Below are 42,007 nucleotides of genomic sequence, written 5' to 3'. Positions count from 1 at the left end.
CGCCCATGCTGGGCGCACCAAAACAACAACGCACAGGTTCGCCCCATGCGTTGTTTGTTAAGCTTTCCAATAGAATCAGAACCGACAAACAACTCCTTCAAAAACCAGCCGTCACAAGCAGGGACGGGGCCTGCCAGTTCCATTCATGCCGGAGTCGTTTCGGCCAGCTCGGCAAGCCTTCCTTTTATATCTTTCGTACAGACGCCGCCGTGATAGGCAATTACGCTCTCGATATCCAGCTTGGCAAGCTTCGCGATTGATTGCACCGCGGCTGCCCGGTCCGGGGTAAAATCCGGATTGAATGACAGGAGGACGCCATCCTCTGCTGTCAAAGCATCGCCTGAAATCAGCGTTTTGCTCGGGATGTGGTACAAAGAAATGTGGTCCGGGGAGTGGCCAGGTGTGTAAATCACTTGAATCCCGCCTGCATACGGAAGAATATCTCCATCATGAAGAGCTTGATCCACTTTTACCGGAGTAGCAAAAGCACCGCTTTTCAACAGAGCAGTTTCCCCTGCCAGATAAGGAATCGCCACTTCATGGGCAAGCACCTGGATTCTTCCCTCGCCGTATGAGACAAGCTCGAACAGACTGCCGATATGGTCGCGATCCTGGTGGGTAATGATGATCTTCGTCAGCTTTTCCAGAGGGATATCTGCCTTAGCGAGCGTGTCCCGAATGAGCGGCAGCTGACCTGCAAGCCCTGTATCTATGAGCACCACTTCTTGCTCATCCCACAACACAGCCGTGTGGGCGACGAATGGGCTTCCTCCTGCGTCCATCTCCAGTTTGATTGTTTGTATTCCTTCGCGTGCAGCCACATCAAACACCTCCCGCATCTAGTCGAATGGAAAAATCTCCTCTTTTATGTTCCCTGACCGCCAGCAAGAATCCTTTTGGCCGCGAGAGTTTGGACGGGCATGCGACGTGCGACATGCTCTTGCATCGGGCGTCAACTGACTAAAAGAAAAATGACCGTCGCTTCATGGACGGCCATTTCTTTTCCTTATTATTTCCCTGCCTTTTGGCTGTACACTTCTTTTCCTTCTACTAACGTCAAAATGACCTTCGCATTCTTGATTTCAGTGGCCGGAATTTCGAACAAGTTTTTGTCCAGAACGATGAGGTCGGCTTTTTTGCCCACTTCGAGCGAGCCTGTAATGTCGTCTACGTGGTTGGCGTAAGCCCCGTCAATCGTAAAGCTGGCGATCATGTCAGGCAAAGTGGCGCGTTCATTCGGGTTGGCGATTTTCGCCGGGTCTGTCACGCCGTCTTCGATCCGGGTGATGCCTTGCTGGATGCCGTGAAGCGGGTTGAACTCCGGCGTCACGATATAGTCGGAAGAAGAAGCGATATGCACGCCTTGATTCAGGAAGCTTTTCATCGGGTATTCTTGCTCTGCGCGCTCATGACCGAGGTATGGCACTTCGATCTCATCGTAGTAGCCTTCCTCTTGCATGAACCAGAACGGTTGAACGATGCCGACAGCACCGAGCTTTTTAAAGCGGGCGATATCATCGCTGTTGACGAGCTGCAAATGAACGAGAGAGTGGCGAGCATCGTGCTTGCCGTTTTGTTTTTCGGCATATTCCATGCCATCGAGCGCGACCCGTGTGGAAGCATCACCAATCGAGTGCACATGCAACTGGAAGCCTGCCTTGTCGACAGCCGCTGCTGTTTTGTTGTAGACGTCCGGCTTCCAGATCAGTTCGCCGTTTGTATGTTTATGCTCATACGGCTTTTCCAGATAGGCCGTAGCACCTTCGACAACGCCGTCCATAAAGATTTTGACCGCGTTCACCTGGAACAACGGGTTTTGATTGCGCTCACGGATTTTGACAAACTCGGCAATCTGCTCCGGCCCTTTGTCCGGGTTTGCCGTGATCGCATTGCGGAAACGGATGGTCAGCTTGTTTTCGCGGGACAGTTCCTCGTATGCTTCCAGCACGTTTGGATAGCGCAGCATGTCCGGGTCGCGAACCGTTGTAACTCCGCGTTCAACCGCTTTGTGCTGATATTCCTCGATCCCTGCTTTGTACTGCTGCACGGTGTAGCCGCCGATTTTGGACAGGACCAAATCCATTGCTTTTTCGCGCAGTGTCCCGGATGGCTCGCCCGTTTTCGGGTCGCGCTCGATGATGCCGCCTTCCGGATTTTTCGTTTCTTTTGTAATGCCAGCAAGCTTCAGCGCAGCCGTATTGACCCACAACGAGTGTCCGTCATCGGAAGTCAAGGCAATCGGAATCGCAGGGACGATCGCATCCAGCACTTCTTTGCGCGGCCCGATGCCAGGTGCTACCGGATTGCTCCAGCCACGGCCCTGGAAAGCGACTTCTTTCGGATGCGCTTTGGCAAACTCGGAAATCACTTGGGTGTATTCCTCCATCGTACCTGCGTCAAACAGGTCGATGGAATAGATCAGTCCTGTTGTCTTGCTCGCATGGGTATGGCTGTCGATGAAGCCTGGCAGCACCATTTGCCCTTTCAAATCGGTCACTTTCGTCGTTTTTCCGATGTACGCCTTGGCGCCTTCGTTCGTGCCGACATAGACGATTTCGTTTCCACGAATGGCGACAGCCTCTGCCCAGTTTCTGTTTCTGTCTACCGTATATACGGCACCGCCCGACAGGACGACATCCGCTGGCTGTACCGCCGCTTTTTGCACAGGAGCACCCGCTTGTCCGGCTCCCTGGCTTGTCCCTTGGGCAGCAAAAGCAGGCAGTGGCAGCATCAATGCCGTTGCCAGCAATGCGCTGGTCCATTTTTTTGCAAACAACACAATCCCCACCTATCTCTTTATCTTTGGTAAAAAACACGACAAACCTGATTGTAGCATCGCAACTCAGAAAATTCCATGAAATCCCTTGTGAAAACTCGTATTTTTCCCCGATTTTTGCCGAAATTGCTCGACTTTCATCGAAATCGCTCGCCAATTGGAAAAAGGTTGCTTTGACATCGCACGAAGGAACATTTACACTAATTAATGTTTCATGTGATTAATTATTAACTAACGATACTATTAACCATGGAAAGCAGGAGCGATAAACATGTCCAGTCAGTCTTCCCTTACCGATTTCGAACAGCTCTACATCCAGGTGCAGCGAAGTGTATCCGCCAATTGGCACAAGCGCCTGGACCCGCTCGTATCCGCTTCCCAAGCCATGATTTTGCGCATGCTCGACAAAAACGGCCCGCAAAAAGCTTCCACTCTGGCAGAGCAGCTGCGCATTACTCCCGGAGCCGTCACCAGTCTTTCCGATAAATTGATCGCCTGTGGCTATGCCAGCCGAAGTCGTGTCAGCCATGACCGTCGGGTGGTCTATCTGGAAATAACCGAGCGAGGCAGCGAGGTTTTGCAGCAGTACAAAATCGAGCTGAAGCGGACAGTGGCAGATTTGTTTGCCGGATTGTCAGACGAAGATCTGGCACAGCTGAACCGTATCTACCGCCAAGTTTTGCATAACATCGAAAGCGCAAGAGAGGAGAATCAAGCATGAGTGAGTTAACGGACAAGAAGAAAATTACGATCATGATTGCGATCATTACCGCCATGTTTTTTTCAGCTATCAACCAAACGATTATCGGTGTCGCCATGCCGCGCATCATCGCCAAGCTGGGCGGGATGGATTACTACTCGTGGGCGATCACGATTTACTTGCTGACGTCAACAGTCGCCTCCGTACTGGTCGGAAAGCTGTCGGACATTTATGGACGAAAGCCGTTTTTATTGGCCGGGATTGGACTGTTTAGCATCGGGGCCTTGCTGTCTGGCTTCTCGGGAACGATTTTTCAATTGATCACCTATCGGGCGATTCAAGGCGCTGGTGCCGGGATTATTATGTCGACCGCTTTTACCGCCATGGGCGATTTGTACGAACCACGGGAAAGAGCCAAATGGACAGGGGTCATGAGCGCTGTGTTCGGCGTCTCCAGTGTGGCTGGCCCGCTCTTGGGCGGGTATATCGTCGATCATCTGGACTGGCATTGGGTGTTCTGGATTTTCTTGCCGATTGGCGTGATCGCTTTTACTTTGATCCTGCTTCACTTCCCGCGCGTGGAAAAACGTCAGGGTGAATCGGTGGACTACTTCGGCTCCCTGTTTTTGACGACGACCATCGTGCCGATGCTGCTTGCTTTTTCCTGGGCAGGAGACGGCCCGAACAAATACGCCTGGGGCTCCTGGCAAATCATCAGTCTGCTCGCTGTCACCGTCGTCTCTTTGGGCATCTTCCTGTGGACAGAGACAAAAGTAAAAACGCCCGTCCTGCCGCTTGGCTTGTTTAAAAACAGCGTGTTTACCGTCTCCAACCTGGTCGGCTTCTTCCTGAACGCCGGGATGATGGGTGCGATCATTTACGTGCCGTTCTTCGTCCAGGGGGTAAAAGGCATCTCGCCAACCATGGCCGGCTACGTCGCCATGCCGATGTCGATTGCCATGCTCGTGACCTCGGCACTCGCCGGTCAATTGATGACGAAGACAGGCAAGTACAAAAAAATGGCGATCAGCGGACTGCTCGTCATGACAGCCGGGATGGTGCTGATGTACTTCATGGTGCCAAGCACCCCGATTTATTTGCTCGTCCTGTACATGATCATTCTCGGACTGGGCATGGGGATCGCCATGCCAGTATTCTCCCTGACGGTGCAAAATGCCGTCGCTCCGAAAGAGCTTGGGGTCGCGACCGCCACTTCCCAGCTGTTCCGCAACCTCGGCGGTACGATCGGGATTGCAGTCATGGGCAGCGTCATGAGCGCCAGCATGACCACGAAAATGACCCAGCTCTCCGCTGGAATGGGGCAGGCAGGCGCGATGCCGAACGATCCGGCCTTGGCCGAGAAGCTGGCGCTGTTTAGCAATCCGCAAAATCTGCTCGATCAGCCGAAGATCGAAGCAGCTCTGCACAGCTTATCGCCGGAATCGCAAGCCGCCTTTGTTCACGTGCTGGATATGATCCGCGATGCCATGAGCTACGGCATTACCACGACCTTTTTGACAGGAGCAATCGTGGCTGGCTTCGCTGTCGTGATCGCTCTGTTCCTGAAAGAAATCCCGCTGCGCGGCCAAAGCCAGAAGCAACCGGAAAAACGCGCAGCTGACAACAGCAGCGAGTGGGACGGCGTTCAGCCTGGAAAAGCTTGATCATTGATCATAAACATGCATCATTCGCCGCGTTTTTCGGAAACGGAGACGCCAAAAAGACGCCAGTATCGTGCTGGCGTCTTTTTGCGTTGCATCGCGCTCCTCAACCACAAGCAGCCACCCCCTCGTCGCACCGCTTGCTCCCTTACAACTCGGCTCGCCCGGTACGAATGGCATGGGCGTAATCCATCCAGCCCGCCGCTTCCGCTTTTTGGGCCGCCTGTTCACAGTCGTACGGAAGCAACACCTGTTCCAACTTCCACACCTCATCCTGCTGCTGCAAAATGGCGTATTTGGCATGCGGCGTCATCGATTCCATCGAGTGGGGATAAGGCGTCTCCTCAAAATAAGCTGGCAGTCCCACGCTTCCCGGATTGACGATCCACTTTCCATCCGGCAGCCACATGGACCGCTGCACGTGCGTATGCCCGCAAACGATGATCTTTTGCGGCACAGCAGCAAGCTCAATCATCAACTCAGTCACGCTTTTGTCGTCAGTCCCGTACGGCGCCACCCTTTCCATCAAGTAGGCATCGTCGGCAAAAGGCGTTCCGTGGCAAAACAGTGCATCCTCGTACACATATGACTTTTGGAAGGTCCGCAGCCAATCCAGCACCTCCTGACCAAGCAGCGGCTTCACATACTCATAGGTGGGAGATTCGAAATGATCCTGCAACAAATACCGATCGCAATTGCCCATGATGGAAACGATTGAAGGGCGGTTCATCAAAAGCTGTGCCGTTTCGACCGGAGCAATCGGGCCGAACAGCGTGTCCCCCAGATTGACGATAGCTTGAATCCCCCGTGAATCGATGTCCTGGAGTACAGCTTCGAGCGCATAAACGTTGCTATGTATGTCAGAGATAACGGCTATGGAATGATTGTGCTTCAAGACAGATCGCTCCTTCTCACATAGTGCTTATCATCCATCATACCGCTCCACACCTGGATGCTCCAGCAAAATGAAGAGAACAGCCGGGTATTCAAACTTTTTGTAAATAGTATGTCACTTTCGTTAAATAGATTGATTAAATTCCGAAATTAGCTAATATTAGTATAACACATTTAAAAAACCTGGCTCGGACGAACCTTTTGCAACAGGAGGCTGCTGTCATGAACTATGTCAAATCGGTGCTCAGGCAATTCTCGATTCCGTCTTTGCTTCAGTTGATTTTGAACATCTCTCTGATTGTTTTGGCCGTCATCCTCTGCGTCCTGCTCGTCAAGGAATTGATCCACTTTGGCAAAATGATGCTTTCTGCCGATTCGACCTTGAACGAATTTCTGGAAGCCATCATCGCCTTTTTTCTCTACTTCGAATTTATCGCCATGATCGTGAAGTATTTTCGCGAAAACTATCATTTTCCCCTGCGCTACTTTTTGTACATCGGCATCACGGCGATGGTTCGCCTGATCATCGTCGATCACCACAATCCGCTCAACACACTGATTTACTCCGGCGTGATTCTGATTTTGATCGTCAGCTATTACATCATCAACAAAACTCCGGTCGAGCGGCCAGGGAAGTAAATAACGCATCATGCCTGCAAATCGGGGATGTCTTTTTCACGGAAAAGGCATCCTCTTTTTTCTTTTTCAAAAAAAGTTTGAGAGGGGGCACTGCTGCTGATCGTCTATAGTAATGTAAGCAAGCAAAACGGTCATGAACGTTTTGCCGAGTGCTGCGCAGCACCTTTTTTGCAAGGAGGATTGCATCATGCAGGACGATCGGGAGGTCATTGCGGAGGTTCTTGCAGGCAATAAAGAAGCTTATGCTCTGATCGTCAACAAATACAAAGGAAAAATCGCATCGATACTCCGGCGAAACTTGAGCCCTTCCCTTGAAGTTGAAGATATTGTCCAGGAAGTATTTATCAAGGCGTACTACAGCTTGCCCGACTATCGCCCGGGCCACTCGTTCCCGGCATGGTTGTACCGGATTGCCATCAACCGGGGAATTGACGAGTTGCGCAAACGAAAGCGCACGCCTGCTGTAACGGAAATGAACATGGAGCTACAGGACGAATGCCCTGTCCCGCTGGAAGAGTATTTGGCAAAAGAAGAACGCCACACTTTATGGCAGCAACTGAAGAGACTGGATCAGTCGTACAGGACGATCCTTGATTTGCACTATCTCCAGCACCTCAGCTACAAGGAAATCGGCAGCAAGCTGTCGTTATCGCCAGATGCCGTACGAATGCGCTTGTCCTACGCCCGCAAAAAGCTGCGGGAACAGCTTGAAAAGCAGGAGAAAAAAGGGGGTGCCCCGCTGTGAATTGCCTTTCGCCGCAAGAACTGGAAGCTTATCTGGACGACCGTTTAGCGCAAACAGACAGACAAAAGTGGGAGCAGCATCTCGATCATTGCCCCCGCTGCCAGCAACAGCTTGAAGCGTACATCGACTGTCTCGCCCAAGCGAATGAACCATGGGCTGAAACAATCAGTGCGGACCTAGAGCAAAAAGTCATCCAGTCACTCTCGCCGCATCCTGTGAGCATTTTAAGCCGCACTGCCGATGCCCGTACAGCTACACCCGCTCGCCAGAAAAAAAGGAGTATGACCGTCATGAAAAATGTATCCATTGCCGCTGCGGCATTAGCGCTTGTCGTTTCAGGAGGAATGCTCGTGTCTCCTACTTTTTCCAGCTATGTCAATGCTGCCTTTGCAAGCAAGCCGCTAAACAATCAAGCTCCTGCGCCTGCTGTCTCCAAAACCATCCTGGGTCAATTTGGCGACGACGGAATACGCCAGGCAGTCCAAAACGGATTCACGCAATTCCCGCAGGCACAAGTGACTGATCAAGGAATCACGTTTGCCGTTCAAGAGGTAATCGCAGACCCGCTTCGCATTCAACTGGCAGCCTCCATCACCGATCAAGCGGGAAAACCGCTGGAAGTATTCTGGCAGGATATGTATCAGCAAGGAACAAAAAAACCCGTCGTGACGTTGAAAGACAAACAAGGAAACATTTTGCAGCCTGCCGATTTCGCTGAGGCAGAACGCTGGGAAAACCCGAACGACGAGTGGAAAAGCCAGCGAAACATGGCTGGACAACTTTTCCTGGAACGCGAGCTGAAAACGTATTTCCCGGATGCAAGCAAGATTCCTGACGAACTTGTTGTCGAGTTCTCCATCCAGCAAATGGACGAGACAAAAGGAAACTGGAAGCTGTCCATTCCTGTGAATATGCAAAAAGCAAAAGCAGCGACGCGCTCACAGGCGATTCACAAAAGCTACACGACGCCGCAAGGAATTACTTTTACGTTGCAAGAGATGACGTTTGCCCCAACAGGGGTCGAGCTGGTCATTGACCGGAGCGCAAACACCGACAAATCGGCCAGCTACAGCTACGAGCTTGTGGATGATCGCGGCACTGTTATTGCCGCTCGCGATCCCCAGATGTTTACCGCGAGAGTGAACAAGTCACAGAACGACATTCGTTCCATGTCAGACGTCCCGTTCCAGTCGATTGAGGGGGGCTACCGAAACTTCCACTACTTCCAGCCAATCGATCCCAAAACGAAGCTGTCTTTCAAGCTAGGCTCCGTCTACACGGAGGAACCGACTGATTTTCGCGTCAAAATCGACCTAGAACAACTCGAAAAACAGCCTGTGCTCGCCGCAGATCACGAAGACCGCTTCACCTTCAAAAAATTTGTGAAGGACCCTGATCGAGCCGTTGATGTGGAAGGATACGACGATGGCGCATACAAGGTAAACCCGGATGGCACTACAACGAAAATAGAAGGGCACCATATCGCCTATGACATCACGCTAGGCAAAAATACCGCGCCGCTCTTAACAGCTCCTGCGTATTGGACAATCACAGATGAAACCGGAAAAGAGCATGACACAGACTTCTACACGGACAAATCCGAACTCGTAAACGGCCTGGCGCATTTTGCTGGAACGATGCTGGTGAAGGACAGCGAACCACTTCCGAAAGAGCTGATCATTACTTCGACGAAGCGCATGGTCAAACATGACGATGCTGAATGGCAAGTGCGGATTTTGAATGGCAAGTAAGTAAACATTCATACGAAAAAGGCTGGCAGTTCAGCGGACTGTCAGCCTTTTTATTCCCGTCAGAAGAACTTCAGCATTTACCCAAATCATGCCATGTGTATTACGAAACAACTACTTACGAGACAATTTTCTATTAAATTTATTGCGACAATTAATGATTTTTTCTTTTGGCGCTGGACCTCAAAATCGATCGAAACCAAAAAGTAGCGTATTCATGTGTTCAGAAACCGCTAACTAACCCCCTCAAATAAGTAGCTTCAGCATCAATTTGGTTAAATAGAGTGCTGCTACCGCAATCACTTTGGAAAAAGATACAAGATAAAAATGTATAGATAACACGAAATTTGAATAACCCCATAGTTTCACTGACGACTCATAAATTAAACAGCTTTGAGTTTAGTTTGCCTAGATTAGCTTCAAAACCCGAAGTAAATCAAATTATTTTAAAGAAATTGCTGGCACCTAGAAGATGATTTTACATTGGTAACAAGGACCAGTTTCCTCGTGAAACTGAAGATAAAGCTATAAAAATATTCCATACTAAATATCTTCTTCTGCTACTGCAATTTGAGACTGTGGGACTAGCAGTTGCTTTAATCCATTAACTATCTCAATAAAGTACTTAAACGATGCCAAGTGGTCCGTTTCTGAAATACGCAGCATAAGTTCATTCAAATAATGAGTTTCTTGGACAGCTTGCGATCTCTTACCTTTAGAGTAGTTAATGTTTCTTTCAGATAACATTTTTCTTAAGTAATACTCATGATATTGAGCTATAGTAGTAGTCCTACTCACTCTAGAATCCCTTCCCATTAATTCAGGATCATCTGAGTTCACTCTGTAAAAACTATTACATTCCAAAAACTCTTGCGTTTGAGGTTGTCTTGAAAATACTTTTCTATTCCCCAAACACCAAGTTTCTATACATCTATTTTGCACAATAATGATCAACTTGGATTCATCAAAAGAACTATTTTGTTTTCGTATTTCTTCAATTACCTCTTGTCTCCTTTCATCTATTGTTAACTCATCGGCATCTAATGCTACTAAAAGATAATCAAATTTACCAATTTCGTTCATATCCTCGATAGCTTTAGGAACATCAGTAATGATACTTGGAATTCCACAACAACTAAATAAGTAATAATTATTTATATCTACTAGATATGGAGAATCTACTTGTATTAAATCAGGAAGTAAATGTTTTAGCCATGCAGAATAGATATACTTTTCCGATTTACCTTCAACTAGTATATAGAGGTTCATTGCCTTCATCGTCCTTCTAGATATGCTTCAATATTCATCAGTTGCTTAAATGCCTCATGTTTTGATTTTCCTAAGTTGTAGTCGCTAGCATTTCGGGCTATAACATTTCCGGCGTGACGACTGATAATTTTCCAAGTTTCCATAGGCATGCTATTAATAATATACGGATGGTGACTCGTTAATATAAATTGTGTGTTTTCGGCAAAATTAGTATCTAAATGTAGATCAATGCAGTTAACCCCTAAACTATTTTCAAACTCATCTATGAGAATAATGCTGCTATCAGGAACAAGATTTATTAATCCAATATAAAGTAAAGTTTTTAGCATTCCTGAGGACATTTCTATATAGGAAATCCAATCACACCCTTCTTCTTTAATCTGCAAGTCTAAAATCAATAACTCCTTATTTTCTATCGTAATTGTACTTTTTTGAAACCGAATATCTTCTACAAAGTGGAAAACATCCATATACTGATTTTTAATTTGTTCGAACACTCTTGGAAAATATTCATAAGCGATAGCAAGTTTTCCAAGAAGCGGATTATTAATTTCCCTCATCTTGTCAAATGCTAACGCTTCATTAAAATCACCCTCGTGTACCATTTTAATCTCAGTAATTCTTCTCATCTTCTCTTGTTCGAAATTGAAAAAAAACATTTTCTTGAAGCCTTTTTTGATTGGTTTTATAAGTTCCTCGTCAGAAAAAATATTAATACAACTTTGAGTAGAAGTTACTTTTGGGGCTTTATCATCATCAAATACAACTTCATTTTTCTCTCTATGAAAAATTACTTTTGGAGTATCTGTTTTAGTTTGAATTATTAACTTTTCATTTATAAATACTGATCCTTCTGCTCTATCCTCCTCATTATATAGACTATCATATTCTGATCTTTCAGTTTCTCCTGACCAGGTATAGATAAATTTATCTTCAATAAATTTTAGTTCCCATGAAATACATAAACTATCCTTATTCATTGAGCGGCCCAAAGTAAGATTTCGCAAGCTTAATAGCGCTTTTAAAATTTTCGTCTTTCCAACTCCTGAAGCGCCAACAAGCAAAGTAACCTCGTTAAAATCTATTTTTTCAATAGCCCAATTAGATGTTTTATCTCGAAAAGTTAATGATAGTAATTTCATATTGCCACTTCCTTTATAAAAAAATTATTCTACTTAATTGTGTGTAAGTTACAATTTCTGTAGTATTCTTCATCTCAACATGTTTTCCTTTATTTAAAATGTCTTTTTCATCAACCATATCTTTATCCATCACTTTTGTGACACCAGCAAACATCGATTAGACAAGCAACAGATCACCGATAACTATTTCACTCTGACGGGAATCACAAACGACACCGTCGTCCCTTCCCCCGGCTTGCTCTGGATGGACAAGCCTTTGCCGTACATTTGCGTCAGTCTGCGGTGCGTATTGGACACGCCGATTCCGCCTTTTTCCTTCGTGGCGAGGTCCAGGATTCGCTCCACGATTTCCTTGTTCATTCCGACACCGTCGTCCTGCACTTCAAACCGGGTAGCGTCTTCCTGCCGCACAATTCGTATCCGCAAGGTTCCGCCCTCGATCTGGCTCAAAAGGCCGTGGTTGACGGCATTTTCGACCAACGGCTGGATGGTGAGCGGCGGGATGAGCACGGTTTCGCAGCCAGGGTCGACCTCCCACTCGATGGACAAGCGCTCGCCGAAGCGTTCCTTTTCGATGTACAAGTACGACTCGACCAATTCCAGCTCGTGGGAGAGCGGCACCCGCTCACCTGTGTTCAGGAAGTCGAAGCTGATCCGCAAAAACGAAGTAAACGCGTCTCCAAGATTGCGCATCTTTTCTGTATCGATGTCACTCAAAGCCAAGATGGAGCTGAGTGTGTTAAACAAAAAATGAGGGTGAATTTGCGCCTGCAAATACGCTGCCTCCATGCGCAAGCGCTCATCGACGGTTTGTTTCAGCGTCGTCAGCGACCAGACCCGGTATTTCAGCTCCATGCCGTCGACAGGTTTGCAAATATAATCGTTGGCCCCGGCCAAATATCCGGTGTATATGTCTTCCGGCTGGCTTCGCGCGGTCAAAAGCAAGATCGGCAGTTCAGACAGCGTGAAGTGCTCCCGGATTTTCTGCGTCAGCTCATAGCCCGACATGTGCGGCATCATAACATCCATAATAATCAAGTCCCACTGCTTGGCGAAAAGCAGATCAAGCGCGTCTCTCGCTGACGTGCACGTCGTAATCTGATACGGCGACAAAATTCGCTCCAGCACTTTGAGATTGACCGGATCGTCATCCACAGCCAAAATGTTGGCACCTCGTTCGGCAAATGAACAGGCCGCCGTGTGCAGGGAAGACCAGGAAGGGTGAAACTCGTTGCGCACGGACTTGGTTAATACAGGCACCTGGTACGCCTTTTCGCCCGAACGCTCCCGCACCCGGTTGTTCTCCACGCTTGCCATGCTTTCCGGCTCTGCCACCACCGGAAGTAGAAAGCTGAAATGCGAGCCTTTGCCCGGCTCGGAATGCACCTGCAGCTTGCTGTCGTGCAATTCTACCAGCTGTGCGCAGATGGCAAGCCCCAGGCCAATTCCTCCGCCGTTGTTCACTCTTTGGCCGCCTTGCTCATACGGCTTGAATATTCGCGCCTGCGTCTCCTCATCCATTCCGATTCCCGTGTCCGACACACGAATTTCCACCTGATTGCCTACTGCCTCGGCAAAAACGGTGATCGCTCCTTGTTCCGTAAACTTCAAAGCGTTGTGAATCAGGTTGAACAAGATTTGCACGAGACGCTTTTCATCTGCAAGAATCGGCGGCGTCGAATCGGGAACTTCCATCTTCAACTGGAGCGGCCTGCCCTCGGCCATATAGGCAAGCATGCTGATCACACCGGAAGTGACCGCCTGAATGCGCAGCGGCTTTTTGTCCAGCACAATATGCTTGTCCTGCAAGCGGACAACATCCAGCAAATCGTCCAGCAGGTGGGACATTCTGCGGCTGATCGTGATGAGCAGCTCCATGTCTTGTGTGCTGCGGCTGCCCATGACGTGTCTTTCGCTCATGACGACCGTCTCCGCAATATTCATGATGCCGTGCAAAGGCGTTCGCAGCTCGTGAGATGTATGCGCGAGAAACTGGTCTTTTTGCTTGTCGGCTTTCTTCAATTGCTCGGTCAGCATCGCCCGCTCTTCGGCATGGCGGAAATACCCTCTGAACCAGTACGCCGAGAAGCTGACGAGAGCGGCGATCAGGTCAACAGGATAATAGACGTTTTTCATGTCGATCAGCTGATACTGCTGCAACACGCCCCAAATCACGTTGGAATACACACTGACAGCGGCGATGAGCAAAAACATCGCATCCTGCTGACTGCGCATCAGCATGCGGACAATGATAAAAGCAAAAAGCAGCAGCGGCCCTAAATAATACAAGGAAAGCAGCTTGGAAGAAAGGTACACCCACTCGGACGATGCCAGCAAAAGGAACAGCGAGTACAGGCTGAGCAAGAACAGGTAAACCCGGAACAGCCTGGAGGTTGTCTCTCCTCCCGCATTGGACAGTCTTCTCACCAGCAAGATCATGAGCAAAGGCTGCCAGATGTAAGACAGCAGTTCGATTTTGAGCGCCCACGCGTACGGAATCGGGAACCAGAGCAGCATCAGGTTGTCGTAGTCAATCACTGTCTTGATCGCGACGCAAAACAACAACAGTAAGAAGAATAAAAATTCCTTTTGGCGCGGCTTGAAGACAAACAGGATACCCGCGTACAACCCGTGCAGCAGCAAAATCAAAAAGGTCGCCATTTGCAGGCCAATCGAATACCACCGCTCCGTATCAACCGCCGCCTGCGAGCCGAAGTAAATGTCTTTGATGATTCCTCCGTTGTGCGGCCGCTGAAAATTGGCGCTCTGGATCAGCAATTCAATGACCTTGGCGTCTCCTGCCGTATACGTGGCTGTGTAGGAAGCCTTCCACGGCTTGGTCGTCTCTGCTGTTGTTGCAGGCACGCCAAGTCCACCGATATGCTCTCCGTTAATCTCAATACGGGAAGCTGCCTCGATTTCCTGAATCCAGAACGTATACGGTTGCTCCAACTGCTGATCGACCAAAATCCGCAGCCGATACGTTCCATAGCCGTACGAATCAACAGCATTCGGAAAAGCGCTGCTCCAGTCACCGGGTACTTGAACGTATTGCCACTCCCTTTCCGGCACTTGCTTCAAATCTTTTTGGCTCAGAAAAGCATTCGGGTAAAACTCCCACTGCCCTTTTAACGAAATGGAAGGAGAACGCTCAAAGTCCCATCCACGCATGTCTAGGACACCTTGCTCTACATCAGGATGCTTTGGGTCTGCATTGAGCGAGTACCACATCCAGCGCAGTCCCAAAAGCAGCGCAAGAAAAAAAGTCAGGATGATTGCATACTTCCAGAGAGGCGCTGCTGCGTAATGAGGTATGGTTCGGCTATGTCGTTTCATCATAGTTGCATATTTTCGACATCAACATGTTTATCCCTTTATCCGCCTACGCAAACCGATCCCCAGAAAAATAGGCGACAAGCGTCCCAAAAGCGATCCACGGTGCAAAAGGCAGCTTTGACTGACAGCTCGCCCGCCCGGCTATGAGCAGCGCCAAACCGTACAATCCCCCCGAAACAGACGAGTAGATCATCGCCCACACAAGCAAATCCGGCGGAAGAAACAGGCCGATCGCCCCGTACAGCTTGACGTCTCCTCCTCCGATTGCGCCATCCGTCACGACTGCGATCAGCAACAACAGCAGAAACACGCCTGCCGCTCCGATCAGCTGAGCGCTAAAATCGCTGCCCTGATAAGGAAACAATCCGCGCAGCAAAAGAACGGACAGGCAAAAAGGAAGCAGCACGCCATTGGGAATGCGGCGGTCAGCCAAGTCTGCCACAGTGACGAGCACGAGGAAAGAAACAAGCGATAGGCCGAGCAGCAATTCCCCTGTCCAGCCGTATTTCCAGTACGTAAGGGGAAAACACAGCCCTGTCACTGCTTTCATAAACCAAGCCCCTCTCTTGAATCGCTCGCGTTCTTTTTGGTCACGCATGCCAACTGCCCGCATCCCGAGCGCTATGCAAGCAGAACCAATCAGCAGACCGCTCCAGCCCAAGCCAAGCGCAAGCAAGATTGCAGACATCTCATCTCATCACCTCACTCCACAGAATCCGGAATCATTTCCCTCATTTTAGCTTTGCAAGTTGAGACAAAAAAAGCCGCTCGCTCCCCTCTCTTCCATGCGCAAGCTGATAGCGGTGATACCTTTTCTTTCTCCCGTGGTTTATAGTAAGAATGGAAATGCACTGTACACCCTTCATGAAAAAGGATGCGAACCATGCGAAAAATCATTGTTGTAGGTGCCGGAATTGTTGGCGCTTCGACGGCGTATCAGTTGGCAAAAAGAGGCGCAGAAGTAATGATTGTCGATCGAAAAGATAAAGGACAGGCAACCGATGCCGCAGCCGGGATCATTTGCCCGTGGCTGTCGCAAAGACGCAATCAAGCCTGGTACAGGTTGGCCAAGGAGGGGGCGCGTTTCTATCCCTCGCTGATTGCCGAGCTGGAACAAAGCGGAGAAACGAACACCGGGTATGCCCGGGTGGGAGCGCTCAGCATCCATACAGACAAAGACAAGCTGCTGACTTTGGAAAAACGGGCACTCACGCGCAAAGATGATGCACCGGAGCTGGGGGATGTCTCCACGCTTTCAACTGACGAAACAAAAGCGCTGTTCCCGCCCCTGGACGAAAGCTATGCTTCTGTCCATGTCACAGGAGCCGCTCGCGTGGATGGCCGCGCCTTGCGGGATGCTTTGCTGCGCGCCGCGCAAAAACACGGAGCGTCCCTTTTGTACGAAAGCGCTGAACTCGTTTACGACGGGAACCGGATCGCAGGGGTAAAGGCTGGAACGGAGAGCATCACAGCCGACTCTGTCGTGATCTGCGCCGGAGCGTGGGCCAATCACATTTTGCAGCCGCTGGGCGTAAACTTCCAGGTCACCTTCCAAAAAGGGCAAATTGTTCATCTGGAATACGCAGACAGGCAGACAGACAACTGGCCTGTTGTGATTCCTCCAAACGACCAATATTTGCTGGCATTCGATGAACATAAAATGGTGATCGGCGCCACACACGAAAACGATGTGCCAAGCTTCGATACACGCCTTACGCCAGGCGGCTTGCACGAAGTTTTTGCCAAAGCACTGGACATCGCTCCCGAGCTTGCCAACAGTACATTCGTCGAAGCGAGAGTGGGATTCCGTCCGTTCACGCCAGGGTTTCTGCCTGTCATCGGCCCGCTGCCCGGCTGGGAAGGCATTTTTGTTGCCAACGGCCTCGGCGCATCTGGCCTGACGATGGGTCCTTATATCGGCTATCAGATGGCGAAGCTCGCTCTCGGTCTGGAAGTGGACATACCGTTAGAGCATTACGACGTGTCAGGTGCCATTGCGGCACAATCCTAGCTAACAGCAACGAGGTCTTATCCTGTAAAGGGATAAGACCTCGCTTCATTTCATACCGCTCACCTTTATACAAACTGCCTGCTGTCATTGTTTTTCCCGAACCGATAAACCGCGATCAGGGCAAACACGAGGGCAAATCCTCCGAGAATGAGCAAATTCACATACAAGCTTCCCAAGCTCTGGCCTTGCTGTAGCTGATCGATGCTGTCCAAAAGCCAATGCTGCGGCAAAAAGCTCGATATTTTGCGCACGGTCTCAGGCATGATGTTCACCGGGAAATAACAACCTGCGAGCAGGCAGCTCGGGGTAATGATCATATTGCGCATGGCTCCTGCTGCCGATGTGCTTTTGGCAAATGCGACAATCGTCAGCGCAAGCCCGATTGCCGTGAGAGCAAACAGCAGCAGGACAACAATCAACGGGAAGGTCGGCATCCCCGCATCGATATGAAAAATCAGCTTCATCGCCACCAGCGTGACAACAATCTGCAAAAAGATCAGCAGCAAACTGACGACGACATTGGACAGCACGTACGCTCTCGCTGACATCGGCGAGGAAAGCAAGCGCAAGAACGTCCGGTTCTCTTTTTCCTTGAGGATGATCTCGGACAAGTTGGCCGCAGAAAACATCATGAACGTGATCAAGTAGCCAATCGTTTGGTACGACATCATTTTCTCATTCGAGGTGTCAGGCTGCGCCGTCGCTTTAAGCTTGAAAGGATGTTGGCTGTAGCTGTCGTAAATGCGGGCAAAAGCCGCTTCATCGCCTTTTGTCTCCTTGCCGATCGCAGCCACGTTGCCAATATAGCTTTGCAGCATCGCTTTGATGTATGCCGTGACCGACTCGCCTTTGACGGAAACGATGCGGATGTGCCCTGGCTCGCCTGCCTTCACACGATCCGCAAAGCCTTGCTCGAAAATGATGCCGCAGTCCAGATCGCCCGAAGCGATGCGTGCACGCAGCGTCTCCTCATCCAATGGAGTTACCTGAACTTGACCAAGCCCCTCCAAGTAACGGATGACTCCGCTCGTGACCACCTGACTGCCATCTTGATTGACTACCCCGGCCCGGATCGTTCCTGTACTTGCATTGCTGTAAAAAAACAGCGAGATCAAAATCCCGACAATCGGCAGACCAAAGTACAAGAACCAGTTCTTTTTCTTGCGGAACGTATCTTTCAGCGTTTTGCGAATGAGCCACACCATTTCATCCATGTTAAAATGCCTCCCGTCTGCGAATGGAGATGACCGTCAAGACCAGAAACACAGCTGCGATTCCAAGATTCAGTCCGATCACTTTCCAGACGGCGACGATATTGTCCATGTAGATCAGCTCCAACAAAGCCGTATTGATCCAACGCAAAGGAGACAAGTTGGTCAGAAGCGTCAAGATGCCCTCCGTGTTCTCAATCGGAAAATACGCGCCGCCAAAAAACGAAGCGCACTGCAAGAAAATCATCACTACCATGTACGAGCCTTCCTGTTTGGTCAGCAGAAACCCGATGCCAAGTCCCAGGCTCACCGCCAAGAGTACCTCTGTCAACAAAGCAAGCAGAACCAGCCAAAAATGATTGCCCCAGTAAGCATGATAAACAAATTTGCTAAACAGCACGACGACCAGCACACAGAGCGTATTGATGAACACATTGCCGATCATTTTGCCAACCAGAATTTCTCCCTTGCTGATCGGCGCTGCCATCAGGCGGATTGCCGTCTTCCGCGCCCGTTCCGCACCGAACAAATAGTTGGCGGAAATGATCGAGAACAGGGCGATCATCGTTGTCATCGACACGGCGTAGTAATCGATGGAGCCTGGTTTTCTGACTGCTGCCAGCGTTGTTTCCTGAATAAAATCTTTGCTTTCCGCTGCATGTTTCAAAATGTTTGTGCCGACACCCGGACTCACCTGAAAGGCGGCCGTGCCGAGTGCATAACGATCGGCAAAGGCGACCAGCATCCCTTGCAAAATGCCGCTTTCCACTGTGTTTTTGCTGCTGCCGAAAAACGCAATGCCCTCCTTGTCAATCGTCGCATAAGCCGTATAGCGCCCGGAGCTGACTTCCTGGCGCCAATCCATCCCCGGCCTGATCGGGACGACTTCCACTCCTTCTTTTCCGATCGCTTTCGTAAAGCTGTCCCAGTACGCAGACATGTCGTTTTCCGAAAAAGTCGCTTGGTACAGCAGGCGAACCTCCCCGACCGAATGCTTTGACGAAAAAGCATTGGACAAGCCCGCACCCAAAATCAGCATCAGGATGATCGGCAGGGCGAGCATGAAGAGAAACGTTTGCCGATTTCTCACGCTGGAAAGAATCTCTTTTAACGCAATTCTCCAAATAGCCATCTGGCATCTCCCTTTCTCTAGTCCCGCAAGTTTCTGCCTGTCAATGTCAGAAACACCGATTCCAGATTAGGGGCTTGCTCTTCGACAGAGCGAATCTCTACCTGGTCTTTAATCAACTGCTGGATAATCCGGTTCAAATTGTTGACTTCCGACTTCGACACGATCTTGAGCGTGTTTTCTTCCTGGCGCACGGCAGTGACCCCAGCGATTCCTTGCAGCGATTCGATGGAGATCGCTCCATCCGCGCGAAAGCCAATCCAGATTTCTTTCGTGTCTGTAATGATCGATGTCAGTTGCTCTTTTGTGCCTTCCGCAATGATTTTGCCGTGATCCACGATGGCAATGCGGGTACAAATCTCTTCGACTTCTTCCATGTAGTGACTCGTGTAAATGATCGTGCAGCCCATCTCGTTGAGCTTGCGAACCGACTGTAAAATGTAGTTGCGCGACTGCGGATCGATCCCGACTGTCGGCTCATCCATAATGATCAGCTTGGGAAGGTGAGCGATGGCACAAGCGATGTTGAGCCGCCGCTTCATCCCGCCGGAAAAATTTTTCGGGAAGCTCTGGTGCTTGTCGCCCAATCCGACGAACGCGAGCGCTTCTTCCGTCCGCTCCCACAGCATCGCTCCCCGCAGACCGTACAAGCCGGCAAAAAAGCTGACGTTTTCATACGCGGTCATGTCTTCGTAAATCGCCAACTCCTGGGGGACGATGCCCGTATTCATTTTGGCGAACTTGCTGTCCTTCACGATGTTTTTGCCGAGCAGAACGATTTCTCCTTTTGTCGGCCGCAACAAGGACGCAATCATGTTAATCGTCGTGCTTTTGCCCGCTCCATTCGCCCCCAAAAAGCCAAAAATCTCTCCTTCGCCGATGTTCAACGTCATATTGTCCACAGCGATAAAATCGCCGAATTTTTTGGTCAAGTTGCGGATTTCGAGTACATGGCTCATCCGACTCAGTCCCTTCGTGGTTATGCCTGTATTGTAATCAAAGAGGATGCCCCTATGTCAGTGCATAAGTTCATCCCCTCGCCGTGAGATTTTTCACTTGTTTTCATGAGAAACATCATTCGTTTCGGTGCGGCAAAAGGGTCGTGACGCGAAAGCCTTTCGTCCCGTCAACGATGACCGTGCCTCCCGCAGAAGCGGCCCGCTCCTCCATCCCCAAGATGCCCAGTCCCTTGACGACCTTTGCCGTGCCGACTCCGTTGTCCTCGACAACAGCCTTGATGAACTTGTTCAGCACCCGCACCTCGATGGAGATGGCTGTCGCCTTGGCGTATTTGAGCGAGTTGGTTACAGCCTCGGTCGCGTTTTGCTGGATGATTTTCCACTGAATCGGAGTCACAGCGTCAATATCTCCTTCAAACGTGAGCGTAGCAGCCACCGTTCCTTTTGCCGACAGTTCGTCCACGAACAGTCTGAGCCGATTGATCCCAAGCTCCTCCGGCCTCGGCTTCACTTCCTTGAGCGTCAGCCTGATGCGCTCCAGCCCTTCTTTGGAAATCGCAATCGCATTGCCCAACAGCTCACTGGCCTTTTCCTGGTCGGTAGCAAGCATCATGCGCGCCGCCCCCATCTGGATCAAAGCGCCAGCCACCGCATGTCCGACATCGTCGTGAATTTGCTGGGAAAGCCGATTGCGCTCCTCCAGCTTGATCGTATATTCGGATTGCCTGATGTATTCGTTGTTTTCGCTCAATGAACGCGACAGCCGCTGCAAATCCGCCCGCAGCCGCTCCCGCTCGCCCTCCAGGGAACGAATTTTTTCCGACAGCATGCTGCTGCATGTGAACAACAAATAGCTGAGCAAGCCGCTTAAAAGGTATACAGGAACCAGTTCCAGCGGGAGCAAAAATCCGCCTGCTCCGATCAGGACAATGCCCAATCCCTTGCCAATGGTTGACGAAGGAAGCAGTTCACATATGTTCATCGGCAAAAGCAGCCAGAGTAAAGGCTCCCAAAAAACCGCACCTGCCGCCACGAGCACCAGAGACAAAGCGGACAGCAAACGCTTGAACTGCGGCTTTTTGAAAATCAGCAAGGAAATGTTGAGCGCAACGTACAGCAAATAGATCAGGATGAGCCACGGGTTCACTTCGGAAGCAAGATGGGCGAGAAACGAAGCGATCATGATATAGCCAAGCACCGTTGCCTTATTTCCAATCGTCCAACGATCCATCGATGAATCTTCTCCTATTCTCCAGACATTCTCGTCTCGCCTGTCAGATAGTAAATGGCGATCTGTGTCCTGTGCTCCAGGCCTGTTTTACTCAGGATAGAAGTAATGTAATTCGCGACTGTCCCTTCCGAAATGAACAGCTTTTTGGCGCTTGCCTTGTTCGACAATCCCTTGGCAATCTGCTCGATGACTCCCAGCTCCCGTTCCCACCACTTCAAAATCGGAAAAGCTCGTCAAAATGATTTTCATGCCTTCTCCTATAAAAGAGTTGTCGTCCGCGATCAACACCTTGATCTTCATCGTGGGCTGCCCCCTGTCCTTCAAGCCCCTCACCGCACTGGCTGCCGATTCCGGCGTCTGTATGATTGGATGAAGCCGCATTTTTAGCAAAACTATTATAACAAAAAAAGTAAATGCAGATGCCATGCATTGGAAATGTATGACGGTTCGAACGAAAAAAACAATTACTTATAGACTGACGGTCAGTCATATGGTAATTTACAACCAACTACCGTCCGTTTTCCAAAAGGAGGAAATCATGAGACGCATCGTCAAAGACCCCGTTACTCGTCGCACCGAGATACTCGAAGCAGCCGGAGAGCTTTTTCGGCAGCAAGGCTATGTCCATACAACCGTGAACGCAATCATCCTGAAAGCTGGCGTAGCGAAAGGAACGTTCTACTACTACTTCAAGTCGAAAGAAGAGATTTTGGAAGCTTTCGTCCAAGGAATGGTCGATCGTCTCGCTGCCGCATATCAGACACTGGCAGACGATCCAAAGCAGACTGCTCTGGAAAAGCTGCGGCAGATGCTGCGGGGGCAAAGCCGGATCGCGCAGCACGAACAGGAATGGATGGACAGCTTGCATCGTCCGGAAAACAGAGAACTGCACGAGCGGCTGAATGTGGCGATCGTGCAAAAAATCGCCCCTGTCTTCGCGCAGGTCGTCGAACAGGGCAACAAGGAGTCCGTGTTTGATGTAGCAGCCCCTCTGGAAACGATCCAGTTTTTGCTCGCAGGCTCGCAGTTTCTCCTGGAATCGAATATTTTCGGCTGGGATCGGGAAGAACAGCTCGCGCGCAGCCGGGCCATGCAGACGATCATTGAGCGAGCATTGGGTGCCGAGCCGGGCGCGTTTGCTTTTTTGGGAGGTGCCATTTGAGCGCCCAAACCAAAGCATTTCGGCAATTTCTCGTCGTCTGGTCCGGGCAGTTTTTGTCGGCGGTCGGAAGCGGGCTGACCGCTTTTGCCCTGGGTGTCTACGTCTTTCAGACGACCCATTCCAGCACGAGCTTCTCGCTGGTCATCCTCTTTTCCTTTTTGCCGAGCTTTCTGCTCCTGCCCTTTGGCGGGGTGCTGGCAGACCGCTTCGATCGCACCCGGATGATGATCATCGGTGATATCGGCTCGATTATCGGCATTATGTTCATCTGGTTTGTCATCTGGACCGGACAAATGGAGCTGTGGCATATATACGCAGGTGTGGGGATCAGTTCGATCTCGACTGCGCTCCAGACGCCCGCCTATAAAGCGGCGGTGACGGACATGGTTTCGGAAGAGCAATACTCGCAGGCGAGCGGCCTGATTCAACTGGCAGGTTCTGCGCAGTATCTCCTGTCGCCGATCCTCGCAGGCTTTTTGCTTGGCTTCTTTGACATCCAGATCGTGCTGCTGATCGATATGCTTACGTTTTTGCTGGCGGTTGTGGCTGTGCTGCTGGTCATGAACAAGGGCAGCAAACCACAGCCCGCGGATGAAAGCCGCGATTTTTTCGGCGAGCTGTCCGAGTCGTTCCGATATCTGCTCTCGCAAAAAGGCGTGTTTTTGCTCGTCCTGCTCATGTCTGTCGTTTGCTTTTACATCGGGCTTCTGCAATCGCTGTTCAGTCCGATGATGCTGACGTTGACCGACTCCAAAGTGCTGGGAATCTCGCTTTCCCTGGCGGCGTCCGGGATGCTCGCCAGCAGTCTGTTCATCGGGGTGAAAGGACTTGGCAACAACAAGCCGAAGATTCTTTCCTTTTCACTGGCGCTTGCCGGGCTGTTTTATGCACTGATGGGTACGTTTCCGGCAGTCGTTCCGATCGTCGTGTTCGGCTTCCTCTTTTTCGCCGCGCTGCCTTTCGTCAACACCAGTCTGGAAGTATTGATCCGAACGAATATCGACAATGAGAAGCAAGGGCGCGTCTGGTCGATGGTGTCAGCCATATCCCAAGTAGGCTTGCTGCTCGCTTTCGGTTCGGCAGGCTTTCTCGCCGACCATTTTTTCTCTCCCCTTCTCGCACAAAATGGCGCACTTGCTGACACGGTTGGACAGCTCATCGGAACAGGAGCAGGCAGAGGGATCGGCTTTTTGTTCATGCTTTCCGGTGTGATGGTTTTTGTACTCGCTATCGTGATCGGGCGGGTGCAAAAAATCCGGGAGCTGAAGCTGGGAACGGTAGAAGAAAAAGCATAGCAGACAATGGAACGCAAAAAGCCGGACCCCCACTTGAGGCGGTTTCCGGCTCGTTTCTTTTTACGGCTGACTACCAAAAATACAATTCCTCTGGCAAAACTTCGTCGAATTGTGGACTACCGCTCTCGTCTATCTCCACCTGGATGCCTTTTTTTGGCCAAAGTGGCCAGCTCCTGCTTCGTTTTGGCACTGGCTTTTTCCAGCAGTGGATTCATCGACAAGCATATATAACCTTTGGGGGCAAAGCCGCCTTTCTGTACATTGAGCAACAATCCGTCCAAGTTTTTGACTTGGTTCTGTTTCAGATTCAGCCAGATCAGCTTCGTCATGGATTGCAGCGGTGCCATCCATGAGCGCCTTCAAATTGCGCAGCCCTGCCAGCGGCTTTACTGTTTGATCATGTAGCGGATTGTCTATGACGAGTTGCAGCACCTCCAGATTTTTCATCTGACCAAGCGGCTGCAGGTTCGTCACTTCGTTGTCAATTACGTGGATTTCCTTCATTCGTGTGCTGTTTTGCAGGCGTTCCAGCAGTTGGCTGACATCGGTCGCTCCGCTATATCTGTATATGAACAGCTTTTGCAGTTGCTTCAATTGTTTGAGTGAATCGATATTTTTTACCTCCGCGTAGTGCATGCTCAAATCCTCAATACGCTGGAGTGGACTGACATCGGCAATCGCCACAACACTGAACGATGCCTTTTTTAGCTTCGGCAATTTGGCAAGCGGCTCCAGATCGAGAGCTTGAAATCCTTGCAGATCAATCTCGGTCTGACGTTGCCATCCCCGTTTTCTTCACTCCTTTTTGAGAAAAAAACAGCCGCCGCAACAAACGCTCTGTGCGACGACTGTGGAGCTGGCTTCATCCTATTCGTTTTGGCTAAATCCATATGTTTCGTACACGTTTTCACAGGGCTTGCCCGGCGTCAATTCCATCGTGCCCGCCGTCAAATTCATCACAATCGAGAATAGCGTGCAGTCTACCATCTCGTCTGACTCGCTTGTTGTTGCTTCCCCGTGACGGCATATTCCTTCGGGGGTTCCGGCGTGATCGCGAAAAATATGTTTGAAGCAGTCGGCATCTATGCTTCCTTGTCTGGCTGCCAGCAGCTTGGAGGTGCGGCCCAACCGCAAATACGTGTCAGCCGCCCCCATGCGGACACAATCCTCTGCCTGCATGCGCTCTCCGACAAAATGATTGGTGTGGACGATATGGCCGTCTGGCGGATAAAACACCTCGTAACGAACCGGGGCAGTCTCGATTCCGACCGTCTCGCCCTCCCGATGGGCGATCAAATAGTTGGCTGCTGTCCCTCGCGGCAGCCTTGTCACTTGGCGAATGGCCTGCGGCAGCGTGCGGCTGTTTAAAATGCCCCGCAAAACGATGTGGATCGGCACTCCGAGCGCTTTTTCATTCGTTCGCAAAAAATTCAGGCACACGCCGATCCCGTCTGCGTTCATGCCGATTTTCCCGACTATTCCCGCTTCGGTGATCATCAAAATGGTTGGGCGCGGCGGCTGCTCGATCTCTACCACGACAAGCCCGGCGCCCACGAGATTGATCCAATCCCAGTTTTGTCCGAGCAGCGTCTCCCGGTTCTGCGTAGCTGGCGCAACAGCCGCGATGCACGTACAACCGTCCGCCTTGTGTGAGGTTGAGGTGTCTCCCAGATTCGTTATAATCTCGCTGCGCACGTTCAACGCCAGCACGTCGAGCAAATCAAGCTCGGCCCCTTCGCTGATGCCCCTGATCTCCTCCATGATTTCCTGATCGTACTGCTCGATCCAGGGGATGAACTGCGCCGCATACGCTGTGGCGTCTTTCCATTGGATCGCGGCTCCCTCGCGAAAAGCACGCTCGTACGCCCGAACGTTGCTCCTGATTTGCTCACTCGCCAGTTGGCCGAATTGCCGCCCGCGCTCGCGCGGCGTACCGCTGATCCGAAAGACAGGAAATCTGTTCATGGACAGTGCTCCCCCTTTTACAAGCTCTTTTCCATATAGTAGCGATCGTTTCCGCTGCCATATTCGGCAATGCGTGTCTCCACAATTTGAAAACCCGCCTTTTGATACAGCGCAACCGCGCCTTTGTTGTCCGGGCTGACCGTCAGGCACACTTTGGCAAATCCATCCTTGCGCAGCCGATCCAGTATTTGCTCCAAGAAAGCAAAGCCGTACCCCAAGCCTTTTTTATCCGAGCGAATCAAATATCCGTACATGTAGGCATGATCCGGGTTGCGAAAATCACGCATCAGCTCGCAGACACCGACAGGCTTCGCATCTCCTTCTTCCTGAAACAGGACGAGGCAGCCGTGTCTCGCCAGTGGGACCAGCACCCATTCGTCGATCGCTCCGTGCACGCCAAACGCTTCCTGCTCCAGCTCCTTCAGCATGGTCAGCTGCTGCTCTGTCAATGTCTCTACAATCGCAAGCGTTGTCGCTCTTGTTGTATGCATAGCGCCGATCTCTCCTTTTCCCTGGACATGAGGGGCGATTTTATGAAACCGTTTCTTGGCGGACTGTCAATTGTGTCAATACGGCTTCGTCAAGCTCCACCCCGAATCCTGGCTTGTCGGACAGCAAAATTTGATTTCCCTGGCAGGTCAAGTTAGCGACGTCTTTGGCAAAAATGAACGGTCCGGCCAGCTCGTTGGAAACAATATTTTTCTTCGCGATCGACAGGTGCGCCCCCGCCGCGCTCCCGATAGACGATTCCGGCATCGACCCGATCTGGCACTCCATCCCGGCCATCTCCGCCTGATGAACCAGCTTGGCCGCTGGGTAAATCCCGCCGCACTTCATCAGCTTGATGTTCACTTTATCGGCTGCTTTTTTCGCGATCACCTCGCGCATTTCGCTCGCTCCCAGTAATCCTTCGTCGACCATGATCGGGATGGATGTCTGTCTGCGAATGTCGGCCAATGCGTCCAGATCGTGGGCGACGACAGGCTGCTCCATCCAGTCAATCCGGCAATCTTCTACTTGCTTGAGAGCCGTCAATGTATTCGTCCGATTTTCCCATCCCTGATTGGCGTCTACCCGCAGTCTTATATCAGGACCGACGGCTTCACGAACGGCACGAATGCGCTCGATGTCCGTCGCCAAGTCGGAGCCTACTTTTATTTTGATCGAGTCAAAGCCATCCGCCACAGCCTGCTTCGCTTCTGCCGCCATCGTTTCAGGCTGCAAAATGCTGAGCACGTACGGAAGAGTGAGCACGCTGTGGTACTTGCCCCCGAGCAACTGATAAACAGGCTGACCTGTCGCTTTTCCCATCAAGTCATAGCACGCCAGGTCAATCGCTGCTTTCGCTGCTGGCGCTTTGTACACGCATTGATCGAGCAAATGGTGAATGCGTTCCAGAGCAAACGGATTTTCTCCGATGATCGCCGGAGCCAGGCTGTGAACGAGCATGGCGTACGTGCTTTCCCATGTCTCCCCCGTCACATGCTGATCCGGCACGGATTCGCCATAGCCGACCAAGCCTTGATCAGTCTCTACTTTTACAATAATGGAAGGCATCTCGTTGTAAGAAGCGTACGCCACAATAAACGGGCGCACCAGCGGCAACGTAATGGCATGTATATGGACAGACGTAATTTTCATGTTCTTCTTACACCTCCGGCTTGGTTAAGGAAACTCTCGGGATTTGCCGGTAACCGACGGAGACGGCTTTTGCCTGTCCATCTGCCTGGTTCGCAAATCCAACGGTCAGCTCGCTGCCATCCATCTGTGCCAGGAAATAATTCTCGGCAATCGGCAGCAGCGGGTACTTTAAGCCTTTTTCATTCGGGAAAAGAGCGGTATGATTCGTCAGCACAAGCGCGCCTTCCTCGACGGTCACACTCACGTTCATCCCTTCGCCGGAAGCATAGTCGCCGACATACGCCTGGAAACGCTCCGGGGATACACAATAATCCTCGTACTTGGTCAAAGGCTCTGCGGCTGCTCTTCCCTCGATCAGGTTCAGCGCAGTCAATGTCAGCTTTTCGACAGGCGTGCCGATTAGATTAGCCAAGACGACTGCTGTCAGCCCTCTTTCCGGGACAATCGCCAGATGCGCCGCCACTCCTTTGATCGCCCCGCCGTGCTTCAACAGCGTGCCCCCGTAATAATTCGGCTCCACCATCAAGCCGTAGCCGTAATGCTTTTTATAGTTGCAGATCACATGCGGAAGCGTCATTTGCCTTACGCTTTCGGCCGACAAAATCCGTTCCTTGCCCACGCATCCTCCCGTGCGGAAAATTTCCGCGTAATTCAACATGTCGCGGACGGTCGAGTTCAAATGTCCCGCAGCCATCACCGCTGGCCCTTCTTCCCAATCAAAGTCGGGGTACACTTCCAGCTTCCCGTGATTGTCCCTTTTGTGATAGATCGTGGTGACCTCCGGGAACCGCGGCAGATCGCCGAGCAAAAAGGTACTGCTTCGCATATCGGCAGGTTCGAGGATGTGCTCCTTGACGTAGACGTCATACGGTTTTCCGCTCACTCGCTCGACAATCGCCCCGAGCAGGGCATAGCACTCGTTCGAGTAGCTGAAATGCTGGCCCGGCTCGCCCAAAAGCTCATATTGCACGTGGGCTAACACCTCCAGCAAATCGGCATGCGTGCGGATCGGCTTTTGCTGCTCCTTTTTGATAAAACGGTGAATCGGGTTGTCTTCCTCCGGGATCGTATCAAACAAGGAGTTTTTGACGGCAAGCATATCGACAGGCAGCGGCGGGATTCCCGCTGAATGCGTCATGAAATGATGAATCGTCATCCGTTCGGTACACGCCTGATCCGGTGTCCGAAACTCGGGCAAATAAGCGACAACCGGGTCGTGAACGGACAGCTTGCCCGCTTCTTGCAGCTGCATGATCGCCATGCACGTAAACGATTTGGTGACCGAAGCCAGCCCCATGACCGTGTCTGGCGTTATCGCCCATTTGCGCTCCGCATCCCGATAGCCGTATGCTTTTCGGTACAGACTGTCGCCATGTTGATTGATGCCGATGATCACCCCCGGAGCCTGGCTCTCTTGGACCGTCTGTTCGGCGAGCGTCTCGTATGCGCTTACCCAATCTGGTTGATGCATGGTTCACACCTCCTTCGGCAAGCGGACGACGCCTACGGACAGACTCGTTACCTGGCCGCTCTGATCGCGGTGGAACCGGATCGCCTGCTCCTCGATATCTTGTTTCATGACGAAATAATCGTCCCCGATTGGGCGCAAGGCAAGCTGCTTGCCACCCAGGCCGAGCGTCAGCACATCGCTGTCAACCGTCACTGGCAGCTTGCGGTCGACTGTGACCCGATACGTCCCGGTGTACGCCTGCAAATCAGCCGCAGCGACTGGTTGCTCCGCGCCAAAAGGAACAGACGGTGCGTCAGCAGGGCGACCTTCCTGCGTGTTGATGGCAAAATTCAGCAGCTCGACAATCGGTGTCTCCGCCAAATTGGCGATCGCAATCGTTGTAATGCCGCGCTCTGGCAAGATGACCATCTGCGATGCGACTCCTTTCAACCCGCCGCTGTGCTCCAGCTTGGTCGTTCCGTAGTAGTCCGGCGTGACGAACAAGCCGTAGCCGTAATACTGACCGTATCCCATGCGAACATGCGGGTAAGTCATCTGCTCCACGCTCGCTTTGGACAGAATCCGCTCCTCGCCGACCAATCCACCAGTCCGGTATATGTCCATGTAGCGCAGCATGTCGTTGACCGTCGTATTCAAATGGCCGGATGCGAGCACGACTGGCCCTTCCTCCCACTGCGGATCAGGGTACACTTCCGGCCCTCCCTCTTTTTCCGCCAAACGGTAAATCGTCGTCACTTCTTTGTACTTGGACAGCTCCTGCAAGGCAAAGGAGCTATTCGCCATGCCCGCAGGCAGCAAAATGTGGTCGATGATGTACTGCTCGTACGTTTTCCCGCTGACTCGCTCAATGATCGCGCCCAAAAGGGTATAAGCGTCGTTGGAGTAACTGAATTGCGCTCCGGGCGGCCCCAACAGCTGGTAGTCGATGTGGCTCATGACCTCCATGAAGTCTTCGGGGGTGTTCACCCATTTTTGCTGTTCTTTTTTGATTTGCTTGTGAATCGGATGATTCTCGTCTGCAATGTCGCCGTCCGGCAGCCCCTTGATCGCCAAATAATCGGTGGGCAGCAGCGGAAATCCGGCTGTATGGGTCATGAAATGATGAATCGTCATCCGCTCGGTGCACGCCTGATCTGGTGTAACAAGCTCCGGCAAGTAGGCCAAAACCGGATCGTGCACCTCCAGTTTTCCAGCCTCTTGCAACTGCATGATCGCCACGCATGTAAACGACTTGGTAATCGAGGCGACACCCATTACCGTGTCAGGCGTAATCTCCCAGTGGCGCTCTTTGTCCCGATAACCGAATCCGCGGCGATACATGCTCTTCCCGTCCTGGTTCAAGCCCACGCATACGCCCGGTACCTGGCACTGGTCGATAATCGGCTGCGCTGCCTGTTCAAATTGCTCTTGCCAATCCATTTTCTCCACCCCGTTCCCTTCTGTTTACGGCTGCACCCAACTGTCTCCCAGCATGATTCCGTAAAGCGAATCGAGCTTGACGCCATGCACCCGCTTGTTTACGGCAAGGAATGTCTTTTCTTCCGAGTAAGGAATCCAGTAGGCTTGTTCCACCGCGATTTTTTGGATCTCTGCAAAAATTTGCTTCCGCTTCTCCTGATCGCCGACAGTGCGGCTCTGTTCGAGCAGCGTATCCAGTTGCTCGTTTTTGATCTGGGCGTGATTCAATCCGCCGATCTGGCTGGAATGCATGAACAAATACAAAATGTCCGGATCAAAGTCGGTGTAGCCGAGCACATTCAAGTCAAACTGCCCTTTTGCCGACAAATCCAGTACGCTGCCCAGCTCCGCGTTTTGCACCTTGATCTCGACGCCGATTTCCTTGAACATGCTTTGCATCAGCGGAATGCTTTGCGAGCTCATTGCTGTGAGCAATTGCAGGCTCAAAGGCTGCCCGTCCTTTTCCCGGATGCCTTGTCCGCTTTCCTTCCATCCGGCCTCTTCCAGCAGCTTTTTGGCTTCCTCGATATTGAACGGGTAGCCGTATGTTTCCACAGCGGGATCGTAGCCGAACATTTTCCGCGGCAATGGCCCGAAAGCACTCTCTCCCTCGCCTTGCAGGTCAGCCTGGATGATCGCTTTTTTGTTCAAGGCCATGTTCAGCGCCTGACGCACACGCAGGTCGCCGAGAATCGGGTTTTCCAGGTTCATTTGAATAAAATTCACCCCCAGCTTCGTCGCTTCCAGCACTGCGAATTTGTCGCTTTGCTTGTACCCGGCTGCTTCCCGCGGCGAGATGGAAGCGATGTCGATCGAGCCGCTTTCCAGCGCGGCAATCGTCGTCTGGGCGTCTTTGATGAATTTGAACACGATTTTGTCCGGCATCGGCGGCCCTTGTGTTTGGACAAAAGGCTCTGCCCACTGGTACGCTTCATTGCGCACGAGCGTGATCGACTCTCCGGTCTTCCAGCTCTCGAATTTCCACGGCCCTACCCCGACCGGGTGCCGTCCATATTCGTTGCCGTATTTTTGCACCGCCTCCATGGACAGCGGCTGCGTCACGTTCGCTTGCACGAAGTAGGACAGCAGCGGAGCAGACGGTTCTTTGAGCTGGATGACGAGTGTCAGCTCATCCGGGGTAGTGATGGAGGCAATCACACTGAGCAGTGGTCCCACTCCTGGCGATGCGGTCTCTGGCGCCATCGCCCGCTCGAACGTCTCTTTGAAAGAAGCAGCCGTCAGCGCCGTGCCATCGTGGAATTTCACCCCCGGACGAATTTTGAAGGTCCAAGTTTTTTGATCGGCGGAGATGTTGTACGACTCCGCCAAATACGGCTTGATTTCGTTTGTTTGCGGATCGAGCGACAGCAGGGAACCGCCAATTAACCTCGACACGACTCCGCTCACGTCCATGTTTGTTTTGTGCACGTCGAGCGTATCCGGCTCTGCCGAAAGCCCCAGCGTAATCGTTCCCCCTGCCTGCGGCGCGCCCTCCGCCTTTGGTCCGGTTGCTTCCGGCGGCTTCGACGGAGTCGCTGACTGGCTGCAACCGATGACAAAGCTGATTAGCATGCAAAAGGTGAACAGGCACCCGATGCACCTGGCAACTGCTTTTCTTTTCCCCACAATGATCCCTCCCTCATGAACAATGGCTATTCGTTTACCCACATATCCTGGATCGTCAACGTTCCCAGCGGATTGGCTTCCACGCCTTGAATGCGGTTGCTTACGACCTGGAACGTTTTTGCCGAATACAGCGGAATCCAGTACGCCTGATCAACGACCAGTTTTTGAATGGCGGCGTACGCTTTCTTTCGCTCACCCGCGTCCGTTGCTGTGGAGCCTTTTTCCAGGAAATAGTCCAGCTCCTTGTTTTTGATGCGGAAAAAGTTCAATCCGCCGATCTGGTTCGAGTTCATGAACAAGTCCAAAATGTTCGGATCGATGCTGCCGTGATCAGTTGCCATCAAGTCAAAAGAGCCTTTCACCGCTTGGGCATGCGCTGTCGCGGATTCGTAATTTTGAATATTCAGTTCTATTCCGATCTCTTTGAACATGCTCTGGATGAGCTGATGACCAGGCTTGGGATCATCGACGATCATCGTGAGGCTGAGTGTTTTGCCGTTCTTTTCGCGGATACCTTGTCCGTTCGGCTTCCAGCCCGCTTCCTCCAAAAGCCGGATCGCCTCTTCCTGGTTGTACTTGTAGCCGTACTGCTCCACCGCCTGATCGTAGCCAAACATCGTGGGCGGGATCGGCCCGTAAACAGGCACGCCTTCTCCCTGCAAATCGGCAATGACGAGCGCTTCCTTGTTGATCGCCAGATTGAGTGCTTTGCGCACCTCCAATTCCCGTAAAATCTCATTCTCCATGTTCATGCCGATGAAGCTCTCCACTGGCTGCATTCCTTCCAGCACGGTGAAGTCTTTGTCGTCCTTGTACTTCTTCACGTCTTTGGCAGGAACGCCGGCAATATCAATCGTGCCGCTGTCCAGTGCAGCGATCAGCGTCTGGTTGTCCTTGATAAATTTGATGACGAGCTTGTCAGGACGGACTGGCCCCTGGTTTTTGACGAACGGGGCTGCCCATTGGTAGTCATCGTTGCGGACAAGCGTGATCGATTCTCCTGTCTTCCAGCTCTCAAACTTCCACGGCCCAACCCCTACAGGATTTCGTCCGAAGTCGCTGCCGAATTTTTGCAGCGCCGCAGGCAAAATCGGCTGCTGATAGCCTGCGTACGACAAGGAACCAAGCAGTGGCGCGGTCGGCTGATCCAATTGCAGAACCAAAGTTGACTCGTCGGGAGCAGAAATCGAGCGAATCGTGGTCAGCTCCTGTCCGGTTACCGGAGACGCTGTTTTCGGGTCGATGGCCCGTTCCATGCTTTCTTTGAAAATGGCAGCGGTCAGCGGCGTCCCGTCGTGAAACTTCACCCCTTTTCGCAGCTTGAACGTCCACGTTTTCCCGTCCTCCGAGATCGCATACGACTCGGCCAAATGCGGCTTCAGTTCAAACGTGTACGGATCGAGCACCATCAAGGCTCCGCCGAGCAAACCGCCGACAAAATTGCCTGCGGAGAGCGCGGTCTTTTGAGGGTCGAGCGTGTCTGGCTCCACCTGATAACCGATCGTGATGGTGCCGCCCGTTTTCGGAGTTAGGCTGGCGGTCGGTTTTGGCTGTTCCGCACTGCCTTGTTCAACTGGAGCTGTGGCAGAACTGCATCCGACTGCCGACAAAGCGAGTAAACAGACAAGCAACAAATACGACATGCGGCGATCCAAAAGCTTCTGTAGCATGGGTGCCCCCTTTTATGGCCTTGGCCAAATTTTCATTGTCGCTATATAGTCGCTAATTGCCGCTGAGATTTCCCTGTTGAGCTGGCGGACAGGAAACTAGCAGCCTGACAATCGCTCCGGCTTTCGCACATTTCGCATAGGAAAACCGGAGCCTGTCGGGTGTACGCTTACTGGTAATTCAACCGATAGACAGCGCGAGGACGTCCTTGTTGATACGGCTGTTCTTCGCCGATGACTTCCACTACCTGGTGGTCGATCAGCTTTTTCAAGGTGCGCTCCGAGCTGCGGCGGCTGATCTGCAAATAATCCGCCAGGTCGGTAGCTGTAAAGCGATTGTCGCGGCGCAGCCTGACATACTGGACGAGCTTGTTGATCGTCGCCACGCTCGACCCTGTTTTCTCGGCGATTTCCAAAATGGTCTTGTTCTCGCTTTTGAGCTGGAACGTCTTCGCCTGGGCGTTGACCGGGCCGATCACTTCTTTTTCATCCGTGACCAAATAGGCGCTGTTCTCATTCTGCTTCCGGGCGTGGTAAATCGCAATTCGCGCATTCGCCTCCGCTTCCTTCGCCGTCAGGCCAAACCCGAAGCCCATCGTCACTGTTACTTTGCTCAGTTGTTCGACGTTTTCCAACACTTGCACGATCTTGCCGTACTCGATCATTTGCTCGATGCTGCCGCGCGTGCCGTATATGATGAACTGATCCATCCCCAGCTTTTGGATCGAAGCATCTGTCTCCTTGACCAGTTCGAGCAGCTCTTGCAGCAAAATGATCGCTGCGTCCTGCATCTGGCTTTCCGTCTCGTAGCTTGCCCGTTCCTGCTGATGAAAAGTCGCGATCCCGACGGCAATTTGCGAGTTTTTGCTGATTTTCAGCTGACCGAATGCGACGGCCTGATTGATCGCGTCCCGGATGTTCTTGTCCGGAACGATCAGCGGCGCACACGGTATGCCCAGCTCGCGCAGCCGAACGTGCACATAGTCAACGCCAGTCAACGCGAACTTGCTCTCTTGTTTCTCCCAATGCTCCCGATGAAACCGGATCACTTCCTCGACGTCGAACCTCGTGCCTCCGTCTTCCACAATCTCGCTGTAATCCGTCACATGCCAGGAAGTCGGCTGCAAGTCCAGTTCTTCTGCCACTTTTGCGATATACGCAGCTTTTGGCATGTCGATGGAAATATGCTCCAATCCCCCCTCGACATTGAGCATGGTATGAAACAACGACAGTGAGATCGTGTATTCATCAAAAGGAATGTACACCGCTGGCCATTTTTTTTGCTCGATCTTGTCTCTGGCGAAAAAATACGGCAGCGGCCCGGCAAACAGCAGCACATCGCAATCGTCAACAAGATCGAGTATAGCTGCACTCTCTTTTGGATTCTGGTACGTATACGATTTCATCTGGATATTCGCGTCTGCGTTGACGTTTTTCAAGATTCTTGGCAGAAATTCTTCCGAAGAGATTGCCGCTATTTTAATGAGCATAAGTCCATTCCCTTTTCTGTCTTATTTCCAGACTTCCCGATAGACTCTGAGGAAGTTTTTCGCCATGATCAGCTCGATTGCCTCGTCCGTATACCCTCTGCTGGCAAGACCGCGCAAGATTTCCGGCACCTGGATATGTCCTTTCACGACGTCAAAATCTTTGCGCGTCAGCGAAGTGAGTGCATCCGGCGACTCGTATTTCATAAAAGGCTCGATAATATCAAGGCCGATTCCGACGTGCTCGACCCCGACAAGCTTGGTAATGTGGTCCACGTGGTTCAGCAAATGTTCGAGATCAGACTGTTCATCCCGATCCGCGACAAAAATGTTGACCCCATTCATCCCGATGACTCCGTTCGTGGCAGCAATCGCCTTGATTTGCTCATCGGTCAGATTGCGCATGGAGCTGGCGAGTGCCCGACAGTTGGAATGGGAAGCGATGATCGGCTTTTTCGCGATTTCCACGACATCCCAAAAGCCTTCGTCGTTCAGATGGCTCACATCTATAATCATCCCCATCGCTTCCGCTGCTTCAATCAGCCGCACGCCGAACTCGGTAATCCCGCCTTTTCGCCCTTCACGCACAGGTGTAAAATGACTGCCGTCGCCCACGAAATTGCGCCTGCTCCAGACGAGTCCCAGAAACCGGACCCCCAGCTCGTAAAAGACGCGCAGCATACTCAAATCATTGTACAGCGGCTCCGCCCCTTCCAGCGAGAGGACGAAGCCGACTTTCCCCGCTTTTTTCGCCGTCTCGATATCCGCCACGCTTTTGCATACCATCACTTTGTCCGCAGACTCGTCCGCTTCTGCATGCAGGGCGCTGATTTGCTGAAGCGCTTTGCGCAAGCCCAGCTCAGGCAAAAACTTGCTGTCGATATAAATCGCGGAAACAACCGTCTGTACCCCGCCTGCGATAAAATCCGGCCAATAATCCGCTGCAATGACTTGTTTTCTGCCTAGCTCACGCTGAATCGCCACATCCATCAGCAGATCAAAATGAGCATCGATCACATGTGTCATACGCCGTGTCTCTCTCCTTTTCCCAAAGGCTCTCTCATATCTCTACTATTTCAATGCCTCAGGATTGAGCGCTTCCAGCTCAGCCAAGACAAACCGTCCATCTTTGCGAATCAGCCGATCGTCGAACCAAATCTCGCCGCCACCGTACTCGGGACGCTGAATCGAAACCATATCCCAATGAATCGTCGAGTTGTTCCCGTTGGAGGCAGCGTCGTAGCATTGGCCCGGGGTAAAGTGAAAGCTTCCGTCTATTTTTTCATCAAACAAGATGTCGCGCATCGGCTCCCGGATGTAAGGATTGACCCCTAGCGCAAATTCTCCGATGTATCTCGCGCCTTCATCCGTATTCAAAATGTCTGTCAGCCGCTTCGTATCATTGGCTGTCGCTTGCACGATCTTGCCTTGCGCAAACTCCAGGCGAACATGCTCAAACGTAAAGCCTTGATAAGGAGAAGGCGCATTGAAAGTAATGACGCCGTTCACCGAATCTCGAACCGGGGCTGTGAATACTTCCCCGTCCGGAACGTTTTTGTCGCCAGCACACAGGACAGCAGGTATGCCTTTGATAGAAAAGGCAAGCTCCGTGCCTGGTCCTATTATTTTGACACGGTCTGTTTGTTCCATCAATTCCTTTAGCGGCTGCATCGCCTTCGCCATCCGGGCGTAGTCCATCGTGCAAACGTCGAAGTAAAACTGTTCAAAAGCTTCCGTGCTCGTATTCGCCAACTGCGCCATGGCAGGATGCGGATAGCGGAGATACACCCATTTTTTATGGAGCCGCACTTGCCGTACTTGGCTGGCAAAAGTCGCCGCCAGCTTCATCTGTTCCTCAGGCACATCCGCCAGCTCATTGATGTTGTGACCGCCTTCGATGATGATCACCGCGTCTATCTTTTCCATCTGATACCGATCAATTTCCGCCTCGTCCCTGAACTGCTCGGCAGTCCCGCCTAGCAAAAGTTGGCGTTGCACCGTGCGATCCCGCAAGTTTACAAAAGGATGCCCGCCCGCTTGCTGTACCGCTTTCACCAGTTCTTTGACCATGGACATATCCACTTCAATCGCTTCAATCAGTACGCGGTCTTCCGGCTGTACGCGGGTAGAGTAGTTGACCAGCACATTCGCCAGTCTGGTCAGTCGTGAGTCCAGCATCGTTTCCTGACACCTCCGTCATCTGTAAAATTTTTTTCTTTTGCCTGCCTCATCACCCGTTCCTTTCATAAAGATGACAAGCAACCAGTCGCCCCTCTACCTCTTGTAAAGCAGGGGCGGTCGTCTTGCATATATCCATGCACGCCCAGCAACGCGGATGAAACTTGCAGCCGCTCGGCGGGTTGGACGGCGAAGGCAAATCTCCCTTTAGGAGAATCCGTTCCCTTTTTTCATCGGGATCAGATACCGGAACGGCCGACAGCAGCGATTGCGCATACGGATGCAACGGTTTGGCAAACAGGTCTTCCTTGTTCGCCAGTTCGATCACCTCGCCCAAATACATGACGGCCACTCTGTCCGCGATATGCTCGACCACGCTCAAATCGTGCGAGATGAACAAATAAGTGAGTGAAAGCTGCTCCTGCAAGTCTTGCAGCAAATTGAGAATCTGGGATTGAATCGACACATCGAGGGCGGAAACCGGCTCGTCGGCGATGATCAGCTTCGGTCTGAGCATCAGTGCGCGGGCAATTCCGATCCGCTGGCGCTGTCCGCCGGAAAATTCATGCGCATACCGCGCCAGCTGCTTTTTGCTCAAACCGACGAGTTCCATCGTGTCTTCGATCAATGCTTGGCGTAGTTCTTTCGGAATGCCGTGGGCGATCAGCGGCTCGGTCAGGATGCTCTTGATCGTCAGCTTGGGATTGAGCGTATCAAACGGATTTTGAAACACCATCTGCATATTGCGTCTGACCTGGTGCATGTCCGCTTTTTTGAAGGGGCGAATGTCTCTGCCTTGAAACACGATTTCGCCTTCGGTTGGTTCAATCAAGCGCAAAATGCATCTGCCCAGCGTCGATTTGCCGCAGCCCGATTCCCCGACGATTCCCAGCGTCTCCCCTTCCGTCACCGTCAAGTTCACACCGTTTACGGCGTGTACGCAGGTCGGCTGTTGCAGCCACCCTTTTCCGGTGAGAAACCGCTTTTGCAAATTTCTCACTTCCAACAGCGGTGTTTTCATGCATTCACCGCCGTTCCCTTGGTGTGCTCCTGATACAGCCAGCAGCGACAATCGGATGCTTGGTCGACAGCCAAAAGTTGCGGATTTTGCTCCAGACAAACTGGCATGGCTTTGTCGCACCTGGGAGCGAAGCGGCAGCCTTGCGGGTACTCCTCCGGGGTCGGCACGCTGCCCGCGATGCTGTACAGGCGCTTTTGCCCTTTGGACCGATGCGGGGTCGACTGGATCAGCCCGATCGTGTACGGATGCTTCGGGTTGCGCAGCAACGTACGGACGTCAGCTGATTCGATGACTTGTCCCGCGTACATGACCATCACCCGGTCACACGTCTCTGCCACCACTCCCAAGTCGTGCGTGATCATAATCAAGGACGTGCCCCGCTCCGTACGGACGTTTTGGATCAGCTGCAAAATTTGCGCCTGAATCGTCACATCCAACGCTGTCGTCGGCTCATCCGCGATCAGCAGCTTGGGGTTACAGGCAATCGCCATCGCGATCATGACGCGCTGCCGCATTCCGCCGGACAAGCGATGCGGGTATTCGTGGTAAATTTCATTGGCGCGCGCAATGCCTACCTGTGTCAGCAGCTCGATCACTTTTTCCTTGGACTGGGCACGCTTCATCCCCTCGTGCTTTTCCAGCCCCTCGCTCATTTGTCTGCCGATGGTCAGGACAGGGTTCAGCGATGTCATCGGCTCCTGAAAAATCATCGCCATTTCTTTGCCGCGAATGTTTTGCATCTCGTGTTCGCTGCACGACAATATTTTTTGCCCGTTCAGTAAAATGCTTCCTTCCGTCTTGCCGTTCTTGCCCAAAAGGCGCATCAGGGACAGGGACGCTACGCTTTTGCCGCACCCCGATTCTCCGACGATGCCCAAAGCCTCGCCTTTTCTGACGTACAGCGAAAGATCGTCTACGACCTTGAATGCCTTTTCATTTTTCGTAAAAGTAGTTGTCAGGCCGGATACCTCCAGCACATGGGTCATTTTGTCTGCACTCCTTTCCAGCTACAGCACTCGCTGCCTTGATTGCTCCGACTCATGCTTTCGGGTCAAAAATGTCGCGCAAAGCATCTCCGAGCATGTAGACGGTAAAAACAACGACGGTAATCGCGATCCCCGGAAAAGTCGCCAGCCACCAGGCTTCCCGCAAGTAATCTTTGCCTTCGTTCAGCATCGTTCCCCACTCCGGGGTAGGCGGCTGTGCCCCAAGTCCGATAAACCCGAGCGCAGATGTGGACAGAATCGCTCCGCCGATGAACATGGTCGTATACACAATCAGCACGTTGGCGATATTCGGAATCAATTGGTTGATGATGATCCACCAGTTCGAGCTGCCGATGGATCTGCTCGCTTCCACGTACCCGGACTCTTTGATGGACAGCGCTGCTCCGCGGACCAAAATCGAAAACCCGGGAATGGAGGCGATTCCGATCGCAATCATGGCATTTTCCTGGCTTGGCCCCAAGGCCGCGACGATTGCCAGAGCGAGCACAATCCCCGGCAAAGCCAGCAGTACGTCCATGATTCGCATGATCAGATTGTCAAAAAATCCTCCGATGTAGGCACTGGTCACTCCGATGAGCGTCCCGACCACAAAGGTCATCGCCGACGCCATGACTGCTGCCGTCAGCGTCACCCGCGTGCCGTACAAAAGCCGCGATAAAATGTCTCTGCCGATCGCATCCGTCCCAAGCCAAAACTGTTTCGACGGGCCTTGCATGAAAGCTTCGTAATACGTTTTGGTCGGATCGTGCGGGGCAATCCACGGGCCGATAATCCCGATCACGATAATGCCGAGCATCATCAAAAAGCTGTATTTCGCCTTTTTTCTTTGCATGATTTTGCCGAGCAATTCGAAGCGGGGAAGCTGGCGTTCTTTGCGCCACATGGAGCGAACGGTTACGGCCTTGTTGATCTCGCTCATGTCATGCACCCTCCCTTTTGGCGGAAAAATTGATCCGGGGATCGAGCAGAGCGTACAAGACGTCAATTACAATCACGACAACGACGTAAATCGCTCCGATGAACAATGTCGTTCCCTGGATCATCGGAAAGTCCCGGGAGCTGATCGCCTGGATGGCCAGAGTGCCGATTCCCGGCCAATTGAAAACTTGCTCCACGATGACGGCTCCACCCAACAGGCCCGCAAACTCCAGGCCAATGACGGCGACAATCGGGATCATCACATTGCGAAAAGCGTGGCGGAGCAAAATGATTCGTTCCCCCATGCCTTTTGCCCGGGCGGTTCGGATGTAGTCGTTGGACAAAATTTCTACCATCCCCGCGCGAGTAAGCCTGCTGAGTGCTGTCGCCATCAAGGTGCCGAGCGTGAGGGCAGGCAGCACGATATCCAGCAATCCGGTTCCGCCCGCAATCGGAAACCAGCCTAAATGCACCGAGAAGACGAGGATGACGAGCAACCCCAGCCAAAAACCGGGCAACGCCATGCCCAAGGTGGAAAACATCATGATCATCCCGTCGATAAACGTGTCCTTGAATCTCGCGGCAATCACACCCAGCCCCACTCCGACGATCACGGCAACGCCCAGGCTTGCCACTGCCATTTTCGCCGTTGCCGGAAAGCGTTCGGCGATCTCGGTACTGACCGGCCTGCCCGTTTTGAGCGAAGTGCCCAAGTCTCCTTGAATCAAGCCGGATGCGTAGCTGACATACTGGGAGACGAGCGGCTTGTTCAGCCCAAGCTCTTCGCGCAAGGCTTCGATTTGCTCCACTGTCGCCCGCTGTCCAAGCATAATTCGCACCGGATCGCCCGGGATGAAATGGATGAGCATGAAGGTAAACACCGAAAGTCCAAAAAGAACGACGACGCCAGACATCAATCGTTTGAGAATAAATTGCGTCATGAGGCAGGCACCTGGTTGCAAAGATAGATGAGATAACTGCCGTTTTGCTTGCCGGCAAGCAGTGAGCCAAGCCCGACTTTTTTGCCATGCATTCTGGTGATCGACACGTTCCGCCCCTCCCTGTTTGTTTTTCAGCGACATTTGTCGTTATATAGTCGCTATTCATTTGAGTATCAGTCTATTCGAAATTGATAGAAAGTTCAATATGTGATTTTGATTTTTTCTGATAGTGGTGGGAACTAGGCGGGCAGCCTGTGGGCGGACAAGTATTGCCAATCAGCTTTTTCATCTTCAGGCAAAAAAGAGAAAACCCGCTTTCTCCTGCATGGCAGAAAGCGGGTTTTTATGCGTGATTAGTCCCAATTCGGCAAGTTCACGTCTTCGTCTTTTATCAAAATTTCTTGGTATTTCACGATCTTATTGTTCGCGTCGACCTCGAACAAAATGAACCACATGCCGGGCACTCCGCGGAACTCCCCTGACTCGTGCAGTTGTTTCGCATCATCTGGAACGGCATCGCCAGCTTTGTACTTATCAGTTGGCTGTCTGTCCGACATCGTGTTCAAGTAGCGCACGTTGTTAAAATCAATTGCGGAAGGCAGAACAACTTTGGAGAAGTACTCATCTGACGAAGCTTCCAAATGGGCACCAAGCTCTGGCAAAGGGGTTGGTGTGCCTGGGTCGGTCGGCGTGCCTGGATCAGTCGGCGTTCCCGGATC

Annotated in this window: 35 protein-coding genes and 1 pseudogene; 8 read left to right on the top strand and 28 right to left on the bottom strand. The window is 51.8% G+C overall.

Translation table 11 applies throughout. The features are described 5' to 3' along the window. Positions 1-143: 143 nt before the first annotated feature. Together DEP07_RS06605 and DEP07_RS06600 are read right to left on the bottom strand one after the other, a co-directional pair. A complete protein-coding gene (locus DEP07_RS06605; RefSeq protein ID WP_287102285.1) occupies positions 144-821 on the bottom strand; it encodes an MBL fold metallo-hydrolase in 678 nt (225 codons plus the stop codon). Positions 822-1,009: 188 nt separating this feature from the next. Continuing rightward, complete coding sequence (locus tag DEP07_RS06600; RefSeq protein WP_287102284.1) at positions 1,010-2,776, bottom strand: amidohydrolase; 1,767 nt, start codon at positions 2,774-2,776, stop codon at positions 1,010-1,012. 271 nt (positions 2,777-3,047) lie between these two features. Here DEP07_RS06600 and DEP07_RS06595 point away from each other — a divergent pair, with 271 nt between their 5' ends. Then, a complete protein-coding gene (locus tag DEP07_RS06595; protein ID WP_173597158.1) occupies positions 3,048-3,497 on the top strand; it encodes a MarR family winged helix-turn-helix transcriptional regulator in 450 nt (149 codons plus the stop codon). Next, on the top strand, positions 3,494-5,140 hold the full coding sequence (locus tag DEP07_RS06590) for an MDR family MFS transporter (protein WP_173597159.1): 1,647 nt from the start codon (positions 3,494-3,496) through the stop codon (positions 5,138-5,140). The genes DEP07_RS06595 and DEP07_RS06590 overlap by 4 nt, the downstream gene beginning before the upstream one ends. Positions 5,141-5,285: 145 nt before the next feature. Here DEP07_RS06590 and DEP07_RS06585 read toward each other — a convergent pair whose 3' ends face one another. Beyond that, positions 5,286-6,032, bottom strand: coding sequence for a metallophosphoesterase family protein (locus DEP07_RS06585; protein ID WP_287102283.1), 747 nt, complete (start codon positions 6,030-6,032; stop codon positions 5,286-5,288). A 221-nt stretch (positions 6,033-6,253) separates the two neighbouring features. Here DEP07_RS06585 and psiE point away from each other — a divergent pair, with 221 nt between their 5' ends. The 3 genes from psiE (at position 6,254) to DEP07_RS06570 (ending at position 9,166) form a co-directional block, all read left to right on the top strand. After that, complete coding sequence (psiE, locus tag DEP07_RS06580) at positions 6,254-6,670, top strand: phosphate-starvation-inducible protein PsiE (protein WP_173597161.1); 417 nt, start codon at positions 6,254-6,256, stop codon at positions 6,668-6,670. A gap of 187 nt (positions 6,671-6,857) precedes the next feature. Then, positions 6,858-7,415, top strand: coding sequence for an RNA polymerase sigma factor (locus DEP07_RS06575; RefSeq protein WP_122966333.1), 558 nt, complete (start codon positions 6,858-6,860; stop codon positions 7,413-7,415). Beyond that, on the top strand, positions 7,412-9,166 hold the full coding sequence (locus DEP07_RS06570; RefSeq protein WP_287102282.1) for a DUF4179 domain-containing protein: 1,755 nt from the start codon (positions 7,412-7,414) through the stop codon (positions 9,164-9,166). Before DEP07_RS06575 ends, DEP07_RS06570 begins: the two co-directional genes overlap by 4 nt. 540 nt (positions 9,167-9,706) lie before the next feature. Here DEP07_RS06570 and DEP07_RS06565 read toward each other — a convergent pair. The 4 genes from DEP07_RS06565 to DEP07_RS06550 all read right to left on the bottom strand — a co-directional run bounded on the left by DEP07_RS06565 (position 9,707) and on the right by DEP07_RS06550 (position 15,598). Next, on the bottom strand, positions 9,707-10,432 hold the full coding sequence (locus DEP07_RS06565) for a hypothetical protein (protein ID WP_287102281.1): 726 nt from the start codon (positions 10,430-10,432) through the stop codon (positions 9,707-9,709). Positions 10,433-10,437: 5 nt separating this feature from the next. Continuing rightward, positions 10,438-11,574, bottom strand: coding sequence for an ATP-binding protein (locus tag DEP07_RS06560; RefSeq protein WP_287102280.1), 1,137 nt, complete (start codon positions 11,572-11,574; stop codon positions 10,438-10,440). A 183-nt stretch (positions 11,575-11,757) separates the two neighbouring features. Further along, on the bottom strand, positions 11,758-14,913 hold the full coding sequence (locus DEP07_RS06555; RefSeq protein ID WP_287102279.1) for a hybrid sensor histidine kinase/response regulator: 3,156 nt from the start codon (positions 14,911-14,913) through the stop codon (positions 11,758-11,760). Positions 14,914-14,956: 43 nt separating this feature from the next. Then, positions 14,957-15,598, bottom strand: coding sequence for a prepilin peptidase (locus DEP07_RS06550; RefSeq protein ID WP_287102278.1), 642 nt, complete (start codon positions 15,596-15,598; stop codon positions 14,957-14,959). A 195-nt stretch (positions 15,599-15,793) separates the two neighbouring features. On the opposite strand from DEP07_RS06550, the gene DEP07_RS06545 reads away from it, so the two are divergent. Further along, positions 15,794-16,921 (top strand): NAD(P)/FAD-dependent oxidoreductase, encoded by a 1,128-nt coding sequence (locus tag DEP07_RS06545; protein WP_287102277.1) that lies wholly within the window; start codon positions 15,794-15,796, stop codon positions 16,919-16,921. A 65-nt stretch (positions 16,922-16,986) separates the two neighbouring features. On the opposite strand, the gene DEP07_RS06540 is transcribed toward DEP07_RS06545, so the two are convergent. The 5 genes and pseudogenes from DEP07_RS06540 to DEP07_RS06520 form a co-directional block, all read right to left on the bottom strand. Further along, a complete protein-coding gene (locus DEP07_RS06540; protein WP_173598702.1) occupies positions 16,987-18,135 on the bottom strand; it encodes an ABC transporter permease in 1,149 nt (382 codons plus the stop codon). Between the two features lies 1 nt (position 18,136). Beyond that, a complete protein-coding gene (locus DEP07_RS06535) occupies positions 18,137-19,264 on the bottom strand; it encodes an ABC transporter permease (protein ID WP_217022503.1) in 1,128 nt (375 codons plus the stop codon). Between the two features lie 17 nt (positions 19,265-19,281). After that, complete coding sequence (locus DEP07_RS06530; RefSeq protein WP_274874870.1) at positions 19,282-20,220, bottom strand: ABC transporter ATP-binding protein; 939 nt, start codon at positions 20,218-20,220, stop codon at positions 19,282-19,284. A gap of 115 nt (positions 20,221-20,335) precedes the next feature. Next, complete coding sequence (locus DEP07_RS06525; RefSeq protein ID WP_287102276.1) at positions 20,336-21,451, bottom strand: sensor histidine kinase; 1,116 nt, start codon at positions 21,449-21,451, stop codon at positions 20,336-20,338. Between the two features lie 14 nt (positions 21,452-21,465). Beyond that, positions 21,466-21,657: pseudogene (locus DEP07_RS06520) on the bottom strand (response regulator transcription factor); the annotation flags it as partial. 332 nt (positions 21,658-21,989) lie between these two features. Here DEP07_RS06520 and DEP07_RS06515 point away from each other — a divergent pair. Together DEP07_RS06515 and DEP07_RS06510 are read left to right on the top strand one after the other, a co-directional pair. After that, positions 21,990-22,613, top strand: coding sequence for a TetR/AcrR family transcriptional regulator (locus DEP07_RS06515; protein WP_287102275.1), 624 nt, complete (start codon positions 21,990-21,992; stop codon positions 22,611-22,613). Continuing rightward, positions 22,610-23,908 carry an MFS transporter gene (locus DEP07_RS06510; protein WP_287102274.1) on the top strand — a complete coding sequence of 433 codons (1,299 nt, stop codon included), beginning with the start codon at positions 22,610-22,612 and terminating at the stop codon, positions 23,906-23,908. The genes DEP07_RS06515 and DEP07_RS06510 overlap by 4 nt, the downstream gene beginning before the upstream one ends. Positions 23,909-24,037: 129 nt before the next feature. Here the strand turns inward: DEP07_RS06510 and DEP07_RS06505 are convergent, their stop codons facing one another. From DEP07_RS06505 to DEP07_RS06430, 16 genes are all read right to left on the bottom strand, one after another. Then, positions 24,038-24,625, bottom strand: coding sequence for a hypothetical protein (locus DEP07_RS06505; RefSeq protein ID WP_287102273.1), 588 nt, complete (start codon positions 24,623-24,625; stop codon positions 24,038-24,040). A 150-nt stretch (positions 24,626-24,775) separates the two neighbouring features. After that, positions 24,776-25,873, bottom strand: coding sequence for a C45 family autoproteolytic acyltransferase/hydolase (locus DEP07_RS06500; RefSeq protein WP_287102272.1), 1,098 nt, complete (start codon positions 25,871-25,873; stop codon positions 24,776-24,778). Positions 25,874-25,890: 17 nt separating this feature from the next. After that, positions 25,891-26,364: a GNAT family N-acetyltransferase gene (locus DEP07_RS06495; protein ID WP_173598709.1), complete on the bottom strand. Its 474-nt coding sequence runs from the start codon at positions 26,362-26,364 to the stop codon at positions 25,891-25,893. Positions 26,365-26,404: 40 nt separating this feature from the next. Continuing rightward, positions 26,405-27,514, bottom strand: a complete 1,110-nt coding sequence (locus tag DEP07_RS06490; protein ID WP_173598710.1) for a mandelate racemase/muconate lactonizing enzyme family protein — start codon at positions 27,512-27,514, stop codon at positions 26,405-26,407. 7 nt (positions 27,515-27,521) lie between these two features. After that, on the bottom strand, positions 27,522-28,985 hold the full coding sequence (locus tag DEP07_RS06485; protein ID WP_287102271.1) for a serine hydrolase domain-containing protein: 1,464 nt from the start codon (positions 28,983-28,985) through the stop codon (positions 27,522-27,524). Between the two features lie 3 nt (positions 28,986-28,988). Continuing rightward, positions 28,989-30,404, bottom strand: coding sequence for a serine hydrolase (locus DEP07_RS06480; protein WP_287102286.1), 1,416 nt, complete (start codon positions 30,402-30,404; stop codon positions 28,989-28,991). 24 nt (positions 30,405-30,428) lie between these two features. Next, the gene (locus tag DEP07_RS06475; protein WP_229049819.1) at positions 30,429-32,069 is read right to left on the bottom strand and encodes an ABC transporter substrate-binding protein; all 1,641 of its coding nucleotides are present in this window, start codon (positions 32,067-32,069) and stop codon (positions 30,429-30,431) included. Between the two features lie 26 nt (positions 32,070-32,095). Then, the gene (locus tag DEP07_RS06470) at positions 32,096-33,739 is read right to left on the bottom strand and encodes an ABC transporter substrate-binding protein (protein WP_287102270.1); all 1,644 of its coding nucleotides are present in this window, start codon (positions 33,737-33,739) and stop codon (positions 32,096-32,098) included. 167 nt (positions 33,740-33,906) lie between these two features. Then, entirely contained in the window at positions 33,907-35,226 is a 1,320-nt protein-coding gene (locus tag DEP07_RS06465) for a transcriptional regulator (RefSeq protein WP_173598713.1), read from the bottom strand. A gap of 21 nt (positions 35,227-35,247) precedes the next feature. Then, positions 35,248-36,249, bottom strand: a complete 1,002-nt coding sequence (locus DEP07_RS06460; RefSeq protein WP_173598714.1) for a dipeptidase — start codon at positions 36,247-36,249, stop codon at positions 35,248-35,250. A 45-nt stretch (positions 36,250-36,294) separates the two neighbouring features. Beyond that, positions 36,295-37,401 (bottom strand): aminopeptidase, encoded by a 1,107-nt coding sequence (locus DEP07_RS06455; RefSeq protein ID WP_122966352.1) that lies wholly within the window; start codon positions 37,399-37,401, stop codon positions 36,295-36,297. Between the two features lie 52 nt (positions 37,402-37,453). Next, complete coding sequence (locus DEP07_RS06450; RefSeq protein WP_122966353.1) at positions 37,454-38,422, bottom strand: ABC transporter ATP-binding protein; 969 nt, start codon at positions 38,420-38,422, stop codon at positions 37,454-37,456. Beyond that, positions 38,419-39,408: an ABC transporter ATP-binding protein gene (locus DEP07_RS06445; protein ID WP_122966354.1), complete on the bottom strand. Its 990-nt coding sequence runs from the start codon at positions 39,406-39,408 to the stop codon at positions 38,419-38,421. The genes DEP07_RS06450 and DEP07_RS06445 overlap by 4 nt, the downstream gene beginning before the upstream one ends. A 52-nt stretch (positions 39,409-39,460) precedes the next feature. Further along, complete coding sequence (locus DEP07_RS06440) at positions 39,461-40,261, bottom strand: ABC transporter permease (protein ID WP_371736949.1); 801 nt, start codon at positions 40,259-40,261, stop codon at positions 39,461-39,463. Positions 40,262-40,349: 88 nt separating this feature from the next. Further along, complete coding sequence (nikB, locus tag DEP07_RS06435) at positions 40,350-41,288, bottom strand: nickel ABC transporter permease (RefSeq protein ID WP_122966356.1); 939 nt, start codon at positions 41,286-41,288, stop codon at positions 40,350-40,352. 353 nt (positions 41,289-41,641) lie between these two features. Then, the coding region (locus DEP07_RS06430) for a hypothetical protein (protein WP_287102269.1) at positions 41,642-42,007 on the bottom strand (366 nt) is incomplete at its 5' end.

This window comes from Brevibacillus sp., assembly GCF_003521185.1.
GTDB classification, from domain to species: Bacteria; Bacillota; Bacilli; order Brevibacillales; family Brevibacillaceae; genus Brevibacillus; species Brevibacillus parabrevis.
This window is presented reverse-complemented; position numbering and strand designations above follow the sequence as displayed.

Coding starts and splice junctions, on each gene's coding strand:
- DEP07_RS06595 (WP_173597158.1), top strand. CDS start 3,048: ATGTCCAGTCAGTCTTCCCTTACCGATTTCGAACAGCTCTACATCCAG.
- DEP07_RS06590 (WP_173597159.1), top strand. CDS start 3,494: ATGAGTGAGTTAACGGACAAGAAGAAAATTACGATCATGATTGCGATC.
- psiE (WP_173597161.1), top strand. CDS start 6,254: ATGAACTATGTCAAATCGGTGCTCAGGCAATTCTCGATTCCGTCTTTG.
- DEP07_RS06575 (WP_122966333.1), top strand. CDS start 6,858: ATGCAGGACGATCGGGAGGTCATTGCGGAGGTTCTTGCAGGCAATAAA.
- DEP07_RS06565 (WP_287102281.1), bottom strand. CDS start 10,432: ATGAACCTCTATATACTAGTTGAAGGTAAATCGGAAAAGTATATCTAT.
- DEP07_RS06560 (WP_287102280.1), bottom strand. CDS start 11,574: ATGAAATTACTATCATTAACTTTTCGAGATAAAACATCTAATTGGGCT.
- DEP07_RS06555 (WP_287102279.1), bottom strand. CDS start 14,913: ATGATGAAACGACATAGCCGAACCATACCTCATTACGCAGCAGCGCCT.
- DEP07_RS06550 (WP_287102278.1), bottom strand. CDS start 15,598: ATGTCTGCAATCTTGCTTGCGCTTGGCTTGGGCTGGAGCGGTCTGCTG.
- DEP07_RS06545 (WP_287102277.1), top strand. CDS start 15,794: ATGCGAAAAATCATTGTTGTAGGTGCCGGAATTGTTGGCGCTTCGACG.
- DEP07_RS06540 (WP_173598702.1), bottom strand. CDS start 18,135: ATGGATGAAATGGTGTGGCTCATTCGCAAAACGCTGAAAGATACGTTC.
- DEP07_RS06535 (WP_217022503.1), bottom strand. CDS start 19,264: ATGGCTATTTGGAGAATTGCGTTAAAAGAGATTCTTTCCAGCGTGAGA.
- DEP07_RS06530 (WP_274874870.1), bottom strand. CDS start 20,220: ATGAGCCATGTACTCGAAATCCGCAACTTGACCAAAAAATTCGGCGAT.
- DEP07_RS06525 (WP_287102276.1), bottom strand. CDS start 21,451: ATGGATCGTTGGACGATTGGAAATAAGGCAACGGTGCTTGGCTATATC.
- DEP07_RS06515 (WP_287102275.1), top strand. CDS start 21,990: ATGAGACGCATCGTCAAAGACCCCGTTACTCGTCGCACCGAGATACTC.
- DEP07_RS06500 (WP_287102272.1), bottom strand. CDS start 25,873: ATGAACAGATTTCCTGTCTTTCGGATCAGCGGTACGCCGCGCGAGCGC.
- DEP07_RS06495 (WP_173598709.1), bottom strand. CDS start 26,364: ATGCATACAACAAGAGCGACAACGCTTGCGATTGTAGAGACATTGACA.
- DEP07_RS06490 (WP_173598710.1), bottom strand. CDS start 27,514: ATGAAAATTACGTCTGTCCATATACATGCCATTACGTTGCCGCTGGTG.
- DEP07_RS06485 (WP_287102271.1), bottom strand. CDS start 28,985: ATGCATCAACCAGATTGGGTAAGCGCATACGAGACGCTCGCCGAACAG.
- DEP07_RS06480 (WP_287102286.1), bottom strand. CDS start 30,404: ATGGATTGGCAAGAGCAATTTGAACAGGCAGCGCAGCCGATTATCGAC.
- DEP07_RS06470 (WP_287102270.1), bottom strand. CDS start 33,739: ATGCTACAGAAGCTTTTGGATCGCCGCATGTCGTATTTGTTGCTTGTC.
- DEP07_RS06465 (WP_173598713.1), bottom strand. CDS start 35,226: ATGCTCATTAAAATAGCGGCAATCTCTTCGGAAGAATTTCTGCCAAGA.
- DEP07_RS06460 (WP_173598714.1), bottom strand. CDS start 36,249: ATGACACATGTGATCGATGCTCATTTTGATCTGCTGATGGATGTGGCG.
- DEP07_RS06455 (WP_122966352.1), bottom strand. CDS start 37,401: ATGCTGGACTCACGACTGACCAGACTGGCGAATGTGCTGGTCAACTAC.
- DEP07_RS06450 (WP_122966353.1), bottom strand. CDS start 38,422: ATGAAAACACCGCTGTTGGAAGTGAGAAATTTGCAAAAGCGGTTTCTC.
- DEP07_RS06445 (WP_122966354.1), bottom strand. CDS start 39,408: ATGACCCATGTGCTGGAGGTATCCGGCCTGACAACTACTTTTACGAAA.
- DEP07_RS06440 (WP_371736949.1), bottom strand. CDS start 40,261: ATGCAAAGAAAAAAGGCGAAATACAGCTTTTTGATGATGCTCGGCATT.
- nikB (WP_122966356.1), bottom strand. CDS start 41,288: ATGACGCAATTTATTCTCAAACGATTGATGTCTGGCGTCGTCGTTCTT.